At 72.1% G+C, this 56414-nt stretch carries 49 protein-coding genes and 5 pseudogenes (1 of these 54 running past the window's edge); 27 read left to right on the top strand and 27 right to left on the bottom strand.

The annotated features are described in order from the left end of the window. A protein-coding gene (locus tag ACIHAA_RS31130; protein ID WP_399823057.1) for an alpha/beta fold hydrolase crosses the window boundary here: on the bottom strand, positions 1–383 show its beginning. Its footprint begins 454 nt before the window's first position; 383 of the gene's 837 nt are visible here — the first part of the coding sequence; its start codon is at positions 381–383; its stop codon lies beyond the left edge, outside the window. Positions 384–577: 194 nt separating this feature from the next. Here ACIHAA_RS31130 and paaK point away from each other — a divergent pair, with 194 nt between their 5' ends. Next, positions 578–1873: a phenylacetate--CoA ligase PaaK gene (gene paaK / locus ACIHAA_RS31125; RefSeq protein ID WP_399823055.1), complete on the top strand. Its 1296-nt coding sequence runs from the start codon at positions 578–580 to the stop codon at positions 1871–1873. Positions 1874–1878: 5 nt separating this feature from the next. Here paaK and ACIHAA_RS31120 read toward each other — a convergent pair whose 3' ends face one another. The 4 genes from ACIHAA_RS31120 to ACIHAA_RS31105 form a co-directional block, all read right to left on the bottom strand. Next, a complete protein-coding gene (locus ACIHAA_RS31120; protein ID WP_399823053.1) occupies positions 1879–3378 on the bottom strand; it encodes an acyl-CoA synthetase in 1500 nt (499 codons plus the stop codon). A 131-nt stretch (positions 3379–3509) separates the two neighbouring features. After that, positions 3510–5006, bottom strand: a complete 1497-nt coding sequence (locus ACIHAA_RS31115) for an acyl-CoA synthetase (RefSeq protein WP_399823076.1) — start codon at positions 5004–5006, stop codon at positions 3510–3512. 50 nt (positions 5007–5056) lie between these two features. Next, positions 5057–6166 (bottom strand): nitronate monooxygenase, encoded by a 1110-nt coding sequence (locus tag ACIHAA_RS31110; RefSeq protein WP_399823051.1) that lies wholly within the window; start codon positions 6164–6166, stop codon positions 5057–5059. Between the two features lie 96 nt (positions 6167–6262). Beyond that, complete coding sequence (locus tag ACIHAA_RS31105) at positions 6263–7843, bottom strand: phytoene desaturase family protein (protein ID WP_399823049.1); 1581 nt, start codon at positions 7841–7843, stop codon at positions 6263–6265. A 257-nt stretch (positions 7844–8100) separates the two neighbouring features. On the opposite strand from ACIHAA_RS31105, the pseudogene ACIHAA_RS31100 reads away from it, so the two are divergent. Next, positions 8101–8603 (top strand): annotated as a pseudogene (locus ACIHAA_RS31100) (hemerythrin domain-containing protein); the annotation flags it as partial. A 157-nt stretch (positions 8604–8760) separates the two neighbouring features. Here the strand turns inward: ACIHAA_RS31100 and ACIHAA_RS31095 are convergent. Then, complete coding sequence (locus ACIHAA_RS31095) at positions 8761–9276, bottom strand: hydrogenase maturation protease (protein WP_399823047.1); 516 nt, start codon at positions 9274–9276, stop codon at positions 8761–8763. A 259-nt stretch (positions 9277–9535) separates the two neighbouring features. Between ACIHAA_RS31095 and ACIHAA_RS31090 the strand changes: the two genes are divergently transcribed. Next, positions 9536–9994 carry a Crp/Fnr family transcriptional regulator gene (locus ACIHAA_RS31090; protein WP_399823045.1) on the top strand — a complete coding sequence of 153 codons (459 nt, stop codon included), beginning with the start codon at positions 9536–9538 and terminating at the stop codon, positions 9992–9994. Between the two features lie 44 nt (positions 9995–10038). After that, positions 10039–10698: a CBS domain-containing protein gene (locus ACIHAA_RS31085; RefSeq protein ID WP_399823043.1), complete on the top strand. Its 660-nt coding sequence runs from the start codon at positions 10039–10041 to the stop codon at positions 10696–10698. A 157-nt stretch (positions 10699–10855) separates the two neighbouring features. Here ACIHAA_RS31085 and ACIHAA_RS31080 read toward each other — a convergent pair whose 3' ends face one another. The 3 genes from ACIHAA_RS31080 to ACIHAA_RS31070 all read right to left on the bottom strand — a co-directional run bounded on the left by ACIHAA_RS31080 (position 10856) and on the right by ACIHAA_RS31070 (position 13824). Next, a complete protein-coding gene (locus ACIHAA_RS31080) occupies positions 10856–11458 on the bottom strand; it encodes a hypothetical protein (RefSeq protein WP_399823041.1) in 603 nt (200 codons plus the stop codon). A gap of 36 nt (positions 11459–11494) precedes the next feature. Continuing rightward, positions 11495–11941: a BON domain-containing protein gene (locus ACIHAA_RS31075; protein WP_399823039.1), complete on the bottom strand. Its 447-nt coding sequence runs from the start codon at positions 11939–11941 to the stop codon at positions 11495–11497. 164 nt (positions 11942–12105) lie between these two features. Further along, positions 12106–13824 (bottom strand): GAF domain-containing protein, encoded by a 1719-nt coding sequence (locus tag ACIHAA_RS31070; protein WP_399823037.1) that lies wholly within the window; start codon positions 13822–13824, stop codon positions 12106–12108. A gap of 251 nt (positions 13825–14075) precedes the next feature. Between ACIHAA_RS31070 and ppdK the strand changes: the two genes are divergently transcribed. Further along, positions 14076–16763, top strand: coding sequence for a pyruvate, phosphate dikinase (gene ppdK, locus ACIHAA_RS31065; protein ID WP_399823035.1), 2688 nt, complete (start codon positions 14076–14078; stop codon positions 16761–16763). A gap of 59 nt (positions 16764–16822) precedes the next feature. After that, positions 16823–17287, top strand: a complete 465-nt coding sequence (locus ACIHAA_RS31060) for a pyridoxamine 5'-phosphate oxidase family protein (protein WP_399823034.1) — start codon at positions 16823–16825, stop codon at positions 17285–17287. Positions 17288–17367: 80 nt separating this feature from the next. Here ACIHAA_RS31060 and ACIHAA_RS31055 read toward each other — a convergent pair whose 3' ends face one another. Next, positions 17368–17580, bottom strand: coding sequence for a pyridoxamine 5'-phosphate oxidase family protein (locus ACIHAA_RS31055; protein ID WP_399823032.1), 213 nt, complete (start codon positions 17578–17580; stop codon positions 17368–17370). Positions 17581–17844: 264 nt separating this feature from the next. Between ACIHAA_RS31055 and ACIHAA_RS31050 the strand changes: the two genes are divergently transcribed. The 14 genes and pseudogenes from ACIHAA_RS31050 to ACIHAA_RS30985 form a co-directional block, all read left to right on the top strand. Further along, positions 17845–18321, top strand: a complete 477-nt coding sequence (locus ACIHAA_RS31050; protein WP_399823031.1) for a hypothetical protein — start codon at positions 17845–17847, stop codon at positions 18319–18321. After that, positions 18318–19250, top strand: coding sequence for a hypothetical protein (locus ACIHAA_RS31045; RefSeq protein ID WP_399823029.1), 933 nt, complete (start codon positions 18318–18320; stop codon positions 19248–19250). Before ACIHAA_RS31050 ends, ACIHAA_RS31045 begins: the two co-directional genes overlap by 4 nt. Further along, on the top strand, positions 19237–20679 hold the full coding sequence (locus ACIHAA_RS31040; RefSeq protein ID WP_399823027.1) for a V-type ATPase 116kDa subunit family protein: 1443 nt from the start codon (positions 19237–19239) through the stop codon (positions 20677–20679). The genes ACIHAA_RS31045 and ACIHAA_RS31040 overlap by 14 nt, the downstream gene beginning before the upstream one ends. Then, the gene (locus ACIHAA_RS31035) at positions 20664–21077 is read left to right on the top strand and encodes an ATP synthase subunit C (protein ID WP_390988815.1); all 414 of its coding nucleotides are present in this window, start codon (positions 20664–20666) and stop codon (positions 21075–21077) included. The genes ACIHAA_RS31040 and ACIHAA_RS31035 overlap by 16 nt, the downstream gene beginning before the upstream one ends. Before the next feature lie 2 nt (positions 21078–21079). Beyond that, entirely contained in the window at positions 21080–21307 is a 228-nt protein-coding gene (locus ACIHAA_RS31030; protein ID WP_388397709.1) for a V-type ATP synthase subunit F, read from the top strand. Next, positions 21304–21813, top strand: a complete 510-nt coding sequence (locus ACIHAA_RS31025) for a hypothetical protein (RefSeq protein WP_399823024.1) — start codon at positions 21304–21306, stop codon at positions 21811–21813. Before ACIHAA_RS31030 ends, ACIHAA_RS31025 begins: the two co-directional genes overlap by 4 nt. Beyond that, positions 21810–23606: a V-type ATP synthase subunit A gene (locus tag ACIHAA_RS31020; protein ID WP_399823023.1), complete on the top strand. Its 1797-nt coding sequence runs from the start codon at positions 21810–21812 to the stop codon at positions 23604–23606. Before ACIHAA_RS31025 ends, ACIHAA_RS31020 begins: the two co-directional genes overlap by 4 nt. Beyond that, complete coding sequence (locus ACIHAA_RS31015) at positions 23603–24997, top strand: V-type ATP synthase subunit B (protein WP_399823022.1); 1395 nt, start codon at positions 23603–23605, stop codon at positions 24995–24997. The genes ACIHAA_RS31020 and ACIHAA_RS31015 overlap by 4 nt, the downstream gene beginning before the upstream one ends. Then, positions 24994–25614 (top strand): V-type ATP synthase subunit D, encoded by a 621-nt coding sequence (locus ACIHAA_RS31010; RefSeq protein ID WP_399823021.1) that lies wholly within the window; start codon positions 24994–24996, stop codon positions 25612–25614. The genes ACIHAA_RS31015 and ACIHAA_RS31010 overlap by 4 nt, the downstream gene beginning before the upstream one ends. Positions 25615–26404: 790 nt before the next feature. Continuing rightward, a complete protein-coding gene (locus ACIHAA_RS31005) occupies positions 26405–26695 on the top strand; it encodes a DUF1918 domain-containing protein (RefSeq protein WP_399823019.1) in 291 nt (96 codons plus the stop codon). Next, complete coding sequence (locus ACIHAA_RS31000; RefSeq protein WP_399823017.1) at positions 26679–27554, top strand: universal stress protein; 876 nt, start codon at positions 26679–26681, stop codon at positions 27552–27554. Before ACIHAA_RS31005 ends, ACIHAA_RS31000 begins: the two co-directional genes overlap by 17 nt. A 30-nt stretch (positions 27555–27584) precedes the next feature. After that, positions 27585–28574: an Acg family FMN-binding oxidoreductase gene (locus ACIHAA_RS30995; RefSeq protein WP_399823016.1), complete on the top strand. Its 990-nt coding sequence runs from the start codon at positions 27585–27587 to the stop codon at positions 28572–28574. Between the two features lie 32 nt (positions 28575–28606). Further along, on the top strand, positions 28607–29065 hold the full coding sequence (locus tag ACIHAA_RS30990; RefSeq protein ID WP_399823014.1) for a CBS domain-containing protein: 459 nt from the start codon (positions 28607–28609) through the stop codon (positions 29063–29065). Positions 29066–29185: 120 nt separating this feature from the next. Then, positions 29186–29353, top strand: a pseudogene (locus ACIHAA_RS30985) (cation-transporting P-type ATPase); the annotation flags it as partial. 126 nt (positions 29354–29479) lie between these two features. Here ACIHAA_RS30985 and ACIHAA_RS30980 read toward each other — a convergent pair. The 8 genes and pseudogenes from ACIHAA_RS30980 to ACIHAA_RS30945 form a co-directional block, all read right to left on the bottom strand. Further along, positions 29480–29923: a universal stress protein gene (locus ACIHAA_RS30980; RefSeq protein ID WP_399823013.1), complete on the bottom strand. Its 444-nt coding sequence runs from the start codon at positions 29921–29923 to the stop codon at positions 29480–29482. Positions 29924–30048: 125 nt separating this feature from the next. Beyond that, positions 30049–30342 carry a universal stress protein gene (locus ACIHAA_RS30975; protein ID WP_399823011.1) on the bottom strand — a complete coding sequence of 98 codons (294 nt, stop codon included), beginning with the start codon at positions 30340–30342 and terminating at the stop codon, positions 30049–30051. After that, positions 30272–30835, bottom strand: coding sequence for a universal stress protein (locus ACIHAA_RS30970; protein WP_399823009.1), 564 nt, complete (start codon positions 30833–30835; stop codon positions 30272–30274). The genes ACIHAA_RS30975 and ACIHAA_RS30970 overlap by 71 nt, the downstream gene beginning before the upstream one ends. Positions 30836–30926: 91 nt before the next feature. Beyond that, the gene (locus ACIHAA_RS30965; protein WP_399823007.1) at positions 30927–31406 is read right to left on the bottom strand and encodes a hydrogenase maturation protease; all 480 of its coding nucleotides are present in this window, start codon (positions 31404–31406) and stop codon (positions 30927–30929) included. Continuing rightward, positions 31403–32750: pseudogene (locus ACIHAA_RS30960) on the bottom strand (Ni/Fe hydrogenase subunit alpha). The gene ACIHAA_RS30965 and the pseudogene ACIHAA_RS30960 overlap by 4 nt, the downstream one beginning before the upstream one ends. Positions 32751–32773: 23 nt before the next feature. Further along, entirely contained in the window at positions 32774–33622 is an 849-nt protein-coding gene (locus ACIHAA_RS30955) for an oxidoreductase (RefSeq protein ID WP_399823005.1), read from the bottom strand. Between the two features lies 1 nt (position 33623). Beyond that, positions 33624–34442 carry an FAD/NAD(P)-binding protein gene (locus ACIHAA_RS30950; protein ID WP_399823004.1) on the bottom strand — a complete coding sequence of 273 codons (819 nt, stop codon included), beginning with the start codon at positions 34440–34442 and terminating at the stop codon, positions 33624–33626. Beyond that, positions 34439–35608 carry a 4Fe-4S dicluster domain-containing protein gene (locus tag ACIHAA_RS30945; protein ID WP_399823002.1) on the bottom strand — a complete coding sequence of 390 codons (1170 nt, stop codon included), beginning with the start codon at positions 35606–35608 and terminating at the stop codon, positions 34439–34441. The genes ACIHAA_RS30950 and ACIHAA_RS30945 overlap by 4 nt, the downstream gene beginning before the upstream one ends. Positions 35609–35914: 306 nt before the next feature. On the opposite strand from ACIHAA_RS30945, the gene ACIHAA_RS30940 reads away from it, so the two are divergent. Next, positions 35915–36181 carry an SHOCT domain-containing protein gene (locus tag ACIHAA_RS30940; RefSeq protein WP_399823078.1) on the top strand — a complete coding sequence of 89 codons (267 nt, stop codon included), beginning with the start codon at positions 35915–35917 and terminating at the stop codon, positions 36179–36181. A gap of 228 nt (positions 36182–36409) precedes the next feature. On the opposite strand, the pseudogene ACIHAA_RS30935 reads toward ACIHAA_RS30940, so the two are convergent. Then, positions 36410–36617: pseudogene (locus ACIHAA_RS30935) on the bottom strand (alcohol dehydrogenase); the annotation flags it as partial. A gap of 38 nt (positions 36618–36655) precedes the next feature. Continuing rightward, positions 36656–38131, bottom strand: coding sequence for an AAA family ATPase (locus ACIHAA_RS30930; protein WP_399823074.1), 1476 nt, complete (start codon positions 38129–38131; stop codon positions 36656–36658). Between the two features lie 418 nt (positions 38132–38549). Between ACIHAA_RS30930 and ACIHAA_RS30925 the strand changes: the two genes are divergently transcribed. Beyond that, a complete protein-coding gene (locus tag ACIHAA_RS30925; RefSeq protein ID WP_399823000.1) occupies positions 38550–39368 on the top strand; it encodes a universal stress protein in 819 nt (272 codons plus the stop codon). Positions 39369–39592: 224 nt separating this feature from the next. On the opposite strand, the gene ACIHAA_RS30920 is transcribed toward ACIHAA_RS30925, so the two are convergent. Further along, on the bottom strand, positions 39593–40264 hold the full coding sequence (locus tag ACIHAA_RS30920) for a CBS domain-containing protein (protein WP_399822998.1): 672 nt from the start codon (positions 40262–40264) through the stop codon (positions 39593–39595). Between the two features lie 119 nt (positions 40265–40383). Here ACIHAA_RS30920 and ACIHAA_RS30915 point away from each other — a divergent pair, with 119 nt between their 5' ends. After that, positions 40384–41304 carry a DUF1918 domain-containing protein gene (locus tag ACIHAA_RS30915; protein WP_399822996.1) on the top strand — a complete coding sequence of 307 codons (921 nt, stop codon included), beginning with the start codon at positions 40384–40386 and terminating at the stop codon, positions 41302–41304. 45 nt (positions 41305–41349) lie between these two features. Here ACIHAA_RS30915 and ACIHAA_RS30910 read toward each other — a convergent pair whose 3' ends face one another. After that, on the bottom strand, positions 41350–42030 hold the full coding sequence (locus tag ACIHAA_RS30910; RefSeq protein WP_399822994.1) for a CBS domain-containing protein: 681 nt from the start codon (positions 42028–42030) through the stop codon (positions 41350–41352). A 190-nt stretch (positions 42031–42220) separates the two neighbouring features. On the opposite strand from ACIHAA_RS30910, the gene ACIHAA_RS30905 reads away from it, so the two are divergent. The 3 genes and pseudogenes from ACIHAA_RS30905 to ACIHAA_RS30895 all read left to right on the top strand — a co-directional run. Continuing rightward, the gene (locus ACIHAA_RS30905; protein ID WP_399822992.1) at positions 42221–43096 is read left to right on the top strand and encodes a universal stress protein; all 876 of its coding nucleotides are present in this window, start codon (positions 42221–42223) and stop codon (positions 43094–43096) included. A 56-nt stretch (positions 43097–43152) separates the two neighbouring features. Beyond that, entirely contained in the window at positions 43153–45570 is a 2418-nt protein-coding gene (locus ACIHAA_RS30900; protein WP_399822990.1) for a glycoside hydrolase family 65 protein, read from the top strand. Between the two features lie 121 nt (positions 45571–45691). Next, a pseudogene (locus ACIHAA_RS30895) lies at positions 45692–45895 on the top strand (integrase core domain-containing protein); the annotation flags it as partial. Here ACIHAA_RS30895 and ACIHAA_RS30890 read toward each other — a convergent pair. Beyond that, a complete protein-coding gene (locus ACIHAA_RS30890) occupies positions 45892–47073 on the bottom strand; it encodes an acyl-CoA dehydrogenase family protein (protein WP_399822988.1) in 1182 nt (393 codons plus the stop codon). The pseudogene ACIHAA_RS30895 and the gene ACIHAA_RS30890 overlap by 4 nt on opposite strands. A gap of 145 nt (positions 47074–47218) precedes the next feature. On the opposite strand from ACIHAA_RS30890, the gene ACIHAA_RS30885 reads away from it, so the two are divergent. Beyond that, complete coding sequence (locus ACIHAA_RS30885) at positions 47219–47572, top strand: DUF6479 family protein (protein ID WP_399822986.1); 354 nt, start codon at positions 47219–47221, stop codon at positions 47570–47572. 109 nt (positions 47573–47681) lie between these two features. Here the strand turns inward: ACIHAA_RS30885 and ACIHAA_RS30880 are convergent, their stop codons facing one another. The 4 genes from ACIHAA_RS30880 to ACIHAA_RS30865 form a co-directional block, all read right to left on the bottom strand. Beyond that, positions 47682–49037: an NAD(P)/FAD-dependent oxidoreductase gene (locus tag ACIHAA_RS30880; protein ID WP_399822984.1), complete on the bottom strand. Its 1356-nt coding sequence runs from the start codon at positions 49035–49037 to the stop codon at positions 47682–47684. Between the two features lie 106 nt (positions 49038–49143). Beyond that, entirely contained in the window at positions 49144–51006 is a 1863-nt protein-coding gene (locus ACIHAA_RS30875) for an AMP-binding protein (RefSeq protein ID WP_399822982.1), read from the bottom strand. Then, positions 51003–52637 carry a histidine ammonia-lyase gene (gene hutH / locus ACIHAA_RS30870; RefSeq protein ID WP_399822979.1) on the bottom strand — a complete coding sequence of 545 codons (1635 nt, stop codon included), beginning with the start codon at positions 52635–52637 and terminating at the stop codon, positions 51003–51005. Before hutH ends, ACIHAA_RS30875 begins: the two co-directional genes overlap by 4 nt. Before the next feature lie 28 nt (positions 52638–52665). Then, complete coding sequence (locus tag ACIHAA_RS30865) at positions 52666–56310, bottom strand: thioester reductase domain-containing protein (protein WP_399822977.1); 3645 nt, start codon at positions 56308–56310, stop codon at positions 52666–52668. Positions 56311–56414 lie beyond the last annotated feature (104 nt).

The following is a 56414-nucleotide window of genomic DNA, read 5'->3' as shown; positions in this document are numbered from 1 at the left end:
ATGCCCAGGGCCCAGGGGATGGCGGTGATCAGGGCCAGCCGGGAGACGCGCCCCGGATGGCGGAGCGCATGGAGCAGGGCGAGGCTTCCGCCCGCCGAGTGCGCGAGCACGTCCATCCGCTCCAGACCGAGGTGCTCGCGCAGCGCCTCCACATCGTCGACCAGCCGGTCACAGCGGTACGTTCCGGGGTCCGCGGGTGGCGCGGAGTCGCCGGTGCCGCGCAGATCGAGCAGGACCAGCTGGCGGCGGGTCGCGAGTCCCCCGAGGTCCCCCAGGTACGCGGACGCCCGCATGGGGCCGCCGGGGAGCACCACGAGCGGTTCGCCCGTGCCCCTCAGGTGGTAGGCGAGCCGGGTTCCGTCGTATGCGTCGAAGGTGGGCATTTGCTGATCTTCACGGCCGGGAGGCCGTGGACGCAATGGGGTTCCCGAGAGTCGGCACCGGGCGCGGTGACGCCGTCGAAAAGTGGACACCGACCCCTTGCCTTCGGGCCACGGAGCTGGATTACTGATCCCCACAAGATCCGACCGAATGATCGGTCGCCCGGAATGATGTGATTGACGAGGGAGACGCCCTCATGGCGAACGCGCACGACCCCCTGGACGCGGGAGAACGGCTCGGCCCGGAGGAACTGCGGGACCTCCAGCTCGAACGGCTGCGGGCCTCGCTGCGGCACGCCTACACCCGCGTGCCCTTCTACCGGGACGCCTTCGACAAGGCCGGGGTCCGCCCGGAGGACTGTCTGACGCTCGCCGATCTCGCCCGCTTCCCGTTCACCGTGAAGGCCGATCTGCGGGAGAACTACCCGTACGGGATGTTCGCCGTGCCCCGCGAGCGGATCCGCCGGCTGCACGCCTCCAGCGGCACCACCGGGCGCCCCACCGTCGTCGGCTACACCGACGGCGATCTGTCACTGTGGGCGGACATGGTGGCCCGCTCGATCCGCGCGGCGGGCGGCCGCCCCGGCGACACGGTGCATGTGGCCTACGGCTACGGCCTGTTCACCGGCGGCCTCGGCGCCCACTATGGCGCCGAACGGCTCGGCTGTACGGTGATCCCCGCCTCGGGCGGCATGACGGCCCGTCAGGTACAGCTGATCCAGGACCTGAAGCCCGGCGTCATCATGGTGACTCCCTCGTACATGCTGACCCTGCTGGACGAGTTCGAGCGCCAGGGCGTCGACCCGCGCACCACCTCCCTGCGGGCCGGGATCTTCGGCGCCGAGCCGTGGACGGAGGAGATGCGGCGGGAGATCGAGGAGCGGTTCGCGATCGACGCCGTTGACATCTACGGACTGTCCGAGGTGATCGGTCCCGGCGTGGCACAGGAGTGCGTGGAGACCAAGGACGGTCTGCATGTGTGGGAGGACCACTTCTACCCAGAGATCGTCGACCCGCTCACCGGGGAGGTACTGCCCGACGGTGAGGAGGGCGAGCTGGTGTTCACCTCCCTCACCAAGGAGGCGATGCCCGTCGTCCGCTACCGGACCCGGGACCTGACGCGTCTGCTGCCCGGCACCGCCCGGGTCTTCCGCCGGATGGAGAGGATCACCGGCCGCAGCGACGACCTGGTCATCCTGCGCGGGGTCAATCTCTTCCCGACCCAGATCGAGGAGATCGTGCTGCGCACCCCCGGGGTGGCTCCGCACTTCCAGCTGCGGCTGACCCGGGAGGGGCGGCTCGACACGCTGACGGTCCGGGCCGAGGCCCGGCCGGGCAGCACCCCCGAGCAGCGTGCGGCGGCGGCGCTCGCCATCGCCGCCGGGGTGAAGGACGGCATCGGTGTCTCGGTCGGCGTGGAGATCGTCGAGCCGGAGTCGCTGGAGCGGTCGGTGGGCAAGATCCGGCGGATCGTGGATCTGCGGCCGCGCTGAGCCCCTCAGCTGCGGCTGAAGCGGTCCCGCAGCTCCCGCTTGAGGATCTTTCCACTGGCGTTGCGCGGCAGCTCGTCCACGAACAGCACCCGCTTGGGGGCCTTGAAGCGGGCGAGCTTCTCCCGTGCGTACGCGAGGAGTTCGTCCTCGGTGACCGCGCCGCGCGCCACGACCACCGCGGTGACCGCCTCGATCCACCGCTCGTCGGGCAGGCCGATCACCGCGACCTCGGCGACCCGCTCATGGCTGTACAGCACGTCCTCGACCTGCCGCGAGGCGACCAGCACACCACCGGAGTTGATGACGTCCTTGACCCGGTCGACGATCGTGAAGTAGCCGTCCGCGTCCCGCACGGCGAGATCACCGGAGTGGAACCACCCGTCGCGGAAGGCCTCGGCGCTCTCCTCGGGCCTGTCCCAGTAGCCCTCGCACAGCTGAGGGGACCGGTAGACGATCTCGCCGCGCTCCCCGTCGGGCACGTCCGCGCCGGACTCGTCGACCAGCCTGGCCTCCACGAACAGCACCGGCCGCCCGCAGGAGTCCAGGCGCCCCTTGTGCTCATGGGGCCCGAGCACCATGGCCAGCGGGCCGATCTCGCTCTGCCCGAAGCAGTTGTAGACGGCGAGCCCCGGCAGCCGCTCCCGCAGGCGCTCCAGAACGGGCACGGGCATGACCGAAGCACCGTAGTACGCCTTGCGCAGGCCGCCCAGGTCGCGGCTGGCGAAGTCGGGGCGGCCCGTGAGGGCGATCCACACGGTGGGCGGCGCGAACAGGCTGTCCGCGCGGCCGGACTCGATCAGGTCGAGAAGCCGGTCGCCGTCGGGCGCGTCCACGATGGTGTTCGTCGCGCCGACGGCGAGATACGGCAGCAGAAAGACGTGCAGCTGCGCCGAGTGGTAGAGGGGCAGCGCGTGTACGGGCCGGTCGCCCGCGCTCAGATCGAGTGCGGTGATCGCGCTGAGGTATGCGTGCACCAGCGCCCGGTGCGTCATCATCGCGCCCTTGGGCAGCGCGGTCGTACCGGAGGTGTAGAGCAGCTGCACCAGGTCCTCGCCGCGCGGCTCCGCGCCGTCGTAGGGCTCGGTCTCGGCGAGCAGGGCGAGCAGGGAGTCCTCCGCGTCCCGCAGCGGCCGCACGGGTACGCCGCCGGGCAGGTTCCCGGCAAGGCCGGGGTCGGCGAGGACGAGTGAGCAGCCGGACTGCCCGACGAGATACGCGAGGTCCTCACCCGTCAGGTGCTGATTGACCGGTACGTGCACCAGCCCGGCGCGGGCGCAGGCCAGAAAGCCGATCAGATAGGCGTCGGAGTTGTGGCCATAGGCGCCGACCCGGTCCCCGGGTTCCAGCCCGCCGTCCCGCAGCACCCGGGCGGCCCGGGAGACGGCGTCGTCCAGCGCGGCATAGGTCCACGACCGCTCCCCGTACCGGACCGCGACCCGCTCGGGGGTGCGCCGGGCGCTGCGCCGCAGTGTGCCGTCGACCGTGACGCTACGTCCCGCCGTCATGAACCGCCCTTTCCCGCGCCCTCACTCCTGCCGCGATCCTCGCGGCGCCGGGCAGGGCGGGTCAAGCGTGCCGCGGGGGCAGCGGGCCTGCCCGAGGCAGGTCGAGACCGGGGCCGGGGCCTGTTGCCGGGTCAGTCCGGGGGCGTGCGCCGCTCGCCGTGGGCCTCGCGCAGGCGGCGCTTGTAGAGCTTGCCGTTCGGGTCGCGGGGCATCGAGGGGATGAAGTCGATGCTTCTGGGGCGCTTGTAGCCGGCGAGCCGCCGGGCGCAGTGGGCGAGGAGGTCCGCGGCGAGGGACGGTCCCGGTTCCTGGCCCGGGGCGGCTTCGACGACCGCCTTCACCTCCTCGCCCCAGTCGTCGTGCGGGATGCCGAAGACGGCGGCGTCGGCCACGGCGGGGTGCTCCAGCAGGGCGGCCTCGATCTCGGCCGGGTAGATGTTGACCCCGCCGGAGATGATCAGGTCGATCTTGCGGTCCCGAAGGAAGAGGTATCCGTCCTCGTCGAGGAAGCCCAGGTCGCCGACGGTGAAGAAGTCGCCGATGCGGTTCTTCCGCGTCTTGGCCTCGTCCTGGTGGTACGAGAAGCCGCCGGTGGTCATCCTCATGTACACGGTGCCGAGTTGTCCCGGTGGCAGCCGGTTGCCGTCGTCGTCGAAGACCGCCAGTTCACTGATGGGCCATGCCCTGCCGACGGTGCCGGGCCTCTTCAGCCAGTCCTCGGCGGTGGCGAAGGCTCCGCCGCCCTCGCTGGCCGCGTAGTACTCCTCGACGCAGTCGCCCCACCACTCGATCATCGCCCGTTTCACATGGCTGGGACAGGGCGCGGCGCCGTGGATGGCGTGCCGCAGGGAGGAGACGTCGTAGCGGGCCTTCACCTCGTCGGGGAGGGCGAGCAGCCGGTGGAACTGGGTGGGGACCATATGGGTGTGCGTACAGGCACGGGTGTCGACGAGGCGCAGCATCTCCTCGGGGGTCCAGCGGTCCATCACGACCACCCGGTGCCCGAGGTGCAGGGACGCGATCGCGAACTGGAGCACGGCCGTGTGGTAGAGCGGCGAGCAGACGAGGTGGACGTTGCCGTCGTGCGGCCGGATGCCGAAGATGCCGAGAAAGCCACCGAGTTGGGACTGCTCGGGGGGCGTGCCGGGCAGCGGGCGGCGGATGCCGCGGGGGCGGCCCGTGGTGCCCGAGGTGTAGTTCATGACCCAGCCGAGGGTGCGTTGCCCGGGCACGGACCCGGGCTGCCCGGCGAGGAGTTCGGCATACGGCCGGAAGCCGTCCGACGCACCCACCGCGTACCGTCGCGCCGCGGGCAGCCCCGCCGCGTCGGCGGCGGCCCGTACGGTGTCCGCGAACCGCTCGTGGGCGAGCAGCACCTTGGCGCCGGAGTCGGTGAGGATCCAGGCGATTTCGGGTTCGACGAGGTGGTGGTTGACGGGCACGAGGTAGAGGCCCGCCTCGGTGGCGGCCAGACAGGCGGTGAGGAGTTCCACGCCGTTGGGGAGGACGGCGGCGAAGGAGTCACCTCGTTCGAGACCGGCCGCGCGCAGTCCGTGCACCAGTCGGCGGGACGCGGTGAGCAGCCGTCCCGCGGTCCACTCCTCCCCGTCGGGGGCGACGAGGACCATGCGGTCGGGGTCCGCCGTCGCCTCGGCCCAGAAGCCGCCTGCGGTCCGGTTCACTGCGTGCTCCTTCCGGCGATGCGGTTGATGCGGTCCACGGCCCGTTCGAAGCCGCGGGTGAGGTCGTCGACGACGGCCTGGACGCTGTGTTCGCCGGTCATCCGGCCGACGATCTGGCCGACCGGTGTGCCGAGCAGCGACTCCGTCTCGTACGTCTGGATGCGGCTGACCGCCTCGGCGACGAGCAGTCCCTGCAACGGCATGGGCAGCGCGCCGGGGCCCTCCGGGTCGTCCCAGGCGTCGGTCCACGCGGTCCGCAACTGCCGGGCCGGTTTACCGGTCAGCGCCCGGGAGCGGACGGTGTCGCCGGATCCGGCGGCGAGCAGTTTCCGGACGAGGACGGGCGAGCGGAGCCCGGCCTCGGTGGTGGTCAGCCAGACCGATCCCAGCCAGACGCCCTGCGCGCCGAGCGCGAGCGCGGCGGCGGCCTGCGCCCCGCTGCCGATGCCCCCGGCGGCCAGTACGGGCAGCGGGGCGACCGCGTCGACGACCTCGGGGGTGAGCACCATGGTGGCGATCTCCCCGGTGTGGCCGCCCGCCTCGTAGCCCTGCGCCACCACGATGTCGCAACCGGCGTCCCGGTGCGTGCGGGCGTGCCGGGCGCTTCCGGCGAGGGCGGCGACCAGGACGCCCCGGTCGTGGGCCCGGGCGACGACATCGGGGGGCGGCGGCCCGAGGGCACCGGCCAGCAGGGCGATGCGGTGGTCGAGGGCGACGTCGAGCTGGGTGCGGGCGACCTGGTCCAGCCAGCCGGTGATCCGCCAGCCGGAGGCGTCGCCCGCGGCGAGCGGGGGCACGTGGTGGGCGGCGAGGAGGTCCGCGACGAACCGCCGGTGCCCTTCCGGGATCATCGCCTCGACGTCGTCCTCGGTGACACCTTCGGCTCTTCGGGCGGGCAGGACGACATCCAGGCCGTAGGGCCTGCCGTCCGTGTGCGCCTCGATCCAGTCGAGGTCCCGGTCGAGTTCCACGGGGTCGGTGTAGCGGACCGCGCCGAGCACCCCGAGGCCCCCGGCCCGGCTGAGGGCCGCGGCGACGGCGGGGAACGGGGTGAAGCCGAAGAGGGCGTGCTCAAGTCCCAGTCGCTCGCTCAACTCGGTCTGCATGGGCGCAGGATGCCGCAGCGGCCGGGAAGAGGGAAGACTGTTTCTGATACTCCGTCAGATGCGGTTGGGCGGCAGATGCAGAACGGGAGCCGCCGCCTACGCCCGCGCCGCGCCCCCGGAGTCCTCCAGCACCGCCATCGCCGCGTTGTGCCCCGGCACCCCGCTCACTCCGCCGCCGCGCACCGCGCCCGCCCCGCACAGCAGCACATTGGCGTGCGAGGTCTCCACGCCCCAGCGTCCGGTGCCCTCCTGGGCGTAGGGCCAGGCCAGTTCGCGGTGGAAGATGTTGCCGCCGGGCAGCCGGAGATCGCGCTCCAGGTCCAGCGGGGTCTTCGCCTCGATGCAGGGGCGCCCGTCCGCGTCCCGGGCGAGGCAGTCCTCCAGGGGTTCGGCGAGATGGGCGTCCAGTTGCGCCAGGGTGGACTTCAGCAGCGCCTCCCGGGCCCCCTCGTTGTCGTGCGCGAAGAGCCGGGCCGGGGTGTGCAGGCCGAACAGGGTGAGGGTCTGGTAGCCCCGCTCGACGAGGTCGGGGCCGAGGATCGTCGGGTCGGTGAGCGAGTGGCAGTAGATCTCGGAGGGCGGGGCGGCCGGAAGGGCCCCCGCGGCGGCCTGGGCGTGGGCGGCGGCCAGTTGGCGGTACCCCTCGGCGACATGGAAGGTGCCGGAGAACGCCTCACGCGGGTCCACGGCGGTGTCGCGCAGCGCGGGCAGCCGCTTGAGCAGCATGTTCACCTTGAGCTGGGCGCCCTCGGCCGGGGCGGGCGGGGCCTCGCCGGCGAGCCGGGCCAGCTCCTGCGGCGAGGCGTTCACCAGGACGTGCCGCGCGCTGACGGTGGTGTCGCCGTCGGCGCCGCGGTGGGTCACCTCGGCCATGCGCCCGTCGGTCTCGATCCGTACCGCCTCGCGGCCGGTGGCGATCACCGCCCCTGCCGTGCGCGCGGCCTGCTCCAGCGCGTCCGTGAGGGCGCCCATACCGCCGACCGGGACGTCCCAGGAGCCGGTGCCGCCCCCGATCACGTGGTAGAGGAAGCAGCGGTTCTGCCGCAGTGAGGTCTCCCGGGCGTCCGCGAAGGTGCCGATGAGCGCGTCGGTGAGGACCACGCCCCGGACCAGGTCGTCGGCGAAGCGCTCCTCCACGGCCTCCCCGATCGGCTCCTCGAACAGCACCCGCCACGCCTCTTCGTCGTCGATACGGCGGCGCAGTGCGTCCCGGGTCGGCAGCGGCTCGGTGAGCGTGGGGAAGACCCGCTGGGCGACCCGTCCGGTCATCCCGTAGAAGCGCTGCCAGGACTCGTACTCGCGGTCGGATCCGGTGAGCCGGGCGAAGGCCTCCCGGGTGCGCCGCTCTCCCCCGCCGACGAGGAGGCCGGTGGAACGCCCGCCGCGTTCGACGGGGGTGTACGAGGACACGGTCCGCCCGCGCACCCGGAAGGTCAGCCCCAGGTCCCGGACAATCTTCCGCGGCAACAGGCTGACCAGGTAGGAGTAGCGCGACAGCCGTGCGTCCACCCCGGCGAACGGCCGGGTGGACACGGCGGCGCCCCCGGTGCGGTCCAGCCGTTCGAGCACCAGGACGGAACGCCCGGCCCGGGCGAGATAGGCGGCGGCCACCAGGCCGTTGTGGCCCCCGCCGACGATCACGGCGTCGAATCCCTCGGGTCCCTCGCGTACAGGCATGTCTCTTGGTAGCACGCCGGGATCCGGCCCGGCCAGAGCCGGAACGGGCATGCGCGGGCGTCGGCCGGGTGACCGTCGGCCGGGGGCCGGGGCCGCGGTCTCCCCCGTGACCGTCGGCCAGGGGCTGGGACCGCGGACTCCCCGGCCAGTCGGCAGCAGCTGCCGCCCGGCGGAGCCGCCGGATTCGCACCGTCGGGGCGGCTCGGCATCCGGCTGCGCGATCTCTCGATGCGGTCGATGACCCACTGGCCGATTTCGACGTGGCCGTCATCGTGAACGCGCCGCGCGCACTGCGCGCGGACCAGGCCGCGCGGCCGGCACCGACGCCCGCTGCCGAGGCGCTCATCCACCGCTTCGCCTCGGAGCACGACGATCTCCAGGACGTGCTCGAGTCGGTGCGAGGTGCCGCCGATACCCTCTCCGGCGATCCCGGACCACAGGCTCTGGCAGCTGTCGGAGAGGCACATCGACTGCTCACCGAGCGGCTGCTGCCCCACGAATACGCCGAGGAGCACGAGCTCCACCCCGCCCTCGCCCCCGCGCTCGGCGGCCCAGAGGCCACGGCCACCATGAGCCGGGCCACACCGAGATCGAACGCCTCTCCCACCGCATCGCCACCCACATGCAGCCGGCCCGCGCCGGGGGCGGTCTGTCCCCCGGCCAGCTCGACGACCTGCGCTCCTGCCTGTACGGACTGCACACCGTCCTCCTCCTGCACTTCACGCAGGAGGAGGAGAGCTACTTCTCGCTGGCCCAGTGAGCCGCATCAGGGCCGATCGGCCCTGGTGGACCAGCGGTTTCGGTGGTGTGCTGGTACTGGCGGGAAGGACCCGTAGGAGACGCGGAGAAGCGGCCGGCAGCCGCGCACCGCGCAATCGGGATCCGCGAGAAGCGGGAGACGAGCCCTTCCCGTCCAGTCATGCCATGGCCGCACCGTCGGCCCCACGCGCCCCGGCGACCCTGTGCCGGACGATCTCGTCTTCGACCCGCCTCACGAGGATGTCCGCCACAGCCTTGACGGGTGGGGACAGCCCCGGTCCGACCGAGGTGTCGTCTGCCTCGACGGCGTACGCCACCAGGTGACCGGGCAGGCGGTTCAGCTCCCAGGCCACCTCGACGGCCTCGCCGAGTCCGCGTGCAACCATGGCGTTCGGCCTGGCCAGTTGGCGGGCGTCCAGCTCCAGGCGGTGGATGTGGCCGGGGTTCCCCGGTCGGGTGCGCGCGGCCGCCAGGACGACGGTCAGCTCCGTGTGGTCCCACAGCCGGATCAGCCGTCCCGGATCGAGGTCGCACTCCGCGAGTACGGTGCCCGGCGGGAAAGGCCTCTCCAGCGCCCGCTCGCGCAGGCGCGACAGCACCGCCCGGCCGACCCCCTCGTCGTGCCGGGACGGGTCACCGACCGCGATGACGGCGATGCGCGTGGAGACGGTCATGATCGTCCTCCCTCCACTGCGGGTGCGTCCAGCGTGCGTGGACCGGCGGGCGGGGCACATAGGCCGAAGAGGCCCGACAAGGGGCCAGGGCGGCCCGTTCGAGTGAGTGGCACCGGCTCGGTTCGGGTGTATGGGCGCCGACCCGGCGCGCACCGGCGGTATGAGCCGAAGGACCCACGGCCCGGTCCGGACGGCCCGTGGTGGCGGCGGCCGAGGTGCCGCACCCTGAGATCGACAGCCCATGAAGGGAGCGGGTGCGATGACCTCCGCAACCACCGTCAGCACGGCGCTTGAGCCCGTACACCGCGAACGGCTGATGCGCCTCGCCCGCGAGGTCTCCTTCGAGGCCGGGACCCGCCTGTTCGAGGAGGGCCGGCACGCCGACCGCTTCTGGATCGTCCGCACCGGAACCGTCGCCCTCGACCTGCATGTGCCCGGCCGCCGGCCGGCCGTGGTCGAGTCACTCGGGCACGGTGAACTGGTCGGCTGGTCCTGGCACTTCCCACCACATCTCTGGCACCTGGGCGCCGAGGCGATGACCCCGGTGCGGGCCTGGGAGTTCGACGCCGAGGCGGTGCGCGCGATGTGCGCAGCCGATCCGGCGTTCGGGCGGGCCGTAGCGGTGTGGGTGGGACGCGTGATCGCCCAGCGGCTGCACGCCACCCGGGTCCGGCTGCTCGACCTGTACGCCCCCCACGGCAGCGGTGACCTGTCATGACCGCGCGCACGCTCCGTCCGGCCGAACGGCCATGGGAGGACAGCATGGACAGCAGCCCACACCGGGTGAGCGACGTGATGACGCATGCCGTCGTCGCGATCGGCCGCAAGGCCCTGTTCAAGGACATCGTCGAACGCATCGAGCAGTGGAAGGTCAGTGCCCTTCCCGTGCTGGAGGGCGACGGGCGGGTGATCGGGGTGGTCTCCGAGGCCGATCTGCTGCCCAAGGAGGAGTTCCGGGACAGCGACCCGGACCGGTTCACCCAGCTGCGCCGGCTGCCCGACCTGGCCAAGGCCGGGGCGGTGTCCGCCGAGGAGTTGATGAGCACCCCGGCCGTGACCGTCCATGGAGACGCCACGCTCGCCGAGGCGGCACGGATCATGGCCTTGCGGCATGTCAAGCGGCTGCCCGTGGTGAATGCCGAGGACGTCCTCGAAGGTGTGGTCAGTCGCGGGGATCTGCTGAAGGTGTTCCTGCGTCCCGACAACGACCTGGCGGACGAGATCCGACGTGACATCGTCGACGTTCTCTTCCCGGCCCCGGTCGAGCCCGTCCACATCATCGTCAGCGACGGCGTCGCGACCCTGACGGGGCGCGTCGGGGACTCCGCGCGGATTCCACTGGCCGCGCGCCTGGTCCGGGGCGTGGAAGGGGTCGTGGGCGTGGACTGCCGGCTCACCGCCGCCGATTCCGACGCCGGGTGACGCCCTCGGCGCAGCCGATCGCCATTCGTTGATGCGTCCGACCGCCCGGCTCACTCGGCGGTGAGGCTGAGCCTTCGCTGCGCCGGCCGTGGGACTACGCCTTTGGCCGTGGCCCCGTGCCTGCTGGTGCCGGGCCCGTCGCGGCCGGCGTTGCCGATCAACCTCTGCCCCCGCTCCGCTTTCGCCACTCGGGTCCGATCTGCTCCCACTCCTCCTCCCACTCGGCCAGGCGCCGCCGGAGGAGCCGCGTACGGATCAGCCAGCCGCCGGCCCAGACCGTCGCGCCGGCCACCGGTGCCACGAGGGCGCCGGTCAGAACCACCAGCAGCGTCGCCCCCGTCCCGCTGGCAGGCGGGGAGACGATCCGGCCAGTACGGTCCGTCCACACGGTGAGCCTGCTGCCCACAGGAGACCCCGGGAAGACCTTCGCTTGGCCGATGTGCACCTTGCCGACCGTGTCCGTCCAGCGCACGGCGGCCCACACCCGGCCGTCGTCGTATCCACTGCCGCCGGAGGTGGTCTTCGCCGCGTCGTCGGTGAGTACGGCGGACACGGCGTGCACCTGGGCCCGCCGGGCGGCGAACCCCGAGTCCGTCGCCTGCGCCGCAACCACGCCCGCGAGCACTCCTCCGAGGAGGATCAGGGCCCAGGTGACAAGCACGATCCAGGCCTCGACGACGTCACTGTGCCGCTTGAGAGGGTTGTGCCCCCAGCGCCACAGCCTCACCCGTGTCACGGTCGTGGGAGGTGTCCGTGTCATCGGCCCGCCCCTCCTTCGGTGTGCGGGCGGCCTCCGTCAGGCCGGGGCCGACCGTTGCGGGTCCGGCGGGTCCGGCGGGTCCGGCGGGTCCGGGTCGAGGTCCGGATGGCGGGGCGGACCGCTGAGCGCGCGCAGTGCAACGTCCACCACACCCGCGGCGGCCCGCGCGAGGCGGACGGCGAGCGGAATCAGAGCGGTTTCGCGGACCCGGCCGGTGAGGGTCACGACACCGTCGCGCACCTCGATCCGGATCGCTTCGGCGTGTGCGCCCACGTCGCCCTCGCTGTACTCCTCCATGGGCAGCAGATCGGCCTCGGAGACGACGCCGACGACGCGTCCGCCGTCGTCCAGCACGGGGTGCGCGACGGCGCTGCCCCTCCACTCCTGCATGGTCCGCACGAGGTCCTCGCAGGCCGCACCCGTGCGCAGGGCGACGACCCTGCGGGTCATCACGTCGTTCACGACGGTGGGAGTGCCCCTCATGGCGTCCTCCAGGGAGCCGGGTGCCGTTCTACGACGCCTTCAGGCTGCGCCGGCGAGCGGTCGTGGGACATGGGCCGAGTGGCCCTTCCCTGGGCCCCTTGCCCGTGTGGTCCGTCAACACGGGCCTGCCGGACTCCGCCCTCGCGCCAGGGAAGTCCGATTTCCTATGTGCCGGGCAGCGGCACCCGCCAGTGCAGTGTGGCACCGCCCCCGTCGGGGCTGGACACGTCGAGGTGCCCGCCCAACTGCTCGGCGCGCTCGGCCATGTTGCGCAGCCCGCTGTGCCGGACGTCAGGCGGGATGCCCACGCCGTTGTCCGCGACCGTGAGAGCGACCTCTCGGCCGTCGGTCGTCAGGGCGACCTGGGCCCTGTCGGCATGGGCATGGCGGGCGATGTTGGTGAGGGCCTCGGAGAGGACGGCCACGAGGTGGTCGGCAATCTCCGGTGGGACGTTGGTGTCGAGCAGACCCTCGATGCGCACGCTGGGCGTGACACCCAGCAGCGGGGTCTTCTCGCCGACGACGTCCACGACCCGGGCTCGCAGCCCGGCGTCGACGGCGGTCGCACGGGCGCGCAGCCCGAAGATGGTCGAGCGGATGATCTTGATGGTCTCGTCCAGGTCGTCCACGGCCCGCAGCACCCGCTCTGCTGCCTCGGGGTGCTCGATGAAGCGGCCCGCGCTCTGCAGCGTCATGCCTGTCGCGAAGAGCCGCTGGATGGCAAGGTCGTGCAGGTCCCGGGCGATCCGGTCACGGTCCTGGAGAACCGCGATCTGTTCTGCGTCCTTGCGGCGCTCGGCCAGTTCCATCGCGATCGCGGCCTGCGCCGCGAAGCCCTGCAGCTTCTCGGTCTCCTTGCCCGAGAACACCGGCGCGCCGGCCTCGCGGGCCACCAGCACCACGCCGCGCACGCCGCCGTCCTTGGTGCCGATGGGAACGGACACGGCGGGGCCCAGCCCGTGGAAACGCGGCGGATCCGGGGAGATCCTCTCGTCCTGGCGCACGTCGTCGCTGGTGACCGGCGCGGCAGCGGAGAAGGCGAGGCCCATGAGCGTTCCGGACAGGGGCAGTACCAGCCCCCGGAGTGCCTCCGCGTCCACGCCCACGGCGATCTCCACTGTGAGGGACTCGGTGGCCGCCATGGGCATCGCCACCGCCGCCAGGGCCGACCCCATGATCTCGCGTGCCCGTTCGGCGATCAGTTTCAGGGTCTCGGCGCGTTCGTTGCCGGACATCAGGCTGTGGGTGATCTCGGCGTTCGCCAGCAGCCAGCGCTCGCGCAGCCGGGACTCCTCATACAGCCGAGCGTTGTCGATCGCCACACCGGCCGCCACGGCCAGCGTGGACAGCACCGACTCGTCCTCCTCGTCGAACTGCACTCCCCCGCGCTTCTCGGTCAGGTACAGATTGCCGAAGACCTGGTCCCGGACCCGGATCGGCACACCCAGGAAGGTGTTCATCGGCGGGTGGCGGGCTGGGAAGCCGTACGAGGCCGGGTGCTGGGAGATCTTCTCCAATCGGAGCGGCTCCGGGTGCCGGATCACCTCTCCGAGGATGCCGTGGCCCTCCGGGAAGGGGCCGATCTCGGCGATCTGCTCCTCGGTCACCCCGACGGTATGGAAGGCCGAGAGGGAGCTGCCGCCGGGTCCGATGACGCCGAGGGCGGCGTATTCGGCGTCGACGAGCACGGCGGCCGCCTCCACGATGGAGTGCAGTACCTGTTCAAGATCCAGTTCGCGGCCGACGGAGAGCACCGCCTCCAGCAGGCTGTGTACCCGGTCCCGGGTGCCGCGGGCCGCGTCAATGCGGGCCTGCAGTTCCTCCAGCAGCTCATCCAGCTTCAGCTGGGGCAGTCGTACACAGGGCTCTTCTCCGTTTGCCACGCCGCTCCTCCATGTCCCCTCGCGCACGAGTCCGGACTGTCGCGGTCACTGCCCACGTTAACCATCCTCTGCCGACAAATGCAGCGCGGCCGCACCAGTGGCCGGAAACCGTCTCCCGACGTCGGAACGGGTCGCGCTCTCGCCACTCAGGGCCGGTCGGCCCACGCCGTGGGAAGGAGGGCACCTGCCCCGGCACGCCGCCTTCTTCCAGGCTGGGAGGTACCGAGACCTCGGAGCCGAGGAGTGGCGTCATGGTCCGCTATGTGTACGACTTCCAGGACGGCGGCCGTGACCTGGCCGGCCTGCTCGGCGGGAAGGGCGCGAACCTGGCCGAGATGACCCGGCTGGGATTGCCGGTACCGCCGGGATTCATCGTCTCCACCGAAGCCTGCCGCGCGTTCCTGGCCACCGGCGAGGAACCGGAGGGGATGTCGGCGGAGGTCTCCCGGCGCCTTTCGGCGCTGGAGACGGGTGCCGGGCGGTTGCTCGGGCAAGGGGACGACCCACTGCTGGTGTCCGTCCGCTCCGGGGCCCGCTTCTCGATGCCCGGCATGATGGAGACGGTTCTCGATGTCGGCCTCAACGACGACTCCGTGCTCGGCCTGGCCAAGGTGTCCGGCAGCGAGCGCTTCGCCTGGGACTCCTACCGCAGGCTCGTCCAGATGTACGGCAGCACGGTGCTGGGAGTCGATCCGGCCCTGTTCGATGAGGCCATGACCCTGCTGAAGGACGCCCGCGAGGCCCCCGACGACCTCCATCTCGACGCGAGCGACCTCGCATGGCTCGTGGAGACGTACAAGAGCCTGATCCGGGACGAGACCGGCCGCGACTTCCCTCAGGCGCCCGCCCAGCAGCTCCAGCAGGCGATCCTCGCCGTCTTCCGGTCGTGGAACACCGAACGCGCCGTGCTGTACCGGCGGCGCGAGCGCATCCCGGACGACCTGGGAACCGCCGTCACCGTGCAGCGCATGGTGTTCGGCAACCTCGGCCCCGACTCGGGCAGCGGCGTCGCCTTCACCCGCGACCCGGCCACCGGGCGCCCCGGCCTGTACGGTGACTACCTGCCGAACGCCCAGGGCGAGGACGTCGTGTCGGGCGTACGGGACGCCGTGCCGCTGGCCGAACTGGAACGGCTGGACCCACGCTCGTATCGGCAGCTGCGCGATCACGCACAGACGCTGGAGCGGCATTACCGCGACCTGTGTGACATCGAGTTCACCATCGAGCGCGGAATGCTGTGGATGCTGCAGACCCGGGTGGGCAAGCGCACCGCCGAGGCTGCCTTCGCCATCGCCACCGAGCTGGTGCAGGAAGGTCTCATCAGTTCCGACGAGGGCCTGGCACGGGTGAGCGGCGACGGGCTGGCCCGCCTGATGTTCCCGCGCTTCGACACCACCGCCACCGGTGAGACGCTTACCCGGGGTGTGCCGGCCTCGCCGGGCGCCGCGGTGGGCGCGGCCGTGTTCGACTCCGCGGAGGCCGTACGACGTGCCGCGGCCGACGAGAAGGTGGTACTCGTCCGCGAGGAGACGACGCCCGACGACCTGCCCGGGATGGTGGCCGCGCAGGCGGTGCTGACCGGCCGCGGCGGCAAGACCAGCCACGCGGCCGTCGTCGCCCGGGGCATGGGCAAGGTGTGCGTGTGCGGGGCGCAGGACATCACCGTCGACGCGCAGGCACGACGTTTCACGGCCCGTGACGGCATTGTCGTCGAGGAGGGCACCGTCATCTCGGTCGACGGTTCCACCGGTGACGTGTACCTCGGGCCAGTCCGGTTGGTTGCGTCGGCGACCATGCGCTACTTGGAGAGCGGTGAGCACGCCGACAGCACGGTGTCCGCGGTGGCCCGGGCGCTGGACCACGCCGACTCCGTCCGGCGCTTGGAGGTGCGGGCCAACGCCGACACCCCCGAAGACGCTGCCCGGGCCCGGAGGTTCGGGGCACAGGGCATCGGGCTGTGCCGTACCGAGCACATGTTCCTCGGTGAGCGGCGCAAGCTGGTCGAGGAGATGATCCTCGCCCGTACGGATGCCGACCGCGACCGCGCGCTGGGGGCTCTGCTGCCGCTCCAGCGGCGGGACTTCACGGGCATTCTGGAGGCGATGGACGGCTTCCCGGTCACCATCCGGCTGCTCGACCCGCCGCTGCACGAGTTCCTGCCCGACCGCACGGGCCTGGCCGTGCGCATCGCCACCGCAGAGGCCACAGGGCAACGACCGGATGCGCACCACGTGGAGTTGCTGGCAGCAGTGAACCGGATGCACGAGGAGAACCCGATGCTCGGCCTGCGTGGCGTGCGGCTCGGCCTGGTGGTTCCGGGACTGGTCGCGATGCAGGTCCGGGCGATCGCCGAAGCGGTCGCAGAGCGCACGCGAGCGGGTGGATCTCCGTATGCGGAGATCATGGTGCCGCTCGTCGGCGCCGTCGAGGAGCTGCGGCTCGCCCGCGAGGAGGTGGCTCGCGTTCTGACCGAGGTCGGTGAGGAGACCGGCACTCCTGTCCACTGCCCTGTCGGCACGATGATCGAACTGCCCCGGGCGGCGCTCACGGCCCACCGGATCGCCGAGGAGGCGGAGTTCTTCTCCTTCGGCACCAACGACCTCACCCAGACCACATGGGGCTTCTCCCGGGACGACGTGGAGGCCGCTTTCTTCCCGGCCTACTTGGACAAAGGCATCTTCGCGGCCTCACCCTTCGAGACGCTCGACCGGGAGGGGGTGGGCCGACTGGTCCGGATCGCTGTGGAGGAGGGTCGTGCGGCCCGCCCGGACCTCGAGATTGGCGTCTGCGGCGAGCACGGCGGGGACCCTGAGTCGATCCACTTCTTCCATGAGGCCGGCCTGGACTACGTCTCCTGCTCGCCGTTCCGGGTCCCGGTGGCCCGCCTTGAGGCGGGCCGGGCGGCGCTGGCGGACATGGACACGAGTGACGACAGGTGAGGGCGACGCACGCTCACGTCACCGGCACGGGCCCGACTGGCAGCGGAAGGAAGCACGTGATGGCAGCCAGTGAGATGCAAGCACTTCAGCGCATCGACCTCGACCATGCCGAGGCGCTGCGGTTGCTTGGCAGCGTGTCCCTGGGCAGGATCGTCTTCACCCGGCAGGCCCTGCCCACCGTCCGGCCGGTCAACCACGTCCTGGACAACGGGGACGTCGTCATCCGCACCCACGAGGGCGCTGCGCTGACGTCTCATGCACAGCCAGCCGACAGCACGGGCGTCGTCGTGGCGTATGAGGCCGATGCCATAGACCCGGACACCCACCTGGGCTGGAGCGTGGTCGTCACGGGGTATGCCCATCTGGTGACCGAACCGCTCGAACTGGAGCGTATTCGTAGGCTGCTGCTGCCTTGGGTGCCGATGGAACCTATGGACCAGGCGGTGCGCATCCGCCCCGAACTGGTCACCGGTGTCCTCCTCACCGAGACGGGGGCGCGGCGAGGACAACCGGCCGACAGCTGACGTGCAGCCATGTACACGGCGGAGGCGGTACGAGTGCCGAGCCACTCGTACCGCCTCCGGCATGATGAAGCAGCAGCCGCTCACACGGTGATCCGGCGCCCCGTGACCATGCCGGAGTCGATTCGCATCCACCGTTCGCGGTGTCCGCCCGCCCATGGCTTGCTGTGTGCCTTCTCGTCGTACCGGCGCTGATGCCGTGGGTTCAGCACCACCCGCCCGACGCCGTGCACCAGGACGCTCCAGCCCTGGCTGAACGCGTCGTCGATGCGGTCGACCTCGGGGGCGGAGGACATCGCAAGGCCTGGCTTGGTGCACGAGTCCGTTCTCGCGTACAAGGCCAGAAGATGCTGCGACCGCGGCCTGTGCGGGCGGGCGCAGACGCGCTCCGGTACCACGGCCACCGGGCAGGCGGCGTGGTGGCTCGTTCACGGCCGCCTCCTGATTCCGTCGAGTTGCCTGTCGTCCCAGTCTTTCGCCCTCGCCGCCCCTGCCTAGAGCCGAACGGCCCTGGTCGAACGGCGTGACGGCACTATCCGGTGCGGGCCGGGACGGCAACGGTGACACTGAAGGAGCAGCAGATCGTCAGGAGGCCGCCGATGAGCTTGCGGGACTTCCTCGAGCGGTTCCGTCCGGCGGGCACGCCGGGAGCGTCCGCCACCGGCGTGCCCGCCGACCGTACGGCGGAACGCACCGCAGAGCTGGAGCCCGCCCTCGCCCGGCTGGCAGACGTTCAGCAGGAGGCGTCGCAGATCCGGGCAGCCGCTGAGCAGGAGGCCGAGGCCCTGCGGCAGAACGCCGCGCGAGAGGCGGCGCGCAGGGTGGGGGCCGCGCGGGAGCACGCCCCCGAGGTTCGCCGGCAGGCCGCGGAACCCCTCCAGCGGGAGGCGCGGCAAGAGGCGGACGCCCTCCGCGCCGCCGGCGACCGCACTGCCTCGGCGATCCGCGAGCGGGCCTTGGAGCGTATGCCCCACCTGGTGGAGCTCGCTGTGGCCGACGCCCTGCGTCTGACAGGCGGGAAGCGGGAAGAGCCATGAGTGCCGGGTGGGTCGCTGGAGCGGTGCGCGCAAAGGCCCTCGTCGGCCGGTATCCGGGCGCCGACGGGGCGCGGGAGATCGCGGGTGGGCCGACGCTCGGCGACGCCCTGCGACGCCTGGCGACCACGCCCTACGCGAGATACACGCGGACGGCGGCGGACTTGCGCCCTGCCCAGCGGGCGGTGTCCGCCACCCTGCTGTGGCATCTGCGGGTACTGGCCGGCTGGCTGCCCCGTGGCGGTGCCCGCCTGCTGGTTCCGCTCGCCGCCGGGTTCGAGATCGCCAACGTGGCCTCCCGGCTCCCCGCACCCGACGGTCGCCGCACGGAGGCGGCCGCGGAACCCTATCGGCTCGGGGCGCTGGAGACCGCCTGGCGAAGTCTGGAGCGCGCCGGGACACCCGCTGAGACACGGGCGGCACTCACGTCCTCGCCCTGGGGCGACCCGGGCGGCGACACGCAGTGGGCCCTGGTCACCGGCATGCGGATGGCCGCCGCGCGCCGCACCGCTGTCGCCGTACAGCCCGCGCGCCGCTGGGCACAGGGACGCGCCGTCCTGCTGGCGGCTCGGGAACTGTTCGTACATCACCGCTCCCTTCCGGAACCCGTACTGGGCGATGCGGCACGGCTGCTCGGGAGGCGGGCGATGGCCGCCGCCACGTACCAGGAGTTCCGCGAGCGTCTGCCCTCGTCCGCGGGTTGGGCCCTGGAGGGTATCGACGAACCGGGTGAGTTGTGGCGGGCGGAGGCCCGCTGGTGGCGGACGGTACAGGCGGACGGCGCGGTGCTGCTGCGTGAGGGCCGGTACGGGCCCCCCGTGGTCGTCGGTGCGGTGGCGCTGCTGTCCGTGGACGCCTGGCGGATGCGGGCGGCCCTGGAGTCGGCGGCACGCGGGGGACGGCCCAGGGAAGTGTTCGATGCCCTGGTCTGAAGCGGTGACGCCGGTCCGGATGCGCCGTGTGGCGGTGGTCGTCCCACAGGCGGCCCTGCGGGACGCTCTGGTACGGATGGCCGAGCAGGGCTGCGTGGAGCTGGACCGCGCCGAGGAAGCGGCTCCCGGGGCAGCGGCCGTGCGATTGCAGCGGTTGCGGGGACGGGGCGCGAAAGCCGGGCCCGAAAGCGCCGCGACAGCAGCCCTGGCCGCCGCCGCGCCCGACCTCGACCTGCTCGAACGCGGAGAAAACGTCGCGCTCTTGGCGGGCGAGGCCCAGTTGGAGGAACGCGCGGAGGGTGCGGTACGACAGGGAGAGGTGGCCGCGCTGGCCGGGTGGTGCCCGGCCGACGAGGTACCCCGCGTCGCGGGACGCCTGGCGGCTGCGGGAGGCGCGCTGCTGCCGCTGCCGTCCCCGCGCGGAACCGATCCGCCGACGCTGCTGCGGCCGGGCCGGGCCGCCTCCTTCACCCCGCTGGTGACGACGTACGGGACACCCGCCTACGCAGACGTCGATCCCTCGTGGCCGGCGGGCCTCGCTTACGTCGCGATGTTCGGGATCATGTTCGGCGACGTGGGGCACGGGGCGCTGCTGCTACTCGGCGCGGTCGCGTTGCGCCTCGGGTGGCCGCGCCGGTTGGCCGGGCTGGACCGGTTGTGGCCGTTCCTCGCGGGTGCGGGCGTCGCCTCCATGGCGGCGGGTGCCGCCTACGGCGAGTTCTTCGGGCCGACGGGCCTGCTGCCGGTCCTGTGGCTGAGCCCGCTGGAGAGTCCTGCCCGTCTCCTGGCCGCCGCCGTGGTGTTCGGTGCCGGTCTGCTGGCCCTCGCACACGCCGCCGGAGCGGTGAACCGGGTGCGTGAGGGCGGCTGGGGCTCGGGGCTGTACGCGGCGTCGGGCTGTGCCGGGCTGCTGTTCTACCTGGGCCTCGCTCTGGCTGCGGCGGGCCTGGTCCTGCACCGGCAGACTCCGGCCGTTGCCGGAGGCGCTCTAGCCGTCACTGGGCTGGCGCTAATGGCGTTCGGCCTGTTCCGGGCCACTGCGGGCGCCGGCGCCGGACTCGCCGAGACGGTGGTGCGGCTGTTCGACGTCGTGGTGCGGACCGGCACGAACACCCTGTCGTTCGCCCGGCTGGCCGCCTTCGGCCTGACCCATGCCGCCCTCGCGGATCTTGTGTGGCGCGGTACCACCGGCCTGGCCGGGCGTGGCGCCGCCGGGGTCGCGGGCGCCGCCCTGCTGTTCGTCGTGGGCACGGCCGTCTCCTTCGGCCTGGAAGCCCTGGTGGCCGGTGTGCAGGCGCTCCGGCTGGAGTTCTACGAACTCTTCTCCCGGCTCTTCGAGACGGAGGGCCGACCGTTCCGTCCCTGGCACGTCTCCCCGGCGGAGCCTGCCGATCCCGCTACGAAGGTGATCCCATGCTCACCTGGCTGATCGTCCTGCCGGTCCTCGTGGCGGTGCTCGGTGCCGTCCGGCTGCTGCGGCGGCGCCGCACCAGACATGCCTTCCGCTGGCTCCTGGCCACGAACATCGCCCTGCTGGGCGGCGCTCTCGTCGTCCTCGCCACGGCGTTGGCAGGTCCGGCGCGGGCCTCGGCGCAGGCTGCCGCGTCCGGTGGGGTCAACGGATCCGCCTTGATCGGGGCGGCCATCGCGGTGGCCGGCGCGTCGATAGGGGCCGCGATCGCCGTCGCCTACACGGGTGCCGCGGCGCTGGCCGCGCTGAGTGAACGGCCGGAGATGTTCGGCCGGGCCATGGTGATCGTGGGTCTGGCGGAGGGCATCGCGGTGTACGGGCTGGTGGTCGCGATCCTGCTGATCGGAAAGGCCTGACGATGGGCACAGTGGCTGCCATCGGCGCACGGACAAGCGTGTCCGGTCTGGCCCTGGCGGGGGTCGACGTCCTCGTCGCGGAGGATCCGGACGCCGTCCGCAGCGCCTGGCGGACGCTGCCCGGAACGGTCGGTCTGGTGATCCTCACGGCCGTGGCCGCCGAAGCGCTGGGCAGCGCTGCGACGGCGCCTGACCCGTCCCGGCCGCTGACGGTGGTGATGCCCGGATGACCGCGCCTGTGGATGCACTGAGCCCCGTCCGCGCCGAGTTGCTGCGCGTGGCACGGGCCTCCGCCGACGCGGTCGGGGACCGTGCGCGCGCCGACGCGGAGGAAACCTTGCGCTCGGCCCGCGCCGCGGCCGAGGCAGTGCTCGTCCAGGCCCGGGACCTCGGCAGGGCCGACGGTGCCGCCGAGGCGGCTCGGGAACGGGTGCGGGCGCTCCAGGACACCTGGGCGGCGGAACTCGCGGCCCGCGCCGAGGTCTATGCGGCCCTGAGGGCGTCGGTCCGCACGGGCGTGCGAAAGGCGTTCGCGGAGGACGCGTCTCTGCAGGCGCGCTGCGGGGAGGCGGCACGAGAGCTCTTGGGTCCGCAGGCGAGGGTCACTACAGCCTCGGGGGGCGGGGTGACGGCCGAGGGGCCCGGCCGCCGCGTCGACCTGTCGGCGGACGCCCTCGCCGATAGCGCCCTGGACCGGCTGGGTGTCCTGGCCGAGACGTTGTGGAAGCCGGCATGACCACCGTCGGCCCTCCGTCGGACTCGTGGGACGGGCCCACACCTACGCAGATCACGCCCGGCACTCCGCCGGACGGCGCGGACCGCCCACGGATCCTCCGTGTCGCCGGGCCCCTCGTGGAGATCACCTGCCCGCCCACGGTGGCCATGCACGACCTGGTCGTGCTGGGTGCTGCCCGGCTGCCGGGCGAGGTGGTCGCCATCCACGGCGACACGGCCACCATCGAGGCGTACGAGTACACCGGCGGACTCGCACCCGGGCACCCCGCGGAGCCCCAGGGACGCCCCCTGTCGGTGCGGCTGGCACCGGATCTGCTCGGCGGCGTGTTCGACGGACTGCTGCGCCCTCTGGCCGGCATCGGCAACCTTCTCACGGCAGGCGGACCGACGAGCGGTGGACCGGACCGGCGCACCTGGTCGTTCACACCACGGGTGGCTGAGGGAGCACCGGTCGCGGCCGGTGACGTCCTCGGTGAGATCGGCGCGGGTGTGCCGCTGCGACTCCTGGTGCCCCCGGACCTGTCGGGTGAGGTGACCTGGGTCGCGGCGGCCGGCGATCACCCCTCGGACATCGTGCTCGCCGTGGTGGGCGGCCAGGAAGTGTGTATGGAGCAGTCCTGGCCAGTGCGCAGACCTCGCCCCGTCGCGCGGCGGTTGCCGGCGGACGTGCCCCTGAACACCGGGCAGCGGGCCGTCGACCTGCTCTTTCCGGTGGCACGTGGCAGCACCGTCGCCGTGCCCGGCGGCTTCGGCACCGGCAAGACCATGCTGCTGCAACAGATCGCCAAGTGGTGCGACGCCGACGTCATCGTCTACGTCGGCTGCGGCGAGCGCGGCAACGAAATGGCGGACGTCATCGAGGAGTTGGCGGAGCTGACCGATCCGCGGAGCGGAGGCCGTCTGGCGGAGCGGACCGTGACGATCGCGAACACCTCCAACATGCCGATGATGGCCCGGGAGGCCGGCGTGCACACGGGCGCGACGGTCGCCGAGTACTTCCGCGACATGGGCCTCGACGTCGTTCTGATCGCTGACTCGACCTCCCGCTGGGCCGAAGCGCTGCGCGAGTTCGCCTCCCGTATGGGCGAACTCCCCGCCGAGGAGGGGTATCCGGCGGGGCTCGCCTCGCAGCTTGCCGCGTTCTACGAGCGGGCCGCCGCCGTGCGCACCCTCGGCGGCGCGACCGGCTCGGTCACGGTGATCGGCGCGGTGTCTCCACCGGGCGGTGACCGCACCGAGCCCGTCACCGCACACACCGAGCGCTTCGTGCGCTGCCTGTGGAGCCTGGACCGCGATCTCGCCTACGCGCGCCACTATCCCGCGGTGTCCTGGTCGGAGTCCTTCTCCCGGGACGCCGCCACGCTGGCCGCCGTCCATGCGCGGGCGGGTGACGCCGAGTGGGCCGAGCGGCGTGGACGGGTCGCGCGGCAGCTCGCGGAGGCTGACCGACTGGCCGACCTCGTCGAGCTGGTCGGGATCACGGCTCTGCCACCCCGGGAACGGATCAGTGTGCTAGCCGGACGGCTGCTGCGCGAAGCCGCGATCCAGCAGAACGCGCTGTCCCCCGCGGACGCCTACAGCGCGCCCCAAAAGACGGCGGCCCTGGTGGAGGCCGTCCTGACGGTCATCGACCGCTGCCTGGAACTGGTGGATTCCGGAATCCCCGCGGATGCCGTCGAAGCGGTCGACTTCACCCCGCTGCTGCGGGCGCGCGAGACGGCTGGCCCCGCAGAGACCGCTCCGCTCGCCGCGGCCCGCGACACCGTGCTGGCCCGGCTCAAGGGGGCGGCATGACCGGCGCCGTGCGCATCGAGTACACGGGGGTGCGGGATCTGCGCGGCCCTCTCCTGTTCGTCGAGGGGGTGAGCGGGGTCGGGTGGGACGAGTTCGCCACGATCGTCCTCGACTCCGGTGAACGACGGCACGGCCTGGTCCTGGAAGTGGACCGGGACATCGCGGTGGTGCAGGTCCTTCAGGACACGGCCGGCATGAACCGCACCGGCACCCGCGTCGCCTTCTCCGGCACACCACTGCGGATCCCGGTCGGGACGGGCTGGCTGGGGCGAGTGTGCAACGGCCGGGGCGAACCGGCCGACGGTGGGCCACCGGTGCTGGGCGGGGCGTACGCGGAGGTCGTCGGCGCACCGATCAACCCGGTACGCCGGGAACCGCCGAGCGAGGCGGTACTCACCGGCGTGGGCGCCGTGGACGTGCTCACCACACTGGTGCGTGGCCAGAAGCTGCCGGTGTTCTCGGCGGCCGGGCTGCCACACCTGGAACTGGCCGTGCAGATCACCGCCCAGGCGACGTGCGGGGGTGAGCCGTTCGCCGTCGTGTTCGCCGGCATGGGGCTCACCCACGCCGACACGGCGTTCGTCCGCGAAGGGCTGGCGGCCCGCTCGGCCGGGCGGGAACTGGTCCTGTTCCTCAACACCGCCGACGACCCGGTGATCGAACGGCTCCTCACCCCGCGACTCGCCCTGACCGTCGCCGAGCACTTGGCCTTCACCGAGGGCCGTCACGTCCTGGCGGTCATGACGGACATGACAGCCTACTCGGAGGCGCTGCGCGAGGTGTCCGCCGCGCGTGGCGAGATTCCGGCCCGCCGGGCCTATCCCGGTTACCTCTACAGCGACCTCGCTTCCCTCTACGAACGCTGTGGCCGCATCAGGGGGCGGCCGGGGTCGGTGACCATCCTGCCCGTTCTCACCATGCCCGCAGGCGACATCACCCATCCCGTCCCGGACCTCACCGGTTACATCACGGAAGGTCAGATCGTGCTCTCCGCCGGGGTGCAGGCGGCAGGTACGTATCCGCCGGTGGATCCGCTGGCGTCGCTGTCGCGCCTGATGCGCAAGGGAACCGGAGCGGGACGCACCCGCGCGGACCATCCCGCCGTCGCGGCGCAGTTGATCGCCGCGCTGGCCCGGTCCCGGCAGGTGCGAGAGCTCGCCGACCTGATCGGACGCGCGGCGCTCAGCCCGACCGATCTGCACCATCTGGAGCTGGAGGACGCCTTCCGGAACCGGTTCCTGGTGCAGGGCACCGACGAGAACCGGTCGCTGGACGACTCCCTGGACCGGGCCTGGGAGGTGCTGCTGACCCTGCCGCGCAGCCAGCTCGGCATGCTCCCGGCCGACCTGCTCGACGCCCACGCTCCGCCGCAGGACCAGGAGGCACGATGAGTCCGCGGGCGCGCCGGGTTCCGGCCGGACGCGCCGGGCGCCTGCGGCTGCGTCGCAGTCTCGCCACGGCGGTTCGCGGAGCGGACCTCCTGGAACGCAAACTCCGGCTCCTGCTGGACCGGGAGCACACGGCACGGCAAGCGGCCGAGAACGCGGACCGGGTGTGGCGAGAGATGCTGGCCGAGGCGGAATCGTGGCTCGTGCGAGGAGTGCTGCTCGGCGGCGAAAGCGCACTGTCCGAGGCGACGCCGGCCGGGCGGGCGCGCGTCGACGTCCAATGGGGCGCGCTGATGGGCGTGCGCCACCCGGCAGCGGTCACCTGGACGGACCCCGCCCGCTCCCCGTGGGAACAGACACCGCCCAACACCGCCCTCGCACACGCCGAGACTGCCTGTCGTGCAGCCGCCCGTGCCGCGGCGGAACTCGCCGCCCACCAGGCGGCCGCCGAGCTTCTGGCCGCCGAGGTCGTACGGACCCGGCAGCGGGCCCGCGCCCTGCGCCGGCACTGGATCCCTCGGCTGCAGGACGAACTGGCCGTAGCAGAGTTGGCGTTGGAGGAGGCGGAGCACGAAGAAGCGGTACGGCGCCGCTGGGCAGCCGGCCACAGCGGCACCTGAGCATTTCGCGCGACCGACCGCCGACGGCGGGCCGTACGAAGTGACCATGGCCATGTCCTACCTCCGGGAGGACATGCGGGCCCCGGCCACCTTCAGCCTCTTCGTCCGCGGCCTCCCACCCGGCCGGGGCTGGCGTTCTCCGGCGAGAAGGAGGCGTTCCGTGCGTTCGCGCACGCCCACCCAGGCCCCGTCACCTTCCTCGTCGACACCTACGACGCCGAGGAGGGCGTACGCATCGCCGCCCGGGTCCTGGCCGAGCTCCGGCGCGGACCCAGCTGCGCGATCCGCCTGGACAGCGGTGACCTCGACGCGCTCGCGCGCCGGTCACGCGTCTCTGATTGCCCTCGCCGGGGAAGAGCCTCCGGTTTCTGCTCAGCCGCTGTTGCGCACGGTCGTGCGCGGTGGACGGCGGCCAGGTGCCCCGGACCACTGGCAGGACGCCCGCAAGCGGTTCCGCGAGGACCTCGCTGCTCTGCCCGGCCCGGCACTCCGGATCAAGGACCCCGGACCGGCCCCGCCGGTATGGTCCGAGGCTCTTGCGCGGCTCACCGCCTCGGTGCGTGCCGACATCGAAGCCCGACTGGGCCCCAGGCGCACTCGCACCCCCGGACACAGCGATCTCCCGCTCTGTCTCCCTGTCGGCGCACACACTGACCGGTCCCCGCGCGAGCGGAGGGTCAGCAGGGCCGCCATCGGGACCATTGGCCCCTGGCAGGCCGACAGTGCCGAAGCCTTCCATGGAAGCGGCGGCGGCATCGCTCCGCGCCACCGCAGAGAGGAGGCGAGGACGATGTCTGTTCCCCCACCACTGAAGAAGAACGACCAGGCCTTCCCGACTACCGGCCCCGAGGCGACAGGCGCCTCGGCGCGCGCCCGCGTCGGCGACGAGATCGTAGTACGGGGGACCACGGCCGGAGTCATCGCGCGGGACGGCGAGATCGTCGGCCTCCACCACCCCGACGGCAGCCCGCCCTACGACGTGCGCTGGGCCGACAGCGGACGGGTGACCCTGTACTTCCCGGGTCCTGACTCCTACATCCGCCATCTGGTGAGCGGGGGCGACCATGTCCCGGACCGTTGACCGTCGGCCGATCGTGGTGGGTCTCGATCCTGAGCCCGGCCATCGGATGGCACTGGCCTGGGCGTCCGACGAGGCCGCCCGACGGCGGTCGCCGTTGCGCCTGGTCCATGCCGAGGGCGTGCCCACCAGGGGCTACCGCGGACGGGAGGTCCCACCGTCGTGGGAGGAATGGAACGAGGCGCTGCACAAAGCCGGCCAGCAGGTGCTGGAAGGGGCCGCGGTCTTCGTCGCGGCCCGGCAACCGCAGCTCGAGGTGGACGTTCTGCTCGCGGAGGGCGACCCGGTGTGGGTGCTGCGCGAGCAGAGTCGCGGCGCCGCCGCCGTCGTGCTGGGATCACGGCACCTGAGCCGCAGGCAGGAGGTCTTCGGCTCGCACCCGGTGGCCCTGCCCGTCATGGCCCATACTCGCTGTCCCGTGGTGGTCGTTCCCGAGCCGGAACACATCACCCAGGAGCCGGCGTACTTCGTCGTCGGCGTCGACGGCAGCGAACACTCCGCCGCCGCGGTCGACGTGGCGTTCGAGGAGGCGGCCCTGCGCGCCGCCGAGCTGCGGGCCCTGCTGGTCTGGGACCCCGGACCGTTCCGGATCTTCGACAAGTACGAGCCGCAGCAGGAGTGCCGACGCCTGCTCTCCGAGATCATGGCAGGCCGCCATGGCCGCTTCCCCCAGGTCGACCTGCGGCACGAAGTGGTCCTCGGGCATCCCGTCAAAGTTCTCACCGATGCGTCGGCGCATGCGCTCGGCCTCGTGGTGGGAACCCGGGGCCGTGGGGGCTTCGCCGGCATGTTGCTGGGGTCGGTCAGCCATGGCGTGCTGCACCACGCCACCTGCCCTGTCATCGCCTGTCCCGACACCTGAGTCCCAGGACCCGCACGAAGGGGAACCGCCGTGACCGCAGAACCTCTCGACGTGAACGCCGTCACCGCGCTCGTGGCGGACGCCGCCGCGGCGCCCTCGCTGCACAACGCGCAGCCCTGGACCTTCCGCTACCTGCGGGACATCGGAGTCCTCCGTCTGTACGCCGACCTGAAACGCACCCTGCCGCGCACGGACCCGGAGAATCGGGGCCTGCACCTCGGTTGCGGCGCCGCGCTGCTGAATCTGCGCGTGGCCGCCGCGGCGCTGGGCCTGGCGCCACTCGTCCGCCTGCTGCCCGACCCTGCCTACCCGGAGTTCCTCGCCGAGGTGCATCTGTGCGGCACCGGACCACCTGACGGGGCGCTCGCCCAGCTGGGCCCTGCCATCCGGCGCCGCCACTCCAGCCGGCTGCCCTTCCGGGACGAGGAAATCCCCGCCGCCGTGCGGCAGCGGCTGTACGACGCGGCCGGGGCCGAAGGCGCCCAACTGCTGTTCCCCGGCGCCTGGCACGTGCAGTCCATCCTGGAGTTGGTGCGGGACGCCGAGGGCCGGGAGGCCGCAGACCCGGAAATATGCGGGGAAACGGCACAGTGGACGCGCACGGATCCCTCGGCTGCCGCTGGGGCGGCCGACGGCATCCCCGGCGAGGCGTTCGGTCCTCGGCAACGCGGTACCTCAGTCCCGGTGCGCGACTTCGCCGTCGGCCGTCCGCTGCCCGGGCGCGGCTGGGCGCCCTTCGAGAGGCATCCGAACCTCGCCCTGCTGGGTACGGCCCGCGACGAGCCCGTGGACTGGCTGTGCGCCGGTCAGGCACTCGAGCGGGTCCTGCTCCGGGCCACCGCGGACGGGCTAGTCGCCTCGGTCACCTCCCAGCCCTTGGAGTGGCCTGAGATCCGGTGGACCGTCCGTGACCCCGTCTCGGCCATGGCACACGTCCAGATGGTGATCCGGCTGGGCTACGGCCCCGAGGGCCCCGCGAGCCCACGGCGGCCGGTGGCCGATCTGCTCGACGTCCGCTGACGCGGACCCACCGGACCGGGGAGGAGGGTCACGTGAAGGTCTCCGAGGTGATGACCGCACCTCCGGTGTGCGTCGCACCGAACGCCTCCCTGGTCGAGGTGACCCGGCGGATGGCCGAATGCGCCGTCGGTTCGGTCCTCGTGGTCGAGGACGGAACGCTGCACGGCATCGTCACCGACCGCGACCTCGCCGTGCGTGGCATGGGCGGCGGCCTGGATCCGGAGGCCCGGGTGGACGCGGTCATGTCGCCAGGTGCCGTCGAGGTAGAAGCCGACGACGATCTCGAAGTGGCCTACCGGACGTTCCGCCGCACAGGGGTCCGCCGGCTTCCGGTTCTCGACGCAGGCCGGGTGGTGGGCGTGCTGACGATCGACGACCTGTTCCTCGACGTCTTGCGGCGGCTCGGCGACCTGCTGGGACCGGTCGCCTGGGGCATCCTGCAGGAGCCGCCCGGCCCGCCTTCGCAGACCGGAGCCCCACGTGAGCCCTGATCCGGGTCGGCAGGCGACGGCCGCTCTCCGCGAGGCGGACCACCGACCGGCGTCACGACGACGGCACCACCGGATCGGCGAAACACCTCCACCTCCTCCGTCCCCGCGGTACCGGTCCCCGACGTCCTTGCCGTCTTGGGGAGTTCACCGAGCGGTCTCACGTCGGCCGAGGCAGCCACACGCCGGGACCGCCAGGGCGCCAACGAGCTGCCTGGTGTGGGCCGAGGCCAGGTGTGGCGTCGGCTGGTCGCGCAGTTCACCGACCTCTTCGCCGTGGTCCTGCTTGTCTCCTCGGCGATCACGTTCGTCGCGTACTGGCTGGGGCGGCCCCGGGACCCGGACACCCTCCGACTGGCCCTGGCGATCCTCGGCGTGGTGCTGCTGAACGCCGGCATCGGTTTCGCCGGCCTCGGGTCACTGCTTCTGGGAATGCACGATCACGACCGGGCAGCTCGCATGCTGCGACACATGCTGACTGACGGAGCCGAGAAGGGCACGCGCGAACCCGCCCCTGCCCCGGCTGCCCACCACCAGGACCTCGGCTCCTTCGGCGGCCCGCAACAGGACGTCGGCGGCGTTGCCGTGCACCACATGGGTCTGCACCGAGCCCGCAGCCTCCGCGCCGAGCACGTCGGTCAGCTCCTGGCTCATCTTCTGCCGGGTCTCCTCCTCGTCGACGTCCATGTCCACGGCAGGCCCCGACCAGCCGTACAGGCCCGGCAGCTCCCACACGGCGACCGCTTCCACGGTCCCGCCGACCAGCCCGGCGTAGCGCACGGCCCAGCGCAGGGCCTCGTACGAGGACTGCGACCCATCGACGCCGGCCACCACCCGTGGCTCCGAGACATCCGTGCCCATGCGTCCCACTCTCCTTCGGTGTCTGAGCCCACGGGGCCGGTCCGCCCCTGCTCTCCACGCTGCGGGACCCGTCGCCACACCGCCACAGTTGGGCATCCGGCGGCATGACGGGGGCGGCGGTGCCGTCAGCGCCCGTAGCGCGTGCCGGGAACAGTGGAACCGCAGGCATGCCTCGGAGCGCGCTCACTGCCGTTCGGCACGACCGCGACAGGGCACTGCGCGTGGTGCAGGAGGGTAGGACTCACCCAGCCGAGCTGGAATCCGAGGTGGCCCGTTCTGCGCCGTCCTCCGACGATCACGAGGTCCACGGCCGCCGACCGGTCCACGAGGAATTTGCCGGCCGGTCCCTCAAGGGCCGCCGGGCGGGTCCGGACATGCGGATGCTCGGCGCTCGCCGCCTTGAGAAGAGCATCGATCACAGCGGAGGCGCGCTCCTCGTACGTGTCCGCCGGTCCGCCGGGCTGCAACCGGTCGCCGCTCCTGTCGCAGGCAGGCCTGCGCCAGGCCCACGCGATCGCCCCGCACCACGACCACCGGGCAGCGTGCTCGTGCGGACACGCCAAGACCGACCGACCCGAGCAGCAGGCCCTTGAGTTCGCCACGGCCGCGCGAACCCGTCACCAGCGAGAACGCCTCGTCGCCCGCGCGCACGAGAGCGGCCACAGCGTCCTCCGGCACGATGTCGGTGGTGACCTTCACATCCGGGTTGTGCCGTTCGGCGCGATCGGCCGCCGAGGCCACGATGTGCTCGGCCAGCACCTGCTCGGAGGGCCGCCCCGGGTCCACCGAGGGAAGGCCCGCCTCGTAGCGCGCCCACAAGGACGCGTACACCAGCCTGAGCGAGACACCATGACGGGCTGCTTCGTCCACAGCCCAGCCGACCGCCAGAAGGCACGAGTCCGATCCGTCCACGCCCCCACCAGAGGAAGTGTCATCGTCCCCACCACCTTTCATGGGGCCGCCAAACACGTGCGGCATTGGGAGGTGAACGGACCATCGGCCCCTACTCCTCGTGGTTCGGTCCGTGTGCCCGCCGAACGGATGCGGCGACCCGGTCGACCAGGTCGGGGAGCGCCGACCGCACCGCTTCACTCAGGGGCGCACCGAGTTCGACGTCCGCCACCTCCACGGCGTGCACCACGAGCCTCTGCGGCAGCTGCCCGAGTACCTCCGCCAGGGCGAGGCACTCTGCGAGGCCGAGCGCATGGGTGCTCGCAGTAGCTGCTGTCCGGGAGGCCGCGTCCGCCGCCGTGAGGGTGTGCAACTCTCCGGGCCGGGCCGACTGTGCGCGGAGGGCTTCCACCACGACTACCGTGTCCGCCCCGCGCCACACATCGAGCATGCGTGCAGGTTCGCCGTCACTGACCGTGAGGACGGTTCCGTCCGGGACGCGCCCCCGCAACGCCTCCACTGCGGCCGGGCCGACGCCGTCGTCACCGCGCAGGGGATTGCCCACGCCAATCACCACGACCCGAGCGCTCATGTGTGCTCCACGGTCACGTCGAGGAAGTGGGCGGCGCAGGAGATACAGGGGTCGTGGTTGCGGATGGCCCGTTCGCACAGATGGGTGAGCTCGTCGTCGTCAGCGGCGGGCCCGGCTGTCTCCAGGCGCGCCTGGACCGCCTTGCGCACGTCCTCCTCGATCGCCGTCTGGTTCTGGGCCGTGGGCGGGATGATTCGGGCCTCGGTGATCGTGCCGTCCTCGGTGAGGGCATAGCGGTGGTACAGCAGGCCCCGGGGCGCCTCGGTGGCCCCGGTACCGGTCGCCTGGCGTGGCGGGACCTCGACGGCCGGCCGGGGGGGGTCGTTCGTATCCGCCGATGATCCGCAGGGCTTCCTCGATGGCCTGCACCACTTCCACGGCGCGTACGACGATGCTGCGGAAGGGGTTGTCACAGACGGAGCCGGTCAACGGGTCACCCAGGTCGGCGTCCCGCGCCGCCTCGGCGGCCACGGGGTGAAGCCAACGGCCGTTGATCGCGTACCGGGCCAGCGGCCCGGTCAGGTAGCGGCGGCCGTCCAGTGCGGCCGTGCGAGCCGTGGAGTGCGGTACCTGCCCTTCCTGGACGTGCTGTTCGAACTCGGCCAGAGGGAACTCGCGCAGCGCCGGGCCTTGGCCTTGAGCGGCCATGACCGCCGGTGTGCCGGAGTCGATCGCGTAGCGGCCGGGGTCGTGCAGCGCGAACAGGTCGTGGTCGCACATGGCGTCGGGGAAGTCGAACGCCGCCACCCAGCGGACGGTTTCCAGTGCGTCCTCCCGGGCCCGCCGCAGCCGTTCCGCCAGCGGACGCAGTTCCTCCGGTGCCGGTGTCCGGTAGAAGCCGCCGATCCGCACGTTGACCGGATGGATGGGGCGGCCGCCGAGCTGTTCCAGGATCGCGTTGCCGGCCTGCTTGATCCTCAGGCCCCGTTCGACGACGGCTCGCTGGTCGCGGGCGAGTTCCACGACGTCGGCGCGCCCGAGGAAGTCCGGCGCGTGCAACAGGCAGATGTGCAGGGTGTGGCTCTCGATCCACTCGCCGCAGTACAGCAGGCGCCGCAGTTCCGCGAGAGGGCCGTCCACCATGACACCACAGGCGTTCTCGATCGCCCGGCAGGCGCTCATCTGGTAGGCCACCGGGCAGATGCCGCAGATGCGGGCGGTGATGTCGGGAGGCTCGGTGTGGCCGCGGCCGGTCAGGAATGCCTCGAAGAAGCGCGGTGGTTCGTAGATGCGCAACCGCGTCTCGGCGACCGTGTCTCCCTCGACGCGCAGATGGAGGGCGGCCTCGCCTTCCACCCTGGCCAGCGCGTCCAGTCGCAGGACGCGGGTTCCGCGATCGTTCATGCGCGCCTTCCGGGCGGGGTCCGTCAGGCCGGAGGGCTGTGCTGCTCGTCGGCCGCGAGGTCGGGTACGGGGGCATACTCCGGTGACGCGGCATGGAAGGTGCGGAAGACACGCTGGATGTCCCGCTCACTCATCCCGTCGTGGTGCAGCTGCGCGATCATGGAGCGCAGATTGGGCTTGCTCGACGGTCCGAAGCAGCCGTAGCAGCCTCGTCCGTAGGCGGGGCAGATGGCGCCGCAGCCCGCGTGTGTGACCGGGCCCAGGCAGGGGGTGCCACGGGCCACGGTGATGCAGGTGGTGCCGCGCCTCTTGCACTCGAAGCAGACGCTGTGGTTCGAGATCTGGGGTGTGCGACCGGCCAGGTGGGCGTTGATGACTTCGAGAAGCTGGCGGCGGTCGATGGGGCACCCCCGCAGTTCGAAGTCGACCGGTACGTGGGCCGAGATCGGTGTCGAGGTCTCCAGGGTGGCGATGTACTCCGGCCGGGCGTAGACGGCGGCGAGGAAGTCACCGACGTCGGCGAAGTTGCGCAGTGCCTGGATGCCGCCCGCGGTGGCGCAGGCTCCGATGGTCACCAGATACCGGGAGATGCGGCGGACGTGCTGGATCCGCTCGGCGTCCTCGGCGGTGGTGATCGACCCCTCGACCAGGGACAGGTCGTACGGCCCACGGCCCTCCAGCCGCGCACGCTCCTGGTCGGTGCCCTCGGCCGGGGTCATCTCCAGGAAGTGGTCGATGCGCACGCGTTCGGTGAGGCCGAGGAGTTCGTCCTCGCAGTCGAGGAGGGTCAGCTGACAGCCGTCGCAGGAGGCGAACTTCCACACCGCGAGTGTCGGCCGGGTGCGGATGACCGGGCCGAGGTCGGTGACCATGTCACAACTCCCTCACGAGGAGCAGGTCTGCCACGCGGTCGTAGCCGACGACCGGGCCGTCCCGGCACAGCAGGAGCGGGCCGAGTTGGCAGTGGCCGCAATGGCCGGTGGCGCAGTGCATGTTGCGTTCCAAGGACACCTGGACGCGGTGCGGGACCAGTCCGCGGGTCACCAGATCGCGGGCGGTGTGCCGCATCATCACCTCGGGTCCGCACACCAGCGCGCAGGTTCGTTCGGGGCGCAGGTCGAGGCGGTCGAGGAGGGTGGTGACCACGCCCACCGCGCCCCGCCACCCCGGGCCGGGGCGGTCGACGGTCACCTCCACCCGGGCCGGGCCGCGCCAGCTCTCGATCTCGTCCTGGAAGACAAGGTCGGCAGGGGTGCGGGCACCCACCAGGACGGCGAGCCGGCCGTACTCCGCCGAACGGTCCAGGACCGTGTGCAGGGCCGGCCGCAGCGGAGCCAGCCCGATGCCGCCGGCGACCACCAGGACGTCCTGTCCGGCTGCCGCTTCGAGGTCCCAGCCGGTGCCGTACGGCCCGCTGAGGCCGACGCTGTCACCCGGGCGCAGCCGGTACAGGGCGGTCGAGACCGCGCCCACCGCGCGCACGGTGTGCACAAGGCCCCCGTGGCGGCCGCGCAGGGCACTGGCCGAGATGGGCACCTCGCCGACGCCGAACGCGTAGACCATCGCGAACTGCCCTGGGAAGAAGGGCGCGAGTGCCTCCCCGGTCGGTACCAGCTCGATCGACCGGGTGTCGGCGGTCTCGGGCCAGGTGGCGGCGACGCGATAGGGCAGCGGGGGCGGCACGGTGGTCATCCCCCCTTCGGCTCCGCTGCCGTCCAGTCGTGCAGGGCTGCCGCTTCCTCGGTGATGTCGATACCGACCGGACACCACACGATGCAGCGCCCGCAGCCCACGCAGCCGGACGAGCCGAACTGGTCGTACCAGGTGCCGAGTTTGTGGGTCATCCACTGCCGGTAGCGGCTGCGCGCGGAGGCGCGGACCGGGCCGCCGTGCAGCTGGGAGAAGTCGAGGTCGAAGCAGGAGTCCCACAACCGCCACCGCTCCGCGTGGTCACCGGTGAGGTCCGTGACGTCCTCAGTAGTGGTGCAGAAGCAGGTGGGGCACACCATGGTGCAGTTGCCGCACGTCAGGCACCGCCCGGCGACATCGTCCCAGCGGGGCGCGTCGAGCGTGCCGGCCATCAGCTCCCTCAGGTCCGCCTCGGGCATGGTCCGTCCCATGCGGTCCGCGGCAGCCGTGACGCCCGCGCGGGCCGTCTCCCGGGTTCCCGGGTCGGCCGGACGGGCGGGCAGTTCGGCAAGGATCTCCGCGCCTTCCGGGCTGCCGCTGCGAATCCAGAAGCGGTGGCCGTCCTCGTCGGCCACCTCGGTCATCACCAGGTCGTAGCCGGGACCGGCAGCGGGCCCGGTGCCCATGGAGACGCAGAAGCACGTGGCGCCGGGCTCCGTGCACTCGACCACGATCAGCAGGGCCCCGGAGCGCCGCCCCTCGTAGGTGGGATCGCGGTACGCGCCGCCGGTCAGTACCCGGTCCTGGATGGCGATGGCCCGCAGATCGCAGGGGCGCACACCCAGGAAGGCGTACCGCGGGGGCGCGGCCTGGTCGGCGGTGACCACCAGCTCCCCCTCCACCCGGTCGGCGCTCCACTCCCGCACCCGCGCCGGATGCAGGAAGGACTTCCAGGACTGGGGACCCGCCGCGTTCGCGAAGGCCGCGCCGTCCGACCGCTCCCGCAGACGGTAGCGCCCGGCCTCCAGCTCCACGCCCCATCCGTACGGCAGCTCGTCGGCCGACAGCAGCTCCGCCAGCACGATCGCTCCGTCCCGCACCGTGGGTCCGACCACCGTGAATCCGCGCCGGACCAGCACGTCCACGAGCGCGCCCATGCCGCCCTTGCCCATGACGAGCTCGTCGGACGCGGGCGGCCGGGGGGTGTTCACATCGGCGTCGGCGCTCATGACCGACCTCCTTCAGCGCAGCGGACTGCACATCGAGCCCCGCCGTCCCCACAAGCCCACGATGGCAGCATTTCCGGCACGGTGCCGCACCGGCAGAGCCACCTGGGCACGTATGCCGGGTCCTTTGGTCCCCTCTCCCCGAGCCACCACAGCGCCGGGTGGGGGGAGGCAGATCACGGCCGACGGCCACACGATGTGCCGAGCGGCCTGGGAGCGAGGCCGAACGGCCCTTGGTGACGCACCGGCCGAGGCTCACCATGACCACAAGAGACGCTGTTCGAAATCACGCAGGTGGAGGTGGCCCGGATGTACTGGTACGGCGGCTGGGCCTGGATGACGTTCATACCCCTGTTGTGGATCATACTGATCGTCCTCGGCGTGTGGGCCGTGATCCGCCTGACGCACGCCACGACCGGCGACACCTCCCATCGCCGCCACAGCTGGGCGGACGACGGGCCCCGGGAGACCCCGGAGGAGATCCTCGACCGGCGCTATGCCTCGGGAGAGATCGACACGGACGCCTATACCGAGGCCCGCGAGCACCTCGCTGCCCGTAGGACGAGGCCTCGCTGATCGGACTCTCCGGGTGCCGACGGCCGCTGGCTGTGCTGCTCGCGCTGCGGGCCGCCCCATCGATCGCCCGGCTCGCGCCGCAGGCGGCGGCTCGTCGGCGTGCCGGCGATAGGACTGGTGCCGACCAGCCACGGACGGGGCCGTTCGACCCGGTGCTGCGGCGGTGCCCCTCGCTTCCAGGCTCGACGGGGAGCAGCCCACACCTGCAACGGCCGGGTTTCGCCGGGGGCGAGCGCCGGCCGGATCCACGACGATGATCCTGCGCGGCGAGTACAGCCGCGCCAGAACCACGGCGGCGAGCGCGACGGGACCCGCGCCCACCACGACGACGGTGTCTCCCGGGCCGACGTGTCCGTTCCGCACTCCGACCTCGTGGGCGGGGCAGGAGTTCGGCGAGCAGGACCGCGTCATCCAGCGCGAGGTCGTAGGGCCGCCTCCCGCGGTGCCCCCGGGCACCATGGCCGCCCGTGCACCTCAGTCCGCCTCCATGTACGGGCGGCGGAAGACCGGGGCCTGACCGGTGCCCCACGGGTGTACCGCCGTCAGCGCCCGGGAGACGGCGGATTCCAGCGCGCCACTGGTGTCGACCGGTACGGCTTCGTGCCAGGGCGGTTCCCGCGCGGCCATGGCGCCGGCCACCTCGGGGCCGGCGTCGGAGGCGCCGGGGGCGCGCGTGACCAGGCGGGCTGCCGACACGTCGCCCGGCACATGGCAGTGCAGGGCCACCAGCTCGGCGCTGGTGCGTTCAGCCACCTGCATCGCCGCCTCGCGCTGGATGGGATCGGACCAGGTGGCGTCGAGGACGACGGACTCGCCGGAGGACAGCAGGAGGGCGGCGCGGTCGAGCAGCGCGGCGTACGTCCTGGCTGTCCACTCGGGCGTGTACAGCCCTTCGCCATAGCCGGCCGCGGCGCACTGCTCCGCCGGGATGCCCGCCAGCTCCTTGCGCATGCGGTCGCTGCTGAGCAGGGTGACCCCCAGCCGGTCGGCCAGTGCTCCGGCGAGTGTGGACTTCCCGCTGCCCGGCAGTCCGCCGACGAGCGTGAGGCCGACGGTGGAGGTGCGCAGGTGGCGCAGCGCCATGGCGGCAAGGCTCCGTGACGCTGCGTCCGCGCCGGGCGCTCCCTGGCGGCCCTGGATCACCGAGACTTTGACACGGACGAAGGCTCGGTAGGCGATGTAGTGGTGCCACAGGGAAGGGGGCGCGGGATCCGCGGAGTACTCGCTGTACCTGGCGAGGAAGTACGCCGCAGCGGCCGGGAGGCCGAGCCGTTCGAGGTCCATGGCCAGGAAGGCGGCGTCGTCCAGGCCGTCGACGTAGCGGAGACGGTCGTCGAACTCCAGGCAGTCCAGGACCCGGGGGCCGTCATCGAGGCAGAACACGTCCTCGGCGAGGAGGTCGCCGTGGCCGTCGACCACCCGCCCCTGCTCGACGCGGCTGTCGAACAGCCGCTTACGGCCGGCGAGATAGCGGTGCACCAGCCGCTCGATCTCCGTCACGTGCCCGGGCACGGCTCCCTCCGCTGCCAGCGCGTGCAGATGGGCGAAGCTCGCCTCCCATCGTGCCGACAGCGCGTCTCGCGTGCCTTGTTCGTCCACGTCGCGGCCTCGGGGCGCAGCTGCATGCCACGCCGCCAGCTGTCGGGCGACGGTCCGAAGGACGTCGTCCACGGCAACGCCTGCCCGTACGAGACGGGAGAGGCGGCGCTCCTCCGGCATGCGGCGCATGACCACGACCGGTTCAGGCGCCTCCGCATCCGGGCCACGGAACTCGCCCAAGCCCACGTAGACGTCGGGAGCGAACCGGCGGTTGAGGGTTACTTCGCGCTCGCACGCGGCCCGGCGCGCCTCGACCGTGGTGTAGTCCAGGAAACCCAGATCGACCGGCTTCTTGGCCTTGTAGGCACGATCACCGACGAAGAACAACGTCGCGGTGTGGGTCTCGCACACCCCGGCGCGCGGGGGCGCCTCGCTGTCGTGCCCGGCGGCCGACTGAAGCGCCGACGCGTCGGCCGGAGACGCGCGAAGGCTGGACTCGGTCATGAGGAACGGCGGCGACAGGGCAGCGCCCGTGGTGTGCGGCGTCCTCGTCCGTGCGTCGGCGGCCCGGCGGGCATCGGCCAGGCTCGCGGACGTGCCATGAGGCCTGCGGGGACGACTGCTGGTGGCATGGCGACGGCCTTCGTCTCGTAAGAAGCTGGAGGGGGGCGACGAGTCCGGCCGGATGCACGGACCGCGCGTCACCTGCATACCGGGCGCGAGGCGTATCTCCCCCTTTGAGGATCGCTTGTGCTTCACGGTGGCGCATGCGGGGGCCGTGGCGGAGCGGCCGGAGCCGTGGAATCCGGCACGAGAGGAGACGGGCGCGGTGACGATTCCCCTGGTGGTGGGCGTCGACGGATCCGAGGCGAGTCTGGAGGCGGTCGACTGGGCCGCCGCAGAGGCGGCCCGGCACGGGGTCACGCTCCATCTGCTGCACGCGGCGGCCGGAGAGCAGGAAGCATCCCACGTGATCAGCGCCGCCTCCGCGCGCGCCCGGAAGTGCGCTCCAGCGATCGCGTTGTCCAGCGAGGTCTCTCACGAGGACGCGGCTTCGGCTCTGGTCGACAAGGGCCGCAATGCCTTCGCGCTGGTTCTGGGGTCCAGGGGACTCGGAGACCTCGTCGGCATGCTCCTGGGCTCGGTCAGCCTCGCCGTCGCTGCACGTGCCGACTGTCCGGTCGTCGTGGTGCGCGGCTCCCCGGAGCATCGAGCCGCACGGTTCGGAAACGTGGTCGTGGGCATCGAGGACGGGGAAGGCAGCGGTACGGCCGTCGACTTCGCGTTGCGCGAGGCGCATGTACGAGGCTGCCCGCTCGTCGCGGTGCATGCCTGGAGTGCACCGTCCGGTGCTTGTACGACCCCACAGGCCCCGTCGTGGTTCCTGGAAGCCCACCGGCGCCCGCCGGCGCAGGTCCTCGACGATGCTCTGCGCCACCCCGCTGAGCGGTACCCGGACTCGGTGGTGAGCCGAAGACTCATCGAGAAACCGGCTCGCTCAGCGCTGCTGGAAGCCGCGTCGGCGGCGGATCTGTTGGTCGTCGGCGCCCGTCGACGACTTGGACACCCAGGCCTGCAGCTCGGCCTGATCAACCACGCCCTACTGCATCACGCACCGTGTCCCGTCGCCGTCGTCCCTCAGATGTGAACGCCCCACCACGAGGGGAACGGGACGCAGTCGGCTTCCAGGGCCGGTCGCCGGTGGGATGGGGACTTTCGGCCCTGTGGCCGATGCGCGCTGGAGTCTGATCGTGGAAAGACCAGGGGACCGCCCAGTGGCCCGACTGGATGCCATCCACCTGGCGTCCGGTCCAGGCATTCCTCATACGACTGGACGGCCCGCTTGAACTCCTGGGCTGGGAGCGGCCTGACTCAAGTGTCGGTGGACACCTCCCGGGCGTCCTTCCGGGAGGCGAGATTCCCGGAGACCGACACCACGCCGTCGACGCCACGGCACAACTGTTCGACCACGGGGATCAGACTCCGGTACTCGACGGTGCCGGCGAGGGTCACCCGCCCGTCGCGCACCTCCGCGCTCACGTCCCGTGGATCGAGTCCCAGGGTTCGCCGCAACAGGTCGCCGGTGATCTCCTCACGGATGGCCTCGTCACGGCGGAGGAAGACCCGCAGCAGGTCGCCGCGGCTTACGATGCCGAGGAGCCGATCCGTCTCGTCCACCACGGGCAGTCGTTTGACGTTCTGGGTCTCCATGAGGCGGGCGGCCTCGACCACGGTCCACTCCGGACGTGCGCACACCGCGGGAGCGGACATCAGTTCCTCGGCGCGGGAGCCCTCGGCCTTGGCCCGTTCCCATGCCTCCAGGTGCGGGATGGGCGTCCTGCCCGAGGGGTCGGCCTGGTCGGCGCTCTTGCGCAGCAGGTCGGCCTCGGACACCACACCCATCGGACGGTCCAGCTCGTCCACCACGGGCACAGCGGTGACGCCGTTCTCCTCCAGCAGTCTGACGAGCTCCTTGAAAGGCGTGTCACGCCGCGCCCGGACGACGTCCCGGCTCATCAGCTCATCGACCGTTCGGTGGTGCATGTCGCCTCCCGGGAACGTGCCGCCCACCTCGCGGAGACGGGGCAGCCGCCGCATCGTGCGGCGGTGTGGTCCGCGTGGCAGGTTGGATACAGCACCATTCTGAGGAGAGGGCGGCGATCATGCGAGCTCACCTCGGCGATCAACTCGTCGTCGAAAGTCCGGCGACCGGCGCAGCCAGGCGCGACGGCGAGATCGTCGGACTCCACCACGAGGACGGAACACCTCCCTACGATGTGCGCTGGTCGGACACGGACGAAGTGACGCTCGTGTTTCCCGGGCCCGACGCCCACATCCACCATCTCGAACATGAACCCTCAGGGGCCCCGCGTGAGCCGCTGCCAGACACACACGAGACGGAGAGCGTGTTCACCGCTCCGCGGTCGGCCAGAGCGGCCAATCCCGGCGACATCGGACGGCGTGTGGGGGTCGAACGCCGACGGCAGGGGCTGAGCCTGGGAGAAGCGGCACGCCGTGCCATGATGTCGCCCGACTACCTTGCCTACCTGGAAGAGCAGCCCTCTGACCCGAGTCTGGCGACTCTCTTCCGGCTGGCCGACGCACTGGGCACGACGGTTGCCGCGCTGCGTGGCGGAGGCATGGATCTTCCACCCGGTCAGGGGCACGCACTGCTGCACCCCCAGCTGCGGAGCCTAGCCCCGGAGGAGTGCCGCACCCTGCTGTCCACGCACGGCGTCGGGCGCGTCGCGATGTCGGCATCCGACGGCCGCCCGGTGGTCGTCCCGGTCAACTACGAGATGGTCGACGACGCCATCGTCTTCCGGACCGCGCCCGACTCCGTGGCGGCCGCGGCGGCGGGGACGGAGGTCGCCTTCGAGGTCGACCACGTGGACGACGCCATGAGCCAGGGCTGGAGCGTGCTCGCCGTCGGCCCCGCGAGCGTGGTGACGGAGCCGGAGGCCGTGCGCAAGCTCACCCAGCAAGCGCACACCACCCCCTGGGCCGGCGGTGAGCGCGAGACGTGGATGTCGATCCGGCCCACAAACCTGACGGGCCGTCGGATCACTCCGGCTGATCAGTAGACGGCCACCCAGGTGAATGCCTACCCGTGCCCGCGGGCACGGGGGTCATTCCGCCGGGCAAGGGCCGACCGGGCTCGGTTCCTCTCCACCCAGCAGCGGCTCGACACCCACCACGCCCTCCAGCCCGCGGACGAGGCGCTCGGCGACCCAGATGAGCGAAGTGTCGTGGACGGGCCCGCGGAGTGTGACGATCCCGTCCCGCACGGACACGTGGATGGCATGCGCGTGCAGGGGGAACAGGTAGGACACCACCGTGCGGCGGACCTCCTCCTCGATGTCCTCGTCGGACCGCAGGAACACCTTCAGCAGGTCGCCACGGCTGACGACTCCGCCCAGCCGGTCCGCGTCGTCGACCACCGGCAGCCGCTTGACGTGGTGCACGGCCATCAGGCGAGCCGCCTGGGCGAGGGTGTCGTCCGGTCGGACCGTGACGGCGGGCGTGCTCATCACCTCCCCGGCGGTCATGCCCTCCGCCTTGGTCAGGTCGGACCGGCGTCGGATGCGCTCGAAGCGGCTCGGCTCACGGTTCCGGAACTCCTCCTTGGGCATCAGATCGGCCTCGGACACCACACCGACGACCTTCCCGTCGCCCCTGACGACCGGCACGGCACTCACCTGGCGCTCGTCCATGGCCTGCACGATCTCCTTGAAGCGCGCGTCGCGCCCGACGGCGACAGCGGGCGCGGTCATCACATCGCTCACGAGGTGCGGAACGGCGACAGGCATGTCCTGAGTCCTCGAAGGGTTCCGGAGGGGGTTGGCTCGGCCACGCCTCCAGCATCACGGCCGGCGCACACACCGCAAACCGGCCGGGGACCGACCGGTCCGGCCCGCTGGCGTGTCGCGGCCCCGAGCAGGCAGTGCGACGGTATTCACAGGGGCTCTCGGCCACCGGGCGGCAAAGGCGGTGACGGCGATGGACCTCCCACTGGTCGTGGGCGTCGACGGATCGGACTCCAGTCTGACGGCGGTCGACTGGGCTGTGGACGAGGCGGTACGGCACGGGCTGCCCCTTCACCTCGTCCATGCCTCCCTCTGGGAGATGTACGAGGGAGCCCAGCCGTCCTTCAGTACGGACCGCCCGGCCGAGGAGGTCATGGCCGGGCACATCGTCGCCTCCTGCGTGGAACGGGCCCGCCGCCGCAACCCCGAGCTGAAGGTCTCGGGCGAGGCACTGGCCCAGGACGCCGTGTCCGCGCTGCTGCGGGCGGGCCCCGAGGCGTTCGCTCTGGTCACGGGATCACGCGGGCGGGGCGAGATCGCCGGGATGCTCCTGGGGTCCGTAAGCCTTGCGGTTGCGGCACGCGCCGTCTGCCCAGTCGTCGTGGTGAGAGGCGCGGAACCCAACCGCCCGGGAACCCCTGGCCGCATCGTCGTGGGTGTCGGTGACGCGACCGGCAGCGCGGCGGCGGTACGGTTCGCCGTCCGCGAGGCGGAGGTGCGAGGCTGCGCCCTGACGGCCGTACGGGCCTGGCGCAATCCGTCGCAGGAACCCGTGGACCACATGCTGATCGCCGACGACGCTGCCAGGCTGCGCGAGGAGCGGGCTTCCACCGGCCTCGACGACGCACTGCGTGAGGCCGTACGAGAGCACCCCCGGGTCGATGTCCGACGTCAGCCGCTCGAAGGCCCCGCCCACCGGATTCTCCTGGAGGCGTCGACCGAGGCCGACATGATCGTCGTCGGCGCCCAACGGCGACACGGACACTTCGGTCTGCAGCTCGGGAGGGTCGCCCACGCCCTCCTGCACCACTCGGACTGCCCGGTCGCCGTCGTTCCCCAACCGGTCTGAGACTCGCCGCACGTACTTGGGCCTCCAGGGCCTCCGGAGGACAGGAAGGGTGGCGGATGCCGCAGTGGACGTGGGAGTGGACGGGCTATCACCCCGCCGCCGAGCGATTGCGCGAATCCCTGTGCACCCTCGGCAACGGTTACTTCGCCACTCGGGGCGCGCTGCCCGAGCGCCGGGCCGGCCTGGTGCACTACCCGGCGACCTATGTGGCCGGCTGCTACAACCGCCTGGCGTCGACCGGGACGGGGCGGCGTGTGGTGAACGAAGATCTGGTGAACCTCCCGAACTGGCTACTTCTCCGATTCCGTCTGCGCCACGCCCAGGGAGCGTGGGGTCCGTGGATCTCTCCCAGCACGCACACCCTCCTGGACCACAGGCACATCCTGGATCTGCGCCGCGGCACGCTCACCCGGTCCTTCCGCCACCGGATGGACGAGGGGGGTGAGCTCAGCGTCGAGCAGATCCGCCTGGTGCACATGGGGGATCCCCACCTGGCCGCGCTGCGCACGGTCATCGCGGCCGAGGACTGGTCAGGCGAGATCGAGATCGAAAGCTCGATCGACGGCGAGGTGATCAACGGCAACGTGCACCGTTACCGCGCCCTCAACTGCCACCATGTGACCCATGTGCGCACCGGCGCCCACGAGCCCCACACGGTCTGGCTGACCTGTCGGACCAACACGTCGGACATTTCCATCGCCCTGGCCGCCCGGACGACGGTCATCGCCGACGGGGCTCCGGCCTCGTCAGTGCTTCGCCCCGCCCGCCAACGCGCGGTCCACCGCCTGGTGATCGCCCTCTCACCAGGCCGAACCGTCACCGTGGACAAGACCGTGGCGCTCCACACCTCGCGCGACACGGCGATCAGCGACCCGCTCGGCGAAGCGGTTGACCGGGTGACCACAGCACCGGGCTTCCCCGCCCTGCTGGACTCCCATGTCGCCGCATGGGAACGGCTGTGGCGGCGCGCCGACATCCAGGTGCCCGGCGAAGCCGGCCGCATCCTGCGCTTCCACCTCTTCCACGTCCTGCAGACGCTGTCACCCAACACCGCAGACCTGGACGTGGGAGTTCCCGCCCGGGGCCTGCACGGCGAGGCGTACCGGGGCCATGTGTTCTGGGACGAGCTCTTTGTACTCCCGTACCTCAACCTGCACTTCCCGGAAGTCTCCCGGTCCCTGTTGAACTACCGCTATCGGCGCCTTCCGCGTGCCTGCAGAGCGGCTACTGCGACAGGCCGATCCGGCGCGATGTACCCGTGGCAGAGCGGCAGCGACGGCCGTGAGGAGTCCCAGGAATGGCACCTCAACCCCGCGTCGGGCCGCTGGCTGCCCGACCACTCCCGTCTCCAGCACCACGTGGGTTCCGCGATCGCCTACAACGTCTGGCAGTACTGCGAAGCCACCGGCGACACGGAGTACCTGCACACCAGGGGCGCGGAGATGCTGCTACAGATCTCCCGCTTCTGGGCGGACCTCGCCGCCTTCGACCCCGAGACCGGCCGCTACCGAATCCGCGGTGTCGTCGGCCCTGACGAGTACCACGACGGCTACCCGGGCGCCGCCTTGCCGGGACTGGACGACAACGCCTACACCAACATCACTGCGGCCTGGGTCCTCACCCGCACCCTGCAACTCCTACGAGGCCTGCCCGCATGGCGCCGCGAGGAACTGCTCGACCGGCTCCGACTTGACGTCGGCGAGCTGCGGGAGTGGGAGGAGGTCTCCCGCCGGCTGCGGGTGCCGTTTCACCGGGGAGTCATCAGCCAGTTCGAGGGCTACGACGACCTCGCCGAACTGGACTGGGAGGCCTACCGTGCGCGCTACAGCTCCATTCGCAGGCTGGACCGGATCCTGGAAGCAGAGGGCGACACGGCCAACCGTTACAAGGCGTCCAAGCAGGCCGACGTCCTGATGCTCGGCTACCTGTTCTCACCCGCCGAGCTGGGAGCCCTGTTCCAGCGTCTCGGGTACGACCTGGACGACGACGTCTGGCGCAGAACCGTGGACTACTACCTCCAGCGCACCAGCCACGGCTCCACCCTCAGCGAACTCGTCCACGGCTTCGTCCTCGCCCGGGCCAGACGCGCCGACGCATGGCAGTACGTCCACGAGGCACTGGAGGCGGACGTTGCCGACATCCAGGGCGGCACAACCGGCGAAGGTATCCATCTCGGGGCCATGGCCGGGACCCTCGACCTGGTCCAGCGCGGCCTGTCAGGGCTGGAGACACGTGAGGACGCCCTGTGGCTGGACCCGGTGCCTCTGCCGGCCCTTTCCGAGTACGGGTTCACGGTGCACTATCGCGGTCACTGGGGCGTAGGCATACGCCGCCGGAGCGGGCAGCTGGAGATCAGTGTGCCGGACTCGGAGGAATCCCCGATTCGCGTGATGCTCGTCGATCGGGCGGTGACCATCGCGCCGGGGGAGACCTGCTCGCTCGTAGTGCCGGACCCCTTCTCGGACCGCTCCTAGCCGTGCAGCAGACCCGTCCCGCCTTTCGCCTTCAGGGAGGTTGCGAGCGCCCTGGTCAACTGCCGCAGGCGCATCCAGTGCCAGCCCCGGCCTTGCCCTGGCCGACCTCGGCGCGGCCGGCAGACTCACCCGCATCTACCGGCCGCAGACCAACGGCAAGGTCGAACGCTTCAACCGCACCCTGCTACGGCCCTACACCTCGAACACCGAGCGGACCCAAGCCCTGGCAGACTCCCTCCACACCTACGACCACCGCCGCCACACCGCACTCGACGGCCAGCCACCCATCAGCCGCGTAAACAACCCTGCGGGTCAATACAGCTAGCGCCGTACGCGGGGCATGCCCAGGCCTATCCAGGAGATGATCTCGCGCTGGATCTCGTTGTTGCCGCCGCCGAAGGTGAAGATGACGGCCGAGCGGTAGCCGCGTTCCAGTTCGCCGTGGAGGACCGCGCCTGCTGAGCCCTCCTTCAACACGCCTGCGGCGCCGACGATTTCCATGAGCCAGGCGTAGGCGTCGCGGCGGGCCTCGGAGCCGTAGACCTTGACGGCGGAGGCGTCCTGGGGGGTGAGGGTGCCGTCCTGGACGGCGCTCACCATGCGCCAGTTGAGCAGCTTCAGGGCGTCCAGCCTGGCGTGGGTGCGGGCGAGGAGGTGGCGGACCCAGGGCAGGTCGACGACCCGGCGGCCGTCGGCGAGCTCGGTCTCCATGGCCCAGCGCTGTACGTCGTGCAGGGCGCGGATCGCCATGGTGCCGTGGGCGGCGAGGGTGACGCGTTCGTGGTTGAGCTGGTTGGTGATGAGCCGCCAGCCCTGGTTCTCCTCGCCGACGCGGTGGGAGACGGGGACGCGGACGTTCTCGTAGTGGCTCGCGGTGGTGTCGTGGGAGGCGAGGGTGCGGATGAGGGTGCAGGAGTAGCCGGGGTCGGTGGTCGGCACCAGCAGGATGGTGATGCCGCGGTGCGGCGGGGCGTCGGGGTCGGTGCGCACGGCGAGCCAGACCCAGTCCGCCGTGTCGCCGTTGGTGGTCCAGATCTTCTGGCCGTTGACGACGTACTCTCCCCCGCTGTCCCGTACGGCGCGGGTTTTCAGGGATGCCAGGTCCGTGCCCGCCTCCGGTTCGCTGTAGCCGATCGCGAAGTCGATCTCGCCGGAGAGGATCGCGGGCAGGAAGCGGGACTTCTGCTCCTCGGTGCCGTAGCGCATCAGGGTGGGGCCGACCGTGTTGAGTGCCATCAGCGGCAGCGGTACGCCCGCCTGCGCGGCCTCGTCGAAGAAGATGAACTGCTCCATGGCGCCCAGTCCGCGGCCGCCGTACTCCTCGGGCCAGCCGACGCCGAGCCAGCCGTCGCGCCCGAGGCGGCGGATGGTGTCGCGGTAGAACCGCTTCTGGCCCGCCGGGTCGCCGTGGCGGGCGTAGGCGTTGTGCGGTACGAGTTCGGCGAAGTAGCCGCGCAGTTCGGTGCGCAGGCGCTGCTGCTCGGGTGTGTAGTCGAGGTGCACGGCGCCTCCAGGGGTCCCAGGCCGGTCCTGACGGCGCACACCGTAGAACGTGTTGCAGAAATTGGGAATGGGGGTGGGGGCCGGTGTGCCCCGGCAGCCGGGTGATTCCCGGGTTCGCGCCGGGGGCCGTGGGTACCCGGGTGCCATGAGTACCGTGTCGATGAACATCGCCGTGTCCCATGGTCTGCAACTCGGCCTGTGGCCCTTCCTGGTGGGACTGGTCGTGGTGGCGCTGCTGGTCGGCGCCTTCTGGATGGGGGTACGCGTCCGGCGCCGGGAGTCCGAGCCGCCGCGCCCCGAGGAGCAGCCGCGGCTGCCCGAAGGGGGGCCGGTGGGTGAGGTCATGGAGAACCGTGAACCCGACGAGGTGCCCCGCGGCGGGGACCGCCTCACCCCGCACGAGCTGAGGGCGCACGGCAATCTCGGGTCCCGGACGAGCGCCACGAGCAGCCGTCCCCGCTGGGAGAACGGCGGCGGGGAGCCGGATGAGCGGCGCTGATCCGGCTCCCTTGAGCGGGTGACGGCGGCGCGGAACAGGTCGTGTGCAGGCCGTTGGCCGGTGTGCCCTTGTGGGGTGCACCGGCCAACGGCCTGTACGGGGTACGGGATCAGTCCGACGGGCGGGGTGCCGTGTGGGAGGTGATCACGTCCGGGGTGAGATACGCGTCGGGCCGCTCGAAGTCGGAGAGCGTGGCGGGGCGTCCGGCCTGGAAGCCGGTGCGGACGAAGTCGTAGCCCGTCAGCGCGTTGAGCGTCCAGTTGGTCAGGGTCCGCATCCGGGCCGGTACGGTGCGCAGGGCGGCCAGATGGTAGCCGCGCGCGACCAACTCGGCGGGTGGTCCGGTGAGTTCCACGCCCAGGGGCTTGGACACGGCCTGGAAGCCGCCGAGGTCGACGACGAGGCCCATGTCACGGTGGCGGTAGGCCTTGAGCGGGGTGCCGTGCAGGGCCGCCGCCACGTTTCTGGCCGCCGCCCAGCCCTGGCGCATGGCGTGCTGGGCGGTCGGCGGGCAGACCGCGCCCGTGCCCTTGTGCAGATCCGGGACGGCGGCGGCGTCCCCCAGGGCGAAGACGCCGTCCAGGCCCGGGACGGTGAGATCGGGGCGGACCACCAGCCGCCCGCGGTCGGTCTCGGCGTCCAGGGTGGCGATCAGGGGGCTGGCCGCCACGCCCGCGGTCCAGATCAGGGTGTGGCACGGCAGGGTGCGGCCGTCGGTGAAGGTGACGGTGTCCCGGGTCGCCTTGGCGACGGACACCTTCAGCGAGACATCGAGGCCGCGCCGTTTGAGCAGGGACAGGGCCCGCGCGCCCAGGCGGTCGCCGAGTTCCGGCATGAGCCTCGGGGCGATGTCGATGAGATGCCACTTCACCAGAGCCGGGTCCAGGCCCGGATAGCGCTTGACGGCGGCGGTGGTGAGGTGGTGCAGATAGGCGGCGGTCTCGGTGCCCGCGTAGCCGCCGCCCACCACCACGAACCGCAGCCGGGTCTCCCGCTCCACCGGGTCGGACGACGCCGCGGCCAGGTCGAGCTGGGAAATGACGTGGTCGCGGACCCAGGCGGCCTCGGCGAGCGTCTTCATGCCCACGGCGTGCTGTTCGACCCCGGGGATGTCGAACTGCCGGGTCACGCTGCCCGGTGTGAGGACCAGATAGTCGTAGTGCTCGACCTCCGTCTCACCGTTGATCTTCCGCACCACGACGGCCTTGGCGGCGGGGTCCACGCCGACGGCGCCGCCGGGGACGATGACGGTACGGCGCAGCAGCCGCCGCAGGCTGACCGCGACCGACTGGGGGGTGAGGATGCCCGCCGCGACATGCGGGAGCAGCGGCAGATAGAGCTGGGAGTCGTAGGGCGTGACCAGCCGGAGTGTGGCCTCGGCGGGCTTGAGGGTGCGCTCCAGTCTGCGCGCGGTCTCCATCCCGGCGAAGCCGCCACCGACGATCAGGATCCGGGGCACGGTCATCACAAGTACCTCCAGCCGGAGACATCGACGCCTGCCACGCTAGGGAACCGGAGCCCCCCACGCCACCGCGCCTTGGAGTCTTCCGTCTTCCCGGCCGCGGGGACCTTCAGTCGCGGCGGAGGATGCCGTTCGGCCGACGGGCGGTGATCACCCGTGCGGGGTCCGGATCGTCGGCGTAGAGCAGTTCGACGACCTCCTTGCGCCGGTCGGCCACCACACGGTGGTTGAGGTGGCCCTTGTCGGTGATCTCGCCGTCGTCGATGCTCGGCGGCTCGGCCACCAGGGCGAGGCGTTCGATGCGGGACGCGGCACCGGCGCCGGTGTTGAGCCGGGTGAGGATCTCGGTGAGGTGGTGGCGCAGTCCGTCGTGGGCGAGGAGTTCGGCGGGGTCGGTGGCGTCGGTGCCGAGCAGGGCGTTGGCCGGGTCCAGCGCGGGCCAGGCGATCGCGGCGATGTGCGAGCGGTCGCCGCCGACCAGTACGACGTCGGAGAGGACCGGGGCGGCCGAAAGCAGCGCGCCCCGCAGCCTGCCCACGACCACCCAGGTGCCGTTGGCCAGCTTGAAGTCCTCCGCGATCCGGCCGTCGAACGCCAGTCCACGGCGGGGGTCGCCTCCCGGGTCGAGCAGCCGCACCGCGTCGCCGCTGCGGTAGTAGCCCTCCTCGTCCAGCGCGGCGGAGGCCTCCGTGCCGAGGTAGCCGGGGGTGACCGAGGCGCCGCGCACCCGGATCTCGGTCCGGTCGCCCACGGGGACGAGTTTCACCTCGACGCCCGGCAGTGGAATGCCGATGCCCTCGCGTACGCCGCCGTAGGTGGAGGTCGCGGCGGGCCCGGTCTCGGTCGCGCCCCACGAGGAGACGACCTCCAGGTCGCGCCCGGACGCCGTGCGGGCGAGGGCGCGCAGCCGCACCCGCAGTGCGTCCGGCAGATCGGCACCCGCGTAGAGGATGATCCTCGCGCGGGACAGCACCCGCCGGGCGAGCCCGGGATCGCGCTCCAGCCGCTCGGCGAGCAGGGCGTAACCCGCCGGTACGTTGACGCAGACGGTGGGCGGGACCCGGCGCAGCGCCTCCACGGTGCGCTCGAAGGCGGCGGGCAGCGGTGCCCCGTCGTCGATGTACAGACTGCCGCCGTTGCACAGGGCCAGATGCAGATTGTGGTTGCCGCCGAAGGTGTGGCTCCAGGGCAGCCAGTCGGTGAGCACGGGCGGTTCGGCGTCCAGGAACGGCCAGATCTGCCGCATCATCTGCTGGTTGGCGGAGAGCATCCGATGGGTGTTCAGCACCCCCTTGGGGGTGCCGGTGGAGCCCGAGGTGAAGAGGATCTTCGCCACCGTGTCCGGGGTCAGGCCCTCCTCGGCCCGGCGCGCCGCACCGCCGACGGGGGTACGCCCCAGGCTGCCGGTCGTCTCGTCGCCCGGGCCGGGCCGCCGGGAGACCACCGTGCCCGGGACCTCCCCGGCGGCCCCCGGGGAGGTCCCGGCGGCAAGGACCGCCGCGTCCAGCGCGGCGCGGTAGCGGTCGCCGTCCTCCGCGTACACCAGTCCCGGCCGGACCAGTGCGGCGATGGCGCGCAGTCGGGCGTGGTCGGTGCTGCGCAGGGAGTAGGCCGTGCTGACCGGTACGACGGGGACGCCGGTGAGATAGCCGGCCAGGGTGAGCAGCAGATGGTCCAGGGAGTTGCCGGACAGCAGGAGCACCGGGCGGTGCGGGCCGCAGCCGCGGTCCAGATACGCCTGGCCCAGGGCGGCCGCGGTCTCGGCAGCCGCGCCGTAGGCGAGGGTCCGCCAGCCGTCCCCTTCGCGCTCCGCGGCGAGGGTCCGGTCCGGGGTTTCGGCCGCCCAGCGGCGCAGCTGGTGCGCGAGGGTCGGCGGATGGTCCAGCAGCTCCCCCGCCGCCCGCAGTACCCGGGTGCCGTCCGGGCGTTCCTCGCAGGTGACCCCGGCGAGGGCCGCCACCTCTGCGCTCACCGGACCGCCTCGCCGGACCCGGTGTCCTGGGTCTCGAGTTCGACCACACCCCGCAGGGCGCCCGAGCGGATCAGCGTCACCACGCGCTCGATGTCGGTGTCCAGCGGCCGGTCGCGGTCCAGGAACGCGCTCACCCCGCGGACCGCGTCGTAGGCCGCGCGGGTCGGGGGGCTGAGGTGCTGGAGGCCGCGCAGGTCCGCCGCCTGGCACAGGGCGATCAGATGGATGGCCGTGATGCGCTGGACGAGCTCCACCACCGAGCGGGCGTCGCGGGCCGCGATCGTGCCCATGCTCACCTTGTCCTGGTTGTGCGCCTCGGTGGAGCGGGAGAACGACGCGGCCGGCATGGTCCATTTGAGGGCTTCCGCGGCCAGCGACGAGGCCGCGATCTGCATGCCCTTGAAGCCGTGGAACAGCCCGGCCTCGAAGTCGTCCGGGCCTAGGGCGGGGATGAGGTTCGGGGTGAGGCCGTTGTTGAACTTCTCGTCGACGACCAGCTCCAGTTGGCGGTCCAGCAGGTCGCCGACGCTGGCGACCGCCGTCTTGAGGGCGTCCATCGCCTGGGCGACATGGCCGCCGTAGAAGTTGCCGCCGTTGCGGACCGTGCGGTCGGTGACGTCGAACAGGGGGTTGTCGTTGGCCGAGTTGACCTCCACGGCCAGCCAGCGCCGGGCCCAGTCGGCCGTGTCGCGCAGCACACCGGTGACATGGGGCGCGCAGCGGATCGAGTAGTGGTCCTGGATCGGGCGGTCCAGCTCGGCGAAGTCGGCGTCGGGCCGCCGGATGCCCGAGTCGGCCGCGATGTCGCCGGTGAGGACGGCCCGGATGGCCGCGGCGCTGGCCACCATGCCGTCGTGCGGCTTGGCCTCGAAGAGGAAGGGGGCGAAGTGGGAGGGGTTGCCGAGCAGTACCTGACTGGTCAGCGCGGTGCACAGGTCGGCGGTGAAGGCCAGCTCCTGGGCGTCGTGCAGGGCCAGGACGGCGAAGCCGGACATGAAGGAGGTGCCGTTGACCAGGGCCAGCCCCTCCTTGGCCTCCAGGGTCAGCGGAGTGAGGCCGCAGTCCGCCAGGGCGGTGGCGGCGGGCTTGTCCTCGCCGCGGTGGGTCACCGTGCCGCGCCCGGTGAGGGCGGCGGCGAGGTAGCTGAGCGGCACCAGGTCGCCACTGGCGCCGACGGAGCCGCGCTCCGGGATCTGCGGCAGGATGTCGGCGTTCAGCAGGTCGATGAGCGCGGCGACGATGTCCGGCCGTACCCCGGAGACGCCGCGGGCCAGGCAGTTGGCGCGGACCATGATGGTGGCCCGGACGACGTCCGCCTCGGCGAGCGGGCCGATACCGGTGGACAGGAAGCGGATCAGGTTGTCCTGAAGGTGGTCCACCTTGCGCTTGGATATCTGGCGGGCGCTGCTGTCGCCGAATCCTGAGGTGACGCCGTAGATGGGCACGCCCGAGTCGATCAGGGAGTGCTTCATCGCGTTGGACTCGGCCATCCGCCCGGCCACGTCGGCGGCCAGGGTGACGACCCGGGTGCCGGGGTGGCGGGCGACAATGGCGATGTCCTCGACGGAGAGCCGGTGCCCGTCCAGGGGCACCTCGCGCAGTCCGGCCCGCCGGTGGGTGGGTGTGAGCATGTCTGTCCTTCCTTGCTGCGGGCCTTCCCTACTGCGGGAAGTAGCCCGTTCGAGTGAAGAAAGCGTCGTAGGTGCGGAACAGCTCCCGGCTGGGCCGCGGGCACTCGATGCCGGTGCCCTCCAGTGCCGCATCGGTCGCGGAGCTGTCCATCGCCAGATAGACATCGGTGGCGCCGTCACCGGAGACCGCCTCGAAGGACTCCAGCAGCGGCAGCAGCGCGTTGCCGCGGTCGGCGGTGACCCGGTCGCGCCAGGCGGCGGGATCCATCTCGGTCAACTCATGTCCGAACGACCGCAGATGGGCCGCGATGTCGGCGAAGCTCACCGGTGACCGCCCGGACAGGTGGAAGGTGCGGCCCGTCGCCTGCGGGCTGCGGGCGAGGGCGAGGACGGCGGCGCTGACGTAGTCGACCGGCACCAGCTGGAAACTGCCGCCCAGTCCGGCCGGTACGGAGCGGGCCTGGAGCATTCCCTTGACGCTGAGCCAGACGAAGTCCCGGGTCTGGCAGGCGCCGTGCTCCTGGTCGCCGGAGACCAGGTCGACCCGGTGGACGGTGACCGGCAGGCCGCGCTCCCGGGCCAGGCCCACGAGTTGCTCGGCCACCCACTTGCTCCGGGTGTAGCCGGTGCGCAGCGCGTCGGGCGGCCCGGTCGGGTCGTCGGGGCGCAGCGGCACTCCGGGAACGACCGGGCGGGCGAAGACACCGGTGGTCGAGATGTGCTGCATCGGGACGCTGCGGTGCCGGGCGGCCAGCCGCAGCAGCTCGACGGTGCCGTCGACGTTGGCCGCCTTCAACGCCCCGTACGGCTGAAGCCAGTTGACCTGTGCGCCCGCGTGGACGACCAGGTCCACCGAGCGGGCCAGCGCGTCGAAGGTGTCGGCGGTCAGGCCGAGCCGGGGCCGGGCGAGATCGCCGACGACCACGTCCAGGCGGCCCGTGTCGATGTCGTCCCAGAGCCCGTACCACCGCAGGTTCCCCGTCACGCGGCGCAGGGCGTCGTCACGGTCGTCGCCGCGCACCAGGCAGCGCACCACGGCACGGGTGGTCCGCATCAGGTCCCGCAGCAGATACGCGCCGAGGAAGCCGGTCGCGCCGGTCAGCAGGACCTCGCCGGGGTCGGCCGCGACCTCGACGGTCGTCGCGGCGGCCCGGATGTCGTCGGGGAGGGCGATGTCGGTGGAGAGGTCGATGTCGGCGGAGAGGCCGATGTCGGCGGAGAGGCCGTCTGCGCCGGGGGCGTCCTCGGCGGCCGTGTCGGGGAGGAGTTCGCGCAGCAGGCGGTCCGCGACGGACTCCGGGGTCGGGTGGTCGAAGACCAGGGTGGGCGGCAGGCGCAGCCCCGACAACGCGTCGAGCTGATTGCGCAGTTGTACGGAGCTGAGCGAGTCGAAGCCCAGCTCGGGGAAGGGTACGTGCGCGGGCACCTCGGCCGCGCCGCCCAGCCCGAGGAGGTCGGCTACGCGGGCCCGGACGAGGTCGCGCATCCGGGTGCGGCGGTCGGCGGCGGGCAGGGCGGCGAGGTCCTCGGCGAGCCCGGCCGGGTCCGCGGTCGCCGCCGGGCGCCGGGCGCCGCGGCGGGCCAGCGCACGCAGCAGGGGCGGCACCGGTGACTGCCGTCGCACGGTGTCCAGGTCGATCGGGCAGCCGACGAGCACTGGAGTGCCGTCGGCGACGGCGGCGTCGAGCATGGCCATGCCGTGCTCGGTGGGGATCACGCCGAAGCCCTCCCGGGCGACCCGGCGCAGATCCGCCGCCGCGGACATGCCTGTGCCGTCCAGCTCCCAGGGCCCCCAAGCTACCGAGACCGCGGGCAGTCCCGCGACGGCGCGCCGCTGGGCCAGGGCGTCGAGGGCGGCATTGGCGGCGGCGTAGTTGGCCTGGCCCGGGCCGCCGAAGACGCCCGCGACGGAGGAGAACAGCACAAACGCGGTGAGGTCGTGGTCCCGGGTCAACTCGTGCAGATGCAGGGCCGCTTCGGCCTTGGGGCGCAGCACCGCGTCGAGGCGGGCCGGGGTGAGCGCGGTGAAGGCGCCGTCGTCGAGCACACCGGCGGCGTGCACCACGGCGCGCAGCGGCCGCTCGTCGGGAATGCCGTCCAGCACGGCGGCGAGGGCGGCGCGGTCGCCGACGTCGCAGGCCACGACGGTGGCGTGGGCGCCCAGCCGCGCCAGGTCCTCGACCAGGCGTGCCGCGCCCGGTGCACCGGGGCCGCTGCGGCTGGTCAGCAGGAGGTGCCGGATGTGGTGACGGGCGGCGAGGTGCCGGGCCACCGCGGCGCCGAGCGCACCGGTGCCCCCGGTGATCAGGACGGTGCCTTGGGCGGGCCATCCGCTGCTCGGCGCGGATGGGGGGGTGGACGCTGCCGTGGGCTTGGGTGCGGGCGTGGGCGCGGGTGCGGGCTCGGTCGCGGACTCGGACGCGGACTTGGACGCAGTCTCGGGCGCGGACTCGGGCTCAGGCGCGGACTCGGACGCAGTCCCGGGCGCGGATTCGGGCTCAGGTTCAGGCACGGAGTCAGGCGCGGTCGCGGGCCCCGTCGCGGTCACCTGGGCGAGCCGTGGCGCCAGGGCCCGGTCGCCGCGCAGCGCCAGCTGGGGGACGCCGGATGCGGCTATGGCTGTCAGGAGCTCCGGAGGGACTTCGGCATCGGCATGGGTGTCGACGAGGATGAAACGGCCCGGGTGTTCGGTCTGGGCCGAGCGCAGCAGGCCCCAGACGGCCGCCGTGTCCGAAGGGGCCTCCCCGTCCACCGCTACGGCACCCCGGGTGACTACGACCAGTGGGGCGCCCAAGTCGTCTTTTTCCAGCGCGCGTTGGGCGATGTCGAGGATCTGGTGGAGTTGGTCCGCGGAGTCTGCATACGCGACGGGCGGGACCGGTCCGTCGGCGGCGGGCAGGACCAGCGGTGTCCAGTCGACCCGGTACAGGTCGTCGGTGCGCCGGGCCGGGGGCGGGTCACCGTAGGTGATCTCGTCCGCGGTGGCGATCGGCCGCCCGGAGCGGTCGGTGAGCAGCAGTGCGGGGCCGCCGGATGCGGAGGGCGCCAGGCGGGCCGAGCGGGCTCCCGCGGCGTAGACGCGTACTCCGCGCCAGGTGAGAACGGGCCGGTGGCCGACCGCGGCGGACAGCAGCCCGGGGTGGAGGATCCAGCGCTCGGCCTCGTCGTCGTCCACGGTGAGTCCGGCGGGTCCGGCCTCCGTGTCCGGGGGCGGCACCACGGGCGCGGGGCTCAGGCGGCCGTGGGCGCAGCGCGTCCAGGCGGCGCCGTTCGCGAGGCGTCCGTGGATGCGTAACGCGCGGCGGCCGTCGGCACCGGGCGCGTCGACGGTGACCTGGACGTCGACACCGCCGCGCGGGGGCGGAGTGAGGGCGGCGTCGACCGTGAGGGTGTCCACGGTGGTGCAGTCGACCTCGTCGGCGGCGCGCAGTGCGGCCTCCAGCCAGACCGTTTCGGGTGCGTGGGCCCCGGTCAGCCGCCCGCTGAGGATGACACGGCCGCTGTCCGGGTCCTCGACCGACGAGGTGAGCAGCGGGTGTCCGGTCTCGGGGCGGTCGACGGTATGCCGGGCTGTCTGCCAGTAGTGGTGGTGGTCGAAGGCATACGTGGGCAGATCCACACGGCGGGCGCCGGTACCGGCGTAGAAGGCGTCCCAGTCCACCGGAACACCCACCGCGAACAACCTGCCCAACCCCTCCACCAGACGGGCCACTTCATCGCTGTCCCGACGCGCCAGCGCCACCGCGACCGGAACCCCCGTCACCAGACCCGTCAACC

Source organism: Streptomyces sp. NPDC052040 (genome assembly GCF_044548405.1).
Taxonomy (GTDB): Bacteria; Actinomycetota; Actinomycetes; order Streptomycetales; family Streptomycetaceae; genus Streptomyces.
The sequence above is the reverse complement of the archived record's forward strand: the minus strand, read 5'-3'. Positions and strand labels throughout refer to the sequence as shown.

Coding starts and splice junctions, on each gene's coding strand:
- ACIHAA_RS30900 (WP_399822990.1), top strand. CDS start 43,153: ATGCCGCAGTGGACGTGGGAGTGGACGGGCTATCACCCCGCCGCCGAG.
- ACIHAA_RS31110 (WP_399823051.1), bottom strand. CDS start 6,166: ATGCAGACCGAGTTGAGCGAGCGACTGGGACTTGAGCACGCCCTCTTC.
- ACIHAA_RS30940 (WP_399823078.1), top strand. CDS start 35,915: ATGTACTGGTACGGCGGCTGGGCCTGGATGACGTTCATACCCCTGTTG.
- ppdK (WP_399823035.1), top strand. CDS start 14,076: ATGGTCCGCTATGTGTACGACTTCCAGGACGGCGGCCGTGACCTGGCC.
- ACIHAA_RS31025 (WP_399823024.1), top strand. CDS start 21,304: ATGACCGCGCCTGTGGATGCACTGAGCCCCGTCCGCGCCGAGTTGCTG.
- ACIHAA_RS31000 (WP_399823017.1), top strand. CDS start 26,679: ATGTCCCGGACCGTTGACCGTCGGCCGATCGTGGTGGGTCTCGATCCT.
- ACIHAA_RS30885 (WP_399822986.1), top strand. CDS start 47,219: ATGAGTACCGTGTCGATGAACATCGCCGTGTCCCATGGTCTGCAACTC.
- ACIHAA_RS31105 (WP_399823049.1), bottom strand. CDS start 7,843: ATGCCTGTACGCGAGGGACCCGAGGGATTCGACGCCGTGATCGTCGGC.
- ACIHAA_RS30910 (WP_399822994.1), bottom strand. CDS start 42,030: ATGCCTGTCGCCGTTCCGCACCTCGTGAGCGATGTGATGACCGCGCCC.
- ACIHAA_RS31035 (WP_390988815.1), top strand. CDS start 20,664: ATGCTCACCTGGCTGATCGTCCTGCCGGTCCTCGTGGCGGTGCTCGGT.
- ACIHAA_RS31030 (WP_388397709.1), top strand. CDS start 21,080: ATGGGCACAGTGGCTGCCATCGGCGCACGGACAAGCGTGTCCGGTCTG.
- ACIHAA_RS31055 (WP_399823032.1), bottom strand. CDS start 17,580: ATGTCCTCCGCCCCCGAGGTCGACCGCATCGACGACGCGTTCAGCCAG.
- ACIHAA_RS30920 (WP_399822998.1), bottom strand. CDS start 40,264: ATGCACCACCGAACGGTCGATGAGCTGATGAGCCGGGACGTCGTCCGG.
- hutH (WP_399822979.1), bottom strand. CDS start 52,637: ATGCTCACACCCACCCACCGGCGGGCCGGACTGCGCGAGGTGCCCCTG.
- ACIHAA_RS30980 (WP_399823013.1), bottom strand. CDS start 29,923: ATGGGCACGGATGTCTCGGAGCCACGGGTGGTGGCCGGCGTCGATGGG.
- ACIHAA_RS30965 (WP_399823007.1), bottom strand. CDS start 31,406: ATGAGCGCTCGGGTCGTGGTGATTGGCGTGGGCAATCCCCTGCGCGGT.
- ACIHAA_RS30880 (WP_399822984.1), bottom strand. CDS start 49,037: ATGACCGTGCCCCGGATCCTGATCGTCGGTGGCGGCTTCGCCGGGATG.
- ACIHAA_RS31005 (WP_399823019.1), top strand. CDS start 26,405: ATGTCTGTTCCCCCACCACTGAAGAAGAACGACCAGGCCTTCCCGACT.
- ACIHAA_RS31010 (WP_399823021.1), top strand. CDS start 24,994: ATGAGTCCGCGGGCGCGCCGGGTTCCGGCCGGACGCGCCGGGCGCCTG.
- ACIHAA_RS31095 (WP_399823047.1), bottom strand. CDS start 9,276: ATGACCGTCTCCACGCGCATCGCCGTCATCGCGGTCGGTGACCCGTCC.
- ACIHAA_RS31015 (WP_399823022.1), top strand. CDS start 23,603: ATGACCGGCGCCGTGCGCATCGAGTACACGGGGGTGCGGGATCTGCGC.
- ACIHAA_RS30905 (WP_399822992.1), top strand. CDS start 42,221: ATGGACCTCCCACTGGTCGTGGGCGTCGACGGATCGGACTCCAGTCTG.
- ACIHAA_RS31020 (WP_399823023.1), top strand. CDS start 21,810: ATGACCACCGTCGGCCCTCCGTCGGACTCGTGGGACGGGCCCACACCT.
- ACIHAA_RS30955 (WP_399823005.1), bottom strand. CDS start 33,622: ATGGTCACCGACCTCGGCCCGGTCATCCGCACCCGGCCGACACTCGCG.
- ACIHAA_RS31085 (WP_399823043.1), top strand. CDS start 10,039: ATGGACAGCAGCCCACACCGGGTGAGCGACGTGATGACGCATGCCGTC.
- ACIHAA_RS31045 (WP_399823029.1), top strand. CDS start 18,318: ATGAGTGCCGGGTGGGTCGCTGGAGCGGTGCGCGCAAAGGCCCTCGTC.
- ACIHAA_RS31115 (WP_399823076.1), bottom strand. CDS start 5,006: ATGGTCCTCGTCGCCCCCGACGGGGAGGAGTGGACCGCGGGACGGCTG.
- ACIHAA_RS31060 (WP_399823034.1), top strand. CDS start 16,823: ATGGCAGCCAGTGAGATGCAAGCACTTCAGCGCATCGACCTCGACCAT.
- ACIHAA_RS30950 (WP_399823004.1), bottom strand. CDS start 34,442: ATGACCACCGTGCCGCCCCCGCTGCCCTATCGCGTCGCCGCCACCTGG.
- paaK (WP_399823055.1), top strand. CDS start 578: ATGGCGAACGCGCACGACCCCCTGGACGCGGGAGAACGGCTCGGCCCG.
- ACIHAA_RS31090 (WP_399823045.1), top strand. CDS start 9,536: ATGACCTCCGCAACCACCGTCAGCACGGCGCTTGAGCCCGTACACCGC.
- ACIHAA_RS30945 (WP_399823002.1), bottom strand. CDS start 35,608: ATGAGCGCCGACGCCGATGTGAACACCCCCCGGCCGCCCGCGTCCGAC.
- ACIHAA_RS31080 (WP_399823041.1), bottom strand. CDS start 11,458: ATGACACGGACACCTCCCACGACCGTGACACGGGTGAGGCTGTGGCGC.
- ACIHAA_RS31075 (WP_399823039.1), bottom strand. CDS start 11,941: ATGAGGGGCACTCCCACCGTCGTGAACGACGTGATGACCCGCAGGGTC.
- ACIHAA_RS30915 (WP_399822996.1), top strand. CDS start 40,384: ATGCGAGCTCACCTCGGCGATCAACTCGTCGTCGAAAGTCCGGCGACC.
- ACIHAA_RS31120 (WP_399823053.1), bottom strand. CDS start 3,378: ATGACGGCGGGACGTAGCGTCACGGTCGACGGCACACTGCGGCGCAGC.
- ACIHAA_RS31040 (WP_399823027.1), top strand. CDS start 19,237: ATGCCCTGGTCTGAAGCGGTGACGCCGGTCCGGATGCGCCGTGTGGCG.